Source organism: Nonomuraea sp. NPDC049684 (genome assembly GCF_044465345.1).
GTDB lineage: Bacteria > Actinomycetota > Actinomycetes > Streptosporangiales > Streptosporangiaceae > Nonomuraea.
Genome location: NZ_JBITLO010000005.1, coordinates 332,334 through 388,815 on the forward strand (window position 1 = coordinate 332,334; position 56,482 = coordinate 388,815).

56 protein-coding genes, 1 tRNA gene and 2 pseudogenes (2 of these 59 only partly in view) are annotated in these 56,482 nt (G+C 68.1%); 27 read left to right on the plus strand and 32 right to left on the minus strand.

All coding sequences use genetic code 11. The features are described from left to right. From ACIBST_RS18725 to htpX, 4 genes are all read left to right on the plus strand, one after another. Positions 1-961 carry the end of an NADH-quinone oxidoreductase subunit L gene (locus ACIBST_RS18725; protein ID WP_397173047.1) on the plus strand. The gene continues 983 nt to the left of window position 1, outside the view, so the window shows 961 of its 1,944 coding nt (coding positions 984-1,944); its start codon lies off the left edge, out of view; it ends in the stop codon at positions 959-961. After that, positions 958-2,601, plus strand: coding sequence for a NuoM family protein (locus ACIBST_RS18730; protein WP_397173049.1), 1,644 nt, complete (start codon positions 958-960; stop codon positions 2,599-2,601). Before ACIBST_RS18725 ends, ACIBST_RS18730 begins: the two co-directional genes overlap by 4 nt. Next, positions 2,598-4,148: an NADH-quinone oxidoreductase subunit N gene (locus tag ACIBST_RS18735; protein ID WP_397173051.1), complete on the plus strand. Its 1,551-nt coding sequence runs from the start codon at positions 2,598-2,600 to the stop codon at positions 4,146-4,148. The genes ACIBST_RS18730 and ACIBST_RS18735 overlap by 4 nt, the downstream gene beginning before the upstream one ends. Positions 4,149-4,328: 180 nt before the next feature. Next, positions 4,329-5,180, plus strand: coding sequence for a zinc metalloprotease HtpX (gene htpX, locus ACIBST_RS18740; protein WP_397173052.1), 852 nt, complete (start codon positions 4,329-4,331; stop codon positions 5,178-5,180). Positions 5,181-5,332: 152 nt separating this feature from the next. On the opposite strand, the gene ACIBST_RS18745 is transcribed toward htpX, so the two are convergent. Next, positions 5,333-5,803 carry an NUDIX hydrolase gene (locus ACIBST_RS18745; RefSeq protein WP_397173054.1) on the minus strand — a complete coding sequence of 157 codons (471 nt, stop codon included), beginning with the start codon at positions 5,801-5,803 and terminating at the stop codon, positions 5,333-5,335. Between the two features lie 102 nt (positions 5,804-5,905). Further along, positions 5,906-6,397 (minus strand): YajQ family cyclic di-GMP-binding protein, encoded by a 492-nt coding sequence (locus tag ACIBST_RS18750; RefSeq protein WP_397173056.1) that lies wholly within the window; start codon positions 6,395-6,397, stop codon positions 5,906-5,908. 228 nt (positions 6,398-6,625) lie between these two features. On the opposite strand from ACIBST_RS18750, the gene ACIBST_RS18755 reads away from it, so the two are divergent. The 3 genes from ACIBST_RS18755 to ACIBST_RS18765 all read left to right on the plus strand — a co-directional run bounded on the left by ACIBST_RS18755 (position 6,626) and on the right by ACIBST_RS18765 (position 12,413). Then, a complete protein-coding gene (locus ACIBST_RS18755; RefSeq protein WP_397173537.1) occupies positions 6,626-7,306 on the plus strand; it encodes a sulfotransferase family protein in 681 nt (226 codons plus the stop codon). A gap of 87 nt (positions 7,307-7,393) precedes the next feature. Then, positions 7,394-7,475 (plus strand) — tRNA-Tyr (locus tag ACIBST_RS18760). A 555-nt stretch (positions 7,476-8,030) separates the two neighbouring features. Continuing rightward, positions 8,031-12,413, plus strand: coding sequence for a hypothetical protein (locus ACIBST_RS18765; RefSeq protein ID WP_397173058.1), 4,383 nt, complete (start codon positions 8,031-8,033; stop codon positions 12,411-12,413). A 52-nt stretch (positions 12,414-12,465) separates the two neighbouring features. Here ACIBST_RS18765 and ACIBST_RS18770 read toward each other — a convergent pair whose 3' ends face one another. The 12 genes from ACIBST_RS18770 to ACIBST_RS18825 form a co-directional block, all read right to left on the minus strand. Further along, on the minus strand, positions 12,466-13,854 hold the full coding sequence (locus tag ACIBST_RS18770; RefSeq protein ID WP_397173059.1) for a tyrosine-type recombinase/integrase: 1,389 nt from the start codon (positions 13,852-13,854) through the stop codon (positions 12,466-12,468). Then, positions 13,854-14,051: a helix-turn-helix transcriptional regulator gene (locus ACIBST_RS18775; protein ID WP_397173060.1), complete on the minus strand. Its 198-nt coding sequence runs from the start codon at positions 14,049-14,051 to the stop codon at positions 13,854-13,856. Before ACIBST_RS18775 ends, ACIBST_RS18770 begins: the two co-directional genes overlap by 1 nt. A 13-nt stretch (positions 14,052-14,064) precedes the next feature. Continuing rightward, a complete protein-coding gene (locus ACIBST_RS18780; protein WP_397173062.1) occupies positions 14,065-15,627 on the minus strand; it encodes a YfjI family protein in 1,563 nt (520 codons plus the stop codon). Beyond that, positions 15,624-16,520, minus strand: coding sequence for a bifunctional DNA primase/polymerase (locus ACIBST_RS18785; protein ID WP_397173064.1), 897 nt, complete (start codon positions 16,518-16,520; stop codon positions 15,624-15,626). Before ACIBST_RS18785 ends, ACIBST_RS18780 begins: the two co-directional genes overlap by 4 nt. A gap of 23 nt (positions 16,521-16,543) precedes the next feature. Then, positions 16,544-16,762, minus strand: coding sequence for a hypothetical protein (locus tag ACIBST_RS18790; RefSeq protein WP_397173065.1), 219 nt, complete (start codon positions 16,760-16,762; stop codon positions 16,544-16,546). Between the two features lie 140 nt (positions 16,763-16,902). Next, on the minus strand, positions 16,903-19,158 hold the full coding sequence (locus tag ACIBST_RS18795) for a cell division protein FtsK (protein WP_397173067.1): 2,256 nt from the start codon (positions 19,156-19,158) through the stop codon (positions 16,903-16,905). Further along, complete coding sequence (locus ACIBST_RS18800) at positions 19,155-19,520, minus strand: hypothetical protein (protein WP_397173068.1); 366 nt, start codon at positions 19,518-19,520, stop codon at positions 19,155-19,157. The genes ACIBST_RS18795 and ACIBST_RS18800 overlap by 4 nt, the downstream gene beginning before the upstream one ends. After that, positions 19,520-20,500: a DUF2637 domain-containing protein gene (locus tag ACIBST_RS18805; protein WP_397173070.1), complete on the minus strand. Its 981-nt coding sequence runs from the start codon at positions 20,498-20,500 to the stop codon at positions 19,520-19,522. Before ACIBST_RS18805 ends, ACIBST_RS18800 begins: the two co-directional genes overlap by 1 nt. Continuing rightward, positions 20,497-20,691, minus strand: coding sequence for a hypothetical protein (locus tag ACIBST_RS18810; protein ID WP_397173072.1), 195 nt, complete (start codon positions 20,689-20,691; stop codon positions 20,497-20,499). The genes ACIBST_RS18805 and ACIBST_RS18810 overlap by 4 nt, the downstream gene beginning before the upstream one ends. Beyond that, complete coding sequence (locus tag ACIBST_RS18815) at positions 20,688-21,062, minus strand: RRQRL motif-containing zinc-binding protein (RefSeq protein ID WP_397173073.1); 375 nt, start codon at positions 21,060-21,062, stop codon at positions 20,688-20,690. The genes ACIBST_RS18810 and ACIBST_RS18815 overlap by 4 nt, the downstream gene beginning before the upstream one ends. Beyond that, positions 21,063-21,392, minus strand: coding sequence for a WhiB family transcriptional regulator (locus tag ACIBST_RS18820; protein WP_397173075.1), 330 nt, complete (start codon positions 21,390-21,392; stop codon positions 21,063-21,065). A gap of 17 nt (positions 21,393-21,409) precedes the next feature. Continuing rightward, complete coding sequence (locus ACIBST_RS18825) at positions 21,410-21,577, minus strand: hypothetical protein (protein WP_357966596.1); 168 nt, start codon at positions 21,575-21,577, stop codon at positions 21,410-21,412. Between the two features lie 403 nt (positions 21,578-21,980). Between ACIBST_RS18825 and ACIBST_RS18830 the strand changes: the two genes are divergently transcribed. After that, positions 21,981-23,276, plus strand: coding sequence for a hypothetical protein (locus ACIBST_RS18830; protein WP_397173077.1), 1,296 nt, complete (start codon positions 21,981-21,983; stop codon positions 23,274-23,276). A gap of 45 nt (positions 23,277-23,321) precedes the next feature. Here ACIBST_RS18830 and ACIBST_RS18835 read toward each other — a convergent pair whose 3' ends face one another. From ACIBST_RS18835 to ACIBST_RS18860, 6 genes are all read right to left on the minus strand, one after another. Then, complete coding sequence (locus ACIBST_RS18835; RefSeq protein WP_397173078.1) at positions 23,322-23,903, minus strand: DinB family protein; 582 nt, start codon at positions 23,901-23,903, stop codon at positions 23,322-23,324. A 42-nt stretch (positions 23,904-23,945) separates the two neighbouring features. Next, complete coding sequence (locus ACIBST_RS18840; RefSeq protein WP_397173080.1) at positions 23,946-24,707, minus strand: hypothetical protein; 762 nt, start codon at positions 24,705-24,707, stop codon at positions 23,946-23,948. A 217-nt stretch (positions 24,708-24,924) separates the two neighbouring features. Continuing rightward, complete coding sequence (locus ACIBST_RS18845; RefSeq protein ID WP_397173082.1) at positions 24,925-25,833, minus strand: phosphotransferase; 909 nt, start codon at positions 25,831-25,833, stop codon at positions 24,925-24,927. Further along, positions 25,830-26,519 (minus strand): GntR family transcriptional regulator, encoded by a 690-nt coding sequence (locus tag ACIBST_RS18850; RefSeq protein ID WP_397173084.1) that lies wholly within the window; start codon positions 26,517-26,519, stop codon positions 25,830-25,832. Before ACIBST_RS18850 ends, ACIBST_RS18845 begins: the two co-directional genes overlap by 4 nt. Before the next feature lie 614 nt (positions 26,520-27,133). Continuing rightward, entirely contained in the window at positions 27,134-27,406 is a 273-nt protein-coding gene (locus ACIBST_RS18855; RefSeq protein WP_397173085.1) for a hypothetical protein, read from the minus strand. Beyond that, positions 27,403-27,801 (minus strand): hypothetical protein, encoded by a 399-nt coding sequence (locus ACIBST_RS18860; RefSeq protein WP_397173087.1) that lies wholly within the window; start codon positions 27,799-27,801, stop codon positions 27,403-27,405. The genes ACIBST_RS18855 and ACIBST_RS18860 overlap by 4 nt, the downstream gene beginning before the upstream one ends. Positions 27,802-27,902: 101 nt before the next feature. On the opposite strand from ACIBST_RS18860, the gene ACIBST_RS18865 reads away from it, so the two are divergent. The 4 genes from ACIBST_RS18865 (at position 27,903) to ACIBST_RS18880 (ending at position 33,404) form a co-directional block, all read left to right on the plus strand. Beyond that, positions 27,903-29,159: a multiprotein-bridging factor 1 family protein gene (locus ACIBST_RS18865; protein ID WP_397173088.1), complete on the plus strand. Its 1,257-nt coding sequence runs from the start codon at positions 27,903-27,905 to the stop codon at positions 29,157-29,159. Continuing rightward, positions 29,156-29,788 (plus strand): 2'-5' RNA ligase family protein, encoded by a 633-nt coding sequence (locus ACIBST_RS18870; protein ID WP_397173090.1) that lies wholly within the window; start codon positions 29,156-29,158, stop codon positions 29,786-29,788. The genes ACIBST_RS18865 and ACIBST_RS18870 overlap by 4 nt, the downstream gene beginning before the upstream one ends. Positions 29,789-30,414: 626 nt before the next feature. Beyond that, a complete protein-coding gene (locus ACIBST_RS18875) occupies positions 30,415-30,831 on the plus strand; it encodes a hypothetical protein (RefSeq protein ID WP_397173091.1) in 417 nt (138 codons plus the stop codon). A gap of 83 nt (positions 30,832-30,914) precedes the next feature. Next, positions 30,915-33,404, plus strand: coding sequence for a tetratricopeptide repeat protein (locus tag ACIBST_RS18880; protein ID WP_397173093.1), 2,490 nt, complete (start codon positions 30,915-30,917; stop codon positions 33,402-33,404). Positions 33,405-33,424: 20 nt separating this feature from the next. Here ACIBST_RS18880 and ACIBST_RS18885 read toward each other — a convergent pair whose 3' ends face one another. From ACIBST_RS18885 to ACIBST_RS18900, 4 genes are all read right to left on the minus strand, one after another. Beyond that, positions 33,425-34,036, minus strand: a complete 612-nt coding sequence (locus ACIBST_RS18885) for a recombinase family protein (RefSeq protein WP_397173539.1) — start codon at positions 34,034-34,036, stop codon at positions 33,425-33,427. 220 nt (positions 34,037-34,256) lie between these two features. Further along, positions 34,257-36,776 (minus strand): FxSxx-COOH system tetratricopeptide repeat protein, encoded by a 2,520-nt coding sequence (fxsT, locus tag ACIBST_RS18890; RefSeq protein ID WP_397173095.1) that lies wholly within the window; start codon positions 36,774-36,776, stop codon positions 34,257-34,259. Continuing rightward, a complete protein-coding gene (locus ACIBST_RS18895) occupies positions 36,773-37,234 on the minus strand; it encodes a hypothetical protein (protein ID WP_397173097.1) in 462 nt (153 codons plus the stop codon). The genes fxsT and ACIBST_RS18895 overlap by 4 nt, the downstream gene beginning before the upstream one ends. Before the next feature lie 1,759 nt (positions 37,235-38,993). Beyond that, on the minus strand, positions 38,994-39,710 hold the full coding sequence (locus ACIBST_RS18900; protein WP_397173099.1) for a VOC family protein: 717 nt from the start codon (positions 39,708-39,710) through the stop codon (positions 38,994-38,996). Between the two features lie 259 nt (positions 39,711-39,969). Here ACIBST_RS18900 and ACIBST_RS18905 point away from each other — a divergent pair, with 259 nt between their 5' ends. Together ACIBST_RS18905 and ACIBST_RS18910 are read left to right on the plus strand one after the other, a co-directional pair. Next, the gene (locus ACIBST_RS18905) at positions 39,970-40,335 is read left to right on the plus strand and encodes a hypothetical protein (RefSeq protein ID WP_397173101.1); all 366 of its coding nucleotides are present in this window, start codon (positions 39,970-39,972) and stop codon (positions 40,333-40,335) included. An 863-nt stretch (positions 40,336-41,198) separates the two neighbouring features. Further along, a complete protein-coding gene (locus ACIBST_RS18910) occupies positions 41,199-41,624 on the plus strand; it encodes a hypothetical protein (RefSeq protein WP_397173103.1) in 426 nt (141 codons plus the stop codon). Here ACIBST_RS18910 and ACIBST_RS18915 read toward each other — a convergent pair. Further along, on the minus strand, positions 41,593-42,258 hold the full coding sequence (locus tag ACIBST_RS18915) for a hypothetical protein (protein ID WP_397173557.1): 666 nt from the start codon (positions 42,256-42,258) through the stop codon (positions 41,593-41,595). The two genes, ACIBST_RS18910 and ACIBST_RS18915, sit on opposite strands and share 32 nt — an antisense overlap. A gap of 70 nt (positions 42,259-42,328) precedes the next feature. After that, a pseudogene (locus ACIBST_RS18920) lies at positions 42,329-42,793 on the minus strand (DUF6461 domain-containing protein); the annotation flags it as partial. 96 nt (positions 42,794-42,889) lie between these two features. Between ACIBST_RS18920 and ACIBST_RS18925 the strand changes: the two are divergent. Next, positions 42,890-43,258: a hypothetical protein gene (locus ACIBST_RS18925; RefSeq protein ID WP_397173104.1), complete on the plus strand. Its 369-nt coding sequence runs from the start codon at positions 42,890-42,892 to the stop codon at positions 43,256-43,258. Here the strand turns inward: ACIBST_RS18925 and ACIBST_RS18930 are convergent. Next, positions 43,245-43,568 (minus strand): DUF6461 domain-containing protein, encoded by a 324-nt coding sequence (locus ACIBST_RS18930; RefSeq protein WP_397173541.1) that lies wholly within the window; start codon positions 43,566-43,568, stop codon positions 43,245-43,247. The genes ACIBST_RS18925 and ACIBST_RS18930 overlap by 14 nt on opposite strands. Continuing rightward, positions 43,487-43,798: a DUF6461 domain-containing protein gene (locus ACIBST_RS18935; RefSeq protein WP_397173106.1), complete on the minus strand. Its 312-nt coding sequence runs from the start codon at positions 43,796-43,798 to the stop codon at positions 43,487-43,489. The genes ACIBST_RS18930 and ACIBST_RS18935 overlap by 82 nt, the downstream gene beginning before the upstream one ends. A 636-nt stretch (positions 43,799-44,434) precedes the next feature. Here ACIBST_RS18935 and ACIBST_RS18940 point away from each other — a divergent pair. Together ACIBST_RS18940 and ACIBST_RS18945 are read left to right on the plus strand one after the other, a co-directional pair. Then, complete coding sequence (locus tag ACIBST_RS18940; protein ID WP_397173108.1) at positions 44,435-46,564, plus strand: SCO7613 C-terminal domain-containing membrane protein; 2,130 nt, start codon at positions 44,435-44,437, stop codon at positions 46,562-46,564. A gap of 166 nt (positions 46,565-46,730) precedes the next feature. Beyond that, positions 46,731-47,393 (plus strand): DUF4097 family beta strand repeat-containing protein, encoded by a 663-nt coding sequence (locus ACIBST_RS18945; RefSeq protein ID WP_397173110.1) that lies wholly within the window; start codon positions 46,731-46,733, stop codon positions 47,391-47,393. A 199-nt stretch (positions 47,394-47,592) separates the two neighbouring features. Here ACIBST_RS18945 and ACIBST_RS18950 read toward each other — a convergent pair whose 3' ends face one another. Genes ACIBST_RS18950 through ACIBST_RS18960 form a run of 3 tightly spaced genes read right to left on the minus strand, consistent with a single transcriptional unit; the run spans position 47,593 to position 48,937 of the window. Continuing rightward, positions 47,593-47,937, minus strand: coding sequence for an ester cyclase (locus ACIBST_RS18950; RefSeq protein ID WP_397173111.1), 345 nt, complete (start codon positions 47,935-47,937; stop codon positions 47,593-47,595). Next, complete coding sequence (locus ACIBST_RS18955; RefSeq protein WP_397173113.1) at positions 47,934-48,371, minus strand: MarR family winged helix-turn-helix transcriptional regulator; 438 nt, start codon at positions 48,369-48,371, stop codon at positions 47,934-47,936. Before ACIBST_RS18955 ends, ACIBST_RS18950 begins: the two co-directional genes overlap by 4 nt. A 35-nt stretch (positions 48,372-48,406) precedes the next feature. Then, positions 48,407-48,937 (minus strand): hypothetical protein, encoded by a 531-nt coding sequence (locus tag ACIBST_RS18960; RefSeq protein WP_397173115.1) that lies wholly within the window; start codon positions 48,935-48,937, stop codon positions 48,407-48,409. Positions 48,938-49,315: 378 nt separating this feature from the next. On the opposite strand from ACIBST_RS18960, the gene ACIBST_RS18965 reads away from it, so the two are divergent. The 10 genes and pseudogenes from ACIBST_RS18965 to ACIBST_RS19010 all read left to right on the plus strand — a co-directional run bounded on the left by ACIBST_RS18965 (position 49,316) and on the right by ACIBST_RS19010 (position 54,993). Next, positions 49,316-49,867 carry a hypothetical protein gene (locus ACIBST_RS18965; RefSeq protein WP_397173117.1) on the plus strand — a complete coding sequence of 184 codons (552 nt, stop codon included), beginning with the start codon at positions 49,316-49,318 and terminating at the stop codon, positions 49,865-49,867. Between the two features lie 5 nt (positions 49,868-49,872). Further along, a complete protein-coding gene (locus ACIBST_RS18970) occupies positions 49,873-51,339 on the plus strand; it encodes an SRPBCC family protein (protein ID WP_397173119.1) in 1,467 nt (488 codons plus the stop codon). A 56-nt stretch (positions 51,340-51,395) separates the two neighbouring features. Further along, a pseudogene (gene gvpJ, locus ACIBST_RS18975) lies at positions 51,396-51,602 on the plus strand (gas vesicle protein GvpJ); the annotation flags it as partial. Positions 51,603-51,816: 214 nt separating this feature from the next. After that, the gene (locus ACIBST_RS18980) at positions 51,817-52,620 is read left to right on the plus strand and encodes a GvpL/GvpF family gas vesicle protein (RefSeq protein WP_397173121.1); all 804 of its coding nucleotides are present in this window, start codon (positions 51,817-51,819) and stop codon (positions 52,618-52,620) included. A gap of 58 nt (positions 52,621-52,678) precedes the next feature. Continuing rightward, on the plus strand, positions 52,679-52,888 hold the full coding sequence (locus tag ACIBST_RS18985; protein ID WP_387658189.1) for a gas vesicle protein GvpG: 210 nt from the start codon (positions 52,679-52,681) through the stop codon (positions 52,886-52,888). 78 nt (positions 52,889-52,966) lie between these two features. Further along, positions 52,967-53,293 carry a gas vesicle protein gene (locus ACIBST_RS18990; RefSeq protein ID WP_397173543.1) on the plus strand — a complete coding sequence of 109 codons (327 nt, stop codon included), beginning with the start codon at positions 52,967-52,969 and terminating at the stop codon, positions 53,291-53,293. Beyond that, positions 53,290-53,688, plus strand: a complete 399-nt coding sequence (locus tag ACIBST_RS18995; RefSeq protein ID WP_397173123.1) for a gas vesicle protein — start codon at positions 53,290-53,292, stop codon at positions 53,686-53,688. Before ACIBST_RS18990 ends, ACIBST_RS18995 begins: the two co-directional genes overlap by 4 nt. Beyond that, a complete protein-coding gene (locus tag ACIBST_RS19000; RefSeq protein WP_397173125.1) occupies positions 53,678-54,472 on the plus strand; it encodes a GvpL/GvpF family gas vesicle protein in 795 nt (264 codons plus the stop codon). Before ACIBST_RS18995 ends, ACIBST_RS19000 begins: the two co-directional genes overlap by 11 nt. Beyond that, positions 54,459-54,698, plus strand: a complete 240-nt coding sequence (locus tag ACIBST_RS19005) for a gas vesicle protein (RefSeq protein WP_358289850.1) — start codon at positions 54,459-54,461, stop codon at positions 54,696-54,698. Before ACIBST_RS19000 ends, ACIBST_RS19005 begins: the two co-directional genes overlap by 14 nt. Then, positions 54,682-54,993, plus strand: coding sequence for a gas vesicle protein K (locus ACIBST_RS19010; RefSeq protein WP_397173127.1), 312 nt, complete (start codon positions 54,682-54,684; stop codon positions 54,991-54,993). The genes ACIBST_RS19005 and ACIBST_RS19010 overlap by 17 nt, the downstream gene beginning before the upstream one ends. Before the next feature lie 9 nt (positions 54,994-55,002). Here ACIBST_RS19010 and ACIBST_RS19015 read toward each other — a convergent pair whose 3' ends face one another. Further along, positions 55,003-56,482, minus strand: partial view of an FtsX-like permease family protein gene (locus tag ACIBST_RS19015; RefSeq protein WP_397173544.1) — the 3' portion only. 833 nt of this gene lie beyond the right edge of the window; 1,480 of the gene's 2,313 nt are visible here — the last part of the coding sequence; the start codon falls outside the window, past its right edge — the gene reads right to left on this strand; its stop codon occupies positions 55,003-55,005.

Sequence of the window (56,482 nt, forward strand, 5' to 3'; positions counted from 1 at the left end):
CGCCCAGGACGACCTGAAACGCGTGCTGGCCTACTCCACGGTCAGCCAGCTCGCCTACATGGCCGGCGGCCTGGCCGCGGGCTCCGATCGGGCGGCGATCTTCCACCTGGTGACCCACGGGGCGTTCAAGGCGCTGCTGTTCCTGTGCGCGGGCGTGGTGATCCACCACGTCGGCTCCAACCTGATGACCCAGATGGGCGGGTTGCGCCGTGAGCTGCCGGTCACGTTCGCAACGATGACGGTGGGGTTCGCCGCTCTGATGGGCCTCCCGCCGGCCAGCGGCTTCTTCAGCAAGGACGGCGTCCTGGCGGCCATGGCCGGCGCGCTGGCCGGCGGCCGCCTCACGGACGCCGCCGCCCTGCTCCTGTACGGCTGCGCCCTCGCCACCGTCGCCGTCACCGGCGCGTACGCCACCAGAGCCTGGCTCCGCACCTTCTTCGGGCCGCCGCGGGTGGTGGCGCTCCCCGAGCCCGAGCCCGGCACGGCCCACGTCGTCGACGTCACCGAGGCCCCCAGGACCATGCTCGTGCCCGTCGTGCTCCTCGCGGTCCCCGCCCTGCTGCTGGGCTTCGCGGGGCGGCCGCACGTCGACCTGGGGGTGGCCGCCATCAGCGTCGTGCTCGCCCTGCTCGGCGCGGGCGTCGTCTATGCCGTCTGGCGCGGCGATCCCGTCACCGACCCGGCACGCCTGCTGGGCCCTCTACGGGTGCCCTGCGAGCGCGCCTTCTACGTCGACGACGTCTACGCGGCGCTGTTCGTCCGCCCGATCACGGCCCTGGCCCGGCTGGTCGTCAGAACGGACGACGTGGTCGTGGACGGCGCCGTCCGCGGGTCGGGCCGCACCGCCCGCGGCCTGTCCGGATGGCTGCGCCTGGCCCAGAACGGCAACGTCCAGCTCTATGTCAGCGGCGTTCTCGCCGGCGTGATCCTGATCGCGGTGGGGGCGGTGATGCTCACATGACGGGCTGGCTGTCGGTCGCGCTGCTCGCCGTGCCCCTGCTCGGCGCGCTCGTGCTCCTCCTCGCCCCCGGCGCGCTCCGCCCGGTCCTGCGCACGTACGGCTTGATCCTGTCGGGGATCACGCTGGCATTGGCCCTGGTCATGGCGGCCACGTTCGACCACGGGCGGCCGACGAGCCTGCAGTTCGCGCTCGACCAGCCGTGGATCCCCGGCCTGGGGCTCCGGTTCCATCTGGGCGTCGACGGCATCTCCCTGCCGCTGGTCGTCCTCACCGCGCTGCTGACGTTCCTCTGCTTCGGCTACCTGTCCTGGGGCCGGCCCCGCACGCCCGGCCGCTTCCTGGGCAACAGGCCGAGGGCGCTGGTGTTCACGCTGCTGGTGCTCGAAGTCGGCATGATCGGCACGTTCCTCGCCCTCGACCTGCTGCTCTTCTTCGTCTTCTTCGAGGTCGTGCTGATCCCGATGTACTTCCTGATCGGCATCTGGGGCGGCGCCGGGCGGCGGGCGGCGTCGGTCAAGTTCATCCTGTACACGCTGCTCGGCTCGGTCGTGATGCTCCTCGGCCTGCTGCTCGTCTGGGCGCGTACCGGCACGCTCGACATGGCCGAGCTGGCCGCGGCACACGGCGCAGGGATGTCCAGGTCCGTGCAGATCCTGGCGTTCGTGGCGATCGGTGTCGGCCTGGCGGTCAAGACGCCGATGTGGCCCCTGCACACCTGGTTGCCCGACGCCCACACCGAGGCCCCGACCGTCGGCTCGGTGCTGCTGGCCGGAGTGCTGCTGAAGATGGGCACGTACGGTTTCGCCAGGATCGCCATCCCCGTCCTCCCCGAGGGGGCGACGGCGGTGGCGCCGTGGCTGGGGGCGTTCGCCGTGGCGGGCATCGTCTACGGCGCTTTGGCGTGCCTGGCCCAGCGCGATCTCAAGCGCATGATCGCCTACTCCTCCGTGGGCCACATGGGTTTCGTCCTGCTCGGCTTCGCCACGCTGACCCCGGTCGGCGTCAACGGCGCCCTGTTCGCGAACGTCGCCCACGGTCTGATCACCGGCCTGCTGTTCTTCCTCGCCGGCGGGATCAAGGACCGCTACCGCACGGCCGACATGCCGAGCCTCGGCGGCGGTCTGCTGGCCACGATGCCGCGCCTGGGATCGGTGCTCACGTTCGCCGCGATCGCCTCTCTCGGGCTGCCCGGCCTGGCCGGGTTCTGGGGGGAGATGCTGGCGCTGCTGGGGGCGTTCCAGCCGGCGAGCGGCCTGCCGCCGGCGCTCTTCCGCACGTACATGGTGATCGGCGGCCTGGGGGCGGTCCTGACGGCCGCGTACTTCGTGCTCATGCTGTCCCGCGTCACCCACGGCCGCCCGTCGGGAGCCGCGCGGCAGCGGGAGCCCCAGCCGGAGGGGGAGACTCCGGACGAACGTCCCGTAGTGCCTCTCGGCTCGGCGGAGTCGCTCGCGGGGCGGCCGGCGACCGCGACGCTCGAAGCCGGGAACCCCACGCAGCGCATCGACGACCTCCGGTCCCACGAAGCGGCGGCGTGGACCCCGCTGGTGGTCCTGATCGTGCTTTTCGGGCTCTGGCCCGGTCTCCTGCTCTCACTCACCACGCCGGTGGCGCAGACCCTGCTGGGAGCCCTGCCATGACTCAGCAGATCGACTACTTCGTCATCGCGCCGCCGCTGGCGTTGGCGGTGGTGGCCGGGCTCGTGCTGCTGCTCGACGTGTTCCTGCCCGCCGCGACGCGCACCCGCACCGCGCTCGGGCTGGTGACCTTGGCGGGGGTCGTCGTGGCCCTCGGGTTCGTGATCGCGCAGGCCGCGGGCGGCACGTCCCGGGCGACGTTCTGCGTGCCGCCGGATCTCGCGACCGGGGGAGCGGGCACGCTCTGCTCGTTCGTCGCCGACCGGTTCACGACGGCCTTCGCGGGGCTGGTGCTCGTCGCGGCCCTGGTGGTCGTGCTGATGTCGATGACGGAGCTGGCCGGGGGCGGCATCCCGGCCGGTGAGTGGTACTTCCTGCTGCTGTGCACCCTCGTCGGCGCGGTGACCCTGCCTGCCTCCCGCGACCTGATCATGCTCGTGGTGGCGCTCGAACTGGTCTCGCTGCCGGTGTTCGCTCTCACCGCGCTCAGACGCTACGACGGCCGCGCCTCCGAGGCCGCGGTCAAGCTCTTCGTCGTGTCGGTCGTGTCCACGGCCGTCATGCTGTTCGGCGTCTCCCTCCTGTACGGCGTCTCCGGTGCGGTTCACCTCTCCCGCCTGGCGGCCGTCCTGGGCGGCCGGATCCCGGCGCCGGGAGCGGCGGCGGGCACGCATTCCACGGCCTTGGCGACGGCCCACGGGCTGCCCGCGGTCGTCACGGTGGGCGTCGTCCTCGTGGCGGCCGGGTTCGCGTTCAAGGTCGCGGCCGTGCCGTTCCACTCCTGGGCGGCGGACGTCTACCAGGGCGCGCCCGTCCCGGTGGCGGCCCTGCTCTCGGTCATCTCCAAGGCGGCCGGGTTCGCGGGGCTCATCCTGGTCCTGGTCGCCGGGCTGGCCGGCCAGTCGTCCACCTGGGGGCCGGTGATCGCGGTCGTCTCGGCGCTGACCATGACCGTGGGCAACCTGCTCGCCATGCGTCAGCGGTCGGCCGTCCGCATGCTGGCCTGGTCCTCGGTCGCGCAGTCCGGCTACATCCTGGCCCCGCTGGCGGTCGCCGCCACGGCGGCCACGTCCCAGGCCGCGGCCGGCACATCCGTCGCGTACCTGGTCATCTACGCGGCCATGAACCTCGGAGCCTTCGCCGTCGTCATGCTCGTCTCCAGGGCCGCCCCGCGCAACGAGCTCGACGACTATCGCGGCCTCGTCCTGCGCAGCCCGGCGGCCGGCATCGCGCTGGCGTTCTGCCTGGTCTGCCTGGCCGGGCTGCCGCCGGGGCTGGCCGGCCTCTTCGCCAAGGTCTTCGTGTTCCGGACGATCGTCGAGGGCGGCCTCGGCTGGCTCGCGCTGGTCATAGCCGTCAACACCGTGATCGGCCTCTACTACTACGCCGCCTGGGCGGCCCGCCTCTTCGCTCCTCCCGGGGAGACACGCCTGCGTGGCTCGTCCCTGCCTGCGTGGCTCGCCGTCGGCCTGGCCCTGGCCGTGGCGATCCTCTTCTCGCTCGCTCCGCAGCTCGTGCTGGACATGACGTCCTTATCGGCCACGAGCTGACCGGAAGCAGGTCATGACACCGGCTGTCCCCGTTGCGGCCAGCCGGGCCGCAACGCGCCCCGCTACCCGGCGGACACGGGGGTAAGTCGCGCTCCGCCCGCAGCTGAGCACGCCGGGGAACGATAGACCGGGTCATCGTCGTTGGACGAGGTGAAACCCGGACCACGAAGGGGGGAGACCTTGCACCACAACGGTCTGCGTACCGCCATCCTCCTGGGAGGTCTGTCCGCGTTCATCATCGTGATGGGCGCGTGGCTCGGGGGTGGCACCGGCCTGCAGATCGCGCTCGTGCTGGCCCTGCTGAGCAACGGCGTCGCCTACTTCTTCTCCGACCGCATCGCGCTGTCGGCCATGCGGGCCAGGCCGGTCAGCGAGGTCGAGCACCCTACGCTCTACCGGATCGTCCGCGAGCTCTCCACCGAGGCGCGCCAGCCGATGCCGCGGCTGTACATCTCCCCGACGGTCCAGCCCAACGCCTTCGCGACCGGCCGCAGCCCGCGGAAGGCCGCCGTGTGCGTCACGTACGGCCTGACCCAGTTGCTCGACGAGCGCGAGCTGCGCGGCGTGATCGGGCACGAGCTGTCCCACGTGTACAACCGGGACATCCTCGTCTCGTCCGTGGCCGGTGCGCTGGCCACGATGATCACATGGGTCAGCTACGTCGCCGTCTTCTTCGGCGGCTCCGACGACGACGAGGGGCCCGGGTTCGTGGGCGCCCTGCTGATGATGATCCTCGGGCCCGTGGCGGCCGGCATGGTCCAGATGGCCATCTCCCGCACCAGGGAGTTCCAGGCCGACGAGTCGGGCGCGCGGCTCACGGGCGACCCGCTGGCCCTGGCCTCGGCCCTTCGCAAGATCGAGATGGGTGCGCGCAGGCTGCCGCTTCCCGAGAACAGCCGTCTCACGTCGGCTTCCCACATGATGATCGCGAACCCGTTCAGCGGATCCGGCCTCGGCCGCCTCTTCTCGACGCATCCGCCCACGTCGGAGCGGGTGGCGAGGCTGGAGCGCATGGCCGGCTACCGCCGCTGACCTTCCCGGCCGGCACGAAGTGCGGGGGACACGTCCGTGCTGAATGCGCCAGGGCCTCCGAAATCGACCGAGAGTCCCGAAAGGGGCTCACCCGTCATCCTGCTCTTGGGCGGTCCTGCTGCCGCGATCAGGGCCTTCCGGCGACGCCGGGACTATCCGGGCTCTCCGGCCACAGAGATCCTCCTCAGGATGGACGGCAGGTCCTCCGGGAAGAAGGTCTCCTCGGTGCTCTCAAGTTCCTCCGCGCTCCACCACCGGTGCCCGGTCGTCGTCTCCTTCTCGATCTGCTCCATGTGCTCGAACGAGACGGCGGCGTCGTGCACCCGGATCGCGAAGAAGGTCTGGTCCTGCGTGATCACATAATCGGACCAGCAGAACTCGATCGTGCTCGTCCCGTACGGCCCGGTGAACTCCTCCACCTCCCGCCGGATCCCGACCTCCTCGTACAGCTCGCGCGCGGCGGCCTGCCGAAGCTCCTCCCCGGCCTCCGCAGCGCCCCCGATGGTGAACCAGAACGGCTCGTCCGGCAGTTGCGGATCAAAGCCGTGCAGCAGCAGCACCCGGTCTTTCGCGTCGAGGGGCAGGACGCGTGCCGTGAAGCGGCGCAGGGGGATCTTCGTCACGGTGGTCGAGCCTACGATGCCGGATTCGCCCGTTCCAACGCGAACTCAGGCCCGAGGCACAAGAAGGCGCGTACGCCGCCATGTGCCCCGGATGCCGACCTGTTAGCGGTAGTTCACGAATTGCAGAGCGATGTCCAGATCCTTGCCCTTGAGCAGAGAAATGACGTCCTGCAGATCGTCCTTCTTCTTCGAGCTGACCCGCAGCTCCTCGCCCTGGATCTGCGCCTTGATGCCCTTGGGGCCCTCGTCGCGGATCAGCTTGGAGATCTTCTTGGCGTTCTCCTGGTCGATGCCCTCCTTGAGGGTGACCAGCATGCGGTATTCCTTGCCCGACAGCCTGGGCTCGCCCGCGTCGAGGATCTTCAGCGAGAGCCCGCGCTTGACCACCTTCTCCTTGAACACGTCGAGTGCGGCATTCGCGCGCTCCTCGCTGTTCGCCTTGATCTCGATGTTGTCCTGACCGGACCAGCTGATGCTCGCCCCGGTGCCCTTGAAGTCGAAGCGGTGTCCGATCTCCTTGACCGTCTGGTTCAGCGCGTTGTCGACCTCCTGGCGGTCGATCTTGCTGACGATGTCGAAAGATGAATCGGCCAAAACACCCATCCTCTCGGCTGTGAAAGCGTTATTCGGGATCCCGCCTCTCCGCCGTAGGCGAAACCGCTCCGCCGTACGTCGAATGCGCGGACCCAGCGAACGAGCCTAGCCAGCATCGGCGCGCCGTGCAGTCCACGTGGGCGTGCGGCGGCTTGATGCCGGGCCCTCGGCGACGGATCATGCCTGTGGGCCCACATTTCGCAGTTTCCGATCGCATTGGTAGGGATCATGCGAGTCATCGGAGCCGGCTTCGGCCGCACCGGAACCTTGTCCACCAAGACCGCGCTGGAACGTCTGGGCTTCGGCCCATGTCACCACATGACGGAGGTGCTCCAGAATCCCGTCCACATCCGACGCTGGCTGGACCTCGCCGAAGGCCGTCCGGTCACCTGGGAAACCCTCATGGCTGGGTACGACTCCTGCGTCGACTGGCCGGCCGCCGCGTACTGGCGCGAACTCGCCCAGCACTACACCGACGCCAAGGTCATCCTCACCGTCCGCGACCCGGAACGCTGGCTGGCCAGCATGAACGCCACCATCTTCAAACAGTCGGCCCGCGCCCGCACCTGGTCGGGCCGGACGATGGCCACGCTCTCCCGCCTCCTCGACACGGACTTCGCGGCATTCATCCGGATGACCCGGCTGGTCGTGAGCGAACGCGTCTTCGGCGGCGGCATCCCCGACACCGAACTCGCGCTGAAGATCTTCAACGAACACGTGGAGGAGGTCAAAGCCACCATCCCCCAAGACCGCCTGCTGGTGTTCGAAGTAGCCCAGGGCTGGCAGCCGCTATGCGACTTCCTCGGCGTACCCGTCCCGGACGAACCCTTCCCCAGAACCAACGACGCGGCAGGCTTCGACCAGCACGCACGCGGGATGGGACGCCTGCTGTTCCGGCGCAGCCGGTGACCACGATCCGGCTGGGGACAAACTGGTGTCACGTACACCTCGGAAGTCCGCTATTCTTCTGTCTGTCGCCGCGAGAGCGGATGGCACGGCAGGTTGCCCGAGTGGCCAAAGGGAGCGGTCTGTAAAACCGTCGGCTCAGCCTACGCAAGTTCGAACCTTGCACCTGCCACATCAGCGGGAAGAGGCCCGTCACCAGCGGAAACGCGGTGACGGGCCTCTCGCGTTGTGTCCGGCCCTCCACGGCGATCACCGGCGCCCTACGGCCTCTCACGGCCAATACGCGGCCAAGTTCCGGGACAGCGCCCAGCTCATACATCCGTCCTGCCTCGCCTCACGTGTCGGCGTCCAGCATGGTGGTGCTCGTTGGGGCCCCTGGACGGATGCGCTGGCTTCACGTGGTGCTGTGGGTGTGCATACTGTCCTGCTCGCCTCTGCCCACAAACGATCAACGCTGCCAGCGCGGCAGCCGGTTTGGTCTGGCTCTTGGTGCTCGTGAAACACGTAGGGCCTCGCACTGCTACAGGTGCGGCTAGTCTGGGTCGAAACTCCGGACTGTGCAGTCGGAAGCCTTGTCGCATGCTTGGCCTCGATCAGAGGGCATCAGCAGCGTTGCCATCTCCTGTGGCACGGTCGGCTGGCGATTCAGGGAGGCAGAATTGTGAGCCCTCGATCGGGTGGTGAAGCTGACAAGCTGGGCAATCACTACGAGGGTGCATGGATCGTCATGCACATTCTTGAAGTGTTGGCTGGCACCGCCGAGTCAGTGACAGTTGAAGAGCTTGGCGAGATAGGTACGGGTGCCGAATTCACGCTTCGCCGCAGCACTGTGGACGAGGTTCATCAGGTCAAACGACAACGTGGAAGCGCCAATAATTGGAGGCTCGGAGACCTCAACGCTGAAGGAGTTCTCAAAGCAGCCGAAAGTCATGTTGCTGCGGGACGTCAATATCACTTCGTGTCCACTATCCCGGCGCAAGAGCTACACGATCTGGCTGAGCAGGCCCGTCATTCATCGGACATTGTGACGTTCGTAGATAGTCTTACAAGTAGCGCTCAGCAGAGATTTAATTACCTAAGTTCGACCATCTACGGATCGCCTCAAGCAGCGTGGGAGACGTTGCGAGGGATATGGGCCCACTGTTCTAGTGAGCGTGACATTCGCAACCGAAATGCTGCGTTTGCCGGTGTCTTCCTGGCCGGGGCATCAGGTGCTGCTGCAGCGGCAGCCCTAGCCGATCTTGTGTATGAGAATCTGTCGAGTACGCTCGATAAACAAGCTATTGCTGGTCGGCTTGCAAATTATCAGCTTGAGTTGATTCCGCCAGGCGCGCCTGCGTCGCTGCATGCGACCGTTAGTGAGGTGCACGATAGCTGGAAAGTGAACATAGCGCGCGAGTTGCTACGTCCAGCTATTCCTAGGGCTGAGTCCGTCGAAATTACCGAGCATCTTGTTAGCGACGAAACTGCTTGTGTGTTTGCTGTCGGTGCTGGCGGCGCAGGTAAGAGCGCCGTCCTATATGAGGTTGTCGAGCGGGTTGAGTCATATGGTTGGCCTGCTCTTGCCCTGCGCCTCGACCGGCATGAGCCGTTTTCGTCGACGGCAGAACTTGGGAATCGTTTCGGACTGCAGTCTTCGCCGACCACAGTGCTAGCTCGGGTAGCACGCAATCGGCCGAGCCTTCTGGTGATAGATCAGCTTGATGCGGTAAGTAAAGCATCAGGGCGCATGCCACAGACTTTCGAAGCAGTAGCTGACCTAGTCCGCGAGGCCGCAGCGTTCTCGGGCATGCGAGTGATTCTCGCCTGCCGAAAGTTCGACCTTGACAATGATGATCGCATCCGGACCCTGGTGAAAGATCGGCGCGCGAGCGAGGTTCTCATTACGGAGCTGTCGGACGAACAGGTGGTCTCCGCAGTCGAGGCACTAGGAGTTGATTCGAGTCGTTTGACTCGGCAGCAGAAATCTCTTCTACGTCTGCCGCTCCACCTCAAACTTCTTAAAGCCATCGCGGACAGGGCCGACGTTTTTTCTTTCACAAGCACAAGGGACTTGTTCAACGCGTACTGGGATCACAAGCGGCGCGACTGCCGAGTTCGGCGTGGGGGGACGGTGCGGTTTGCGGAAGTCATAGCACTGCTAGCAGATGACATGAGTGCTAGGCAGCGGCTTGCGTCCCCCGTGTCTATACTGGATAACACTGACCTACTAGACGATGCCGACGTTCTGGCCTCCGAGCATGTCATTGTTCGAGACGGCCAACAGTACGCGTTCTTTCACGAGGAATTCTTCGACTATGCCTTCGCGCGCCGATGGACTCGACGTGGGCAGTCGCTTGTAACTTTCCTGCTTTCAAGCGAGCAAGAGCTTTTCCGTCGAGCGCAAGTACGCCAGATCCTGTCCTACATCCGCGATGAAAGTCCGGAGCGATTCGTGCAGGAGGTGGAGAGCCTCCTTGTGGAGCCAAGAATCCGGTACCACATCAAACATGTGGCACTTGCACTTATCCGCTCGATGGATGCACCGACAGTCGCTGAATGGCAAATGGTAGAGCGGCTGTTGCGACGCGATGACCTGCCCTTCACTGACGAACTGTGGTTGTCGCTGCAGTCTCCTTCTTGGTTTGATCGTCTATATATCGAAGGCGCGTTCAACTCCTGGTTGTATGACGAAGATGAACAGCTTCAGGAACGGGCGCTACGGGCCATGCTCGGGGGTGCCACGGATTGGCCTGATCGTCTGGCAGAAGTAATCGGACCCCATGCAAGTAGCTCATCAAGATACCCGGTCTGGCTGAGGTGGATTGCACGCTTTGTGCAGGTCCACAAGTCTCGCACTTTGTTTGAGCTGGTGGTCGATGCCATTCTCCGCGGCGACTATGACGGTCGAGAAAATGAGCTTTTCATGTCGGTGTACGATCTCGGCAGTCATCGACCTGAGTGGGCGGTAGAGCTACTTGCGGCTTATTTGATCGATCGTCCTGCAGCTCTGGCGCTTGATGAGCGAGGCCGTGTCGAAGCGCTGAAGATCGCTGAACATGGTGCCATAGATTTGATTACGTCCGCTGCATCGGCTGCGGCGGTCAACTTCGTCAAAGTGATAGTGCCATATATGCTGCAGGTAATGGCGGTGACGGCATACGACCGTGAGGATGGTTATCGCATTGATCGGCACTTCATGCACCGCGGCTATGAGCCGCCATATCGCGATCTATCGGAAGCACTCGCGGTGGGTGCGCTCACAGCGCTGCAGAAATTTGTAGCGCAGCAACCGCACGACATGATGCCGCTGCTAGATGAACTCAGCCACGATCCGCACGAGGCTGCCCAGTGGTTGCTGTACGAGGCCCTGATCGCGGCCGGCCCGGCGCAAGCGGAGTATGCGGCCGGAGTGCTGCTCGATCGAGAAGGCGGTTTCGATGCTGTCAGGTACTCATGGGATGTCCGTCGTCTAGTACAAGCAATCAGCCCTCACCTGACGGATGAGTCCTTCATAAGGCTTGAGCAGGCCATCTTGGAATATCGGCCCGGCTGGGAAGGTCGTCCACCTGGGCGCGCATCGTTCGTTCTTCTTTCTGCTATGGACGAGACTAAGTTGTCTAGCGCTGGCCTTCGCCGTTTGGGTGAGCTGCGTCGTTTGTTTAATGAGGATCAGCCTAGCGACCCCATCATGCCAGTCGGAGGATTTCTGGGACCTCCCATCCCGCGGGAGGCAGCCGCGCGGATGAGTGATGAGCAATGGCTCCGTGCAATGGCAAAGCACAACACGGATTACGTGGAGTGGAGCATATTGAGAGGCGGGGCGCGAGAGCTCTCTCATGTTTTGCAGGCGGAGGTGAAGAACGATCCTGGCCGCTTCTGTCGCCTAGTTCTTCGTGTCGGACATGATGCGCACCCCGCCTATGCGGAGGCGATCTTGTTGGGACTTGCCGAGGCTGAGGCTCCTGTGGACAGCGCTCTAATTTTTCAGGCCGTCCGCCACATCGCTGCGCTGGGCCATGCTGCTCATGATCGCTGGTTGGGCTGGGCGCTGCGTAAATATGTCAAGGGGCAATTCCCGGTAGACCTGATCCACACTCTCATCGATCGCGCACTGTGGACGGGTGATTCAGGGCAGGAGTTCGTGCCCCAGGAGTTGGCAGAGGACGATCGTAATCGGGATAACTTGCTGGAGGAGGGGATCAATACGAGCCGGGGACAAAATGCTGAGGTGCTTGGTGATCTACTGATTTATGATGCTGACGGGCAGCGTACCGAGCAGGTCATCCCTGTACTTGAGCGGCTAGCCGCCGATCCCTCGCTGCCTGTACGAGCCTGTGTGGCCCACCTCGTTGGTGCTTGTCTCCGTCATGCGCGGCCGCAAGCAATTGAGGCTTTCCGCGTGCTCATCAACACAGATGACCAAATCCTTGCGACAAGGCACGTCGAGACCCTCATTCTTCATATCGGAAACAGCGATTTCGAGGAAGTTGAGCCGGTGATTCGGAGGATGTTGTCCTCGTCTCAATCCAGGGTCAGGCGCGTAGGTGGTCAGATGGCGGCCTATGCGGGGTTGGAGCTTGGCGCCAGTGAACTGCTGGCGGTTGCGCAGACCAGTGATGACGTATCAGTGCGGGTAGGAGTCGCCAGAGTTTGTGCTAGAAGGCTGCCGTTCACAGCCGATGCAGCTACTGCGGGAGCTGTCATCATCGGGTTCGTTGATGATAGGGACGAGGAAGTCCGAAAGGCCGCGGCTGAAGTCGCAGGCGCGCTGCGGAGTAAAGCACTGCGCCCCTTCGAACGGGAACTTTTCAAATTGGTAGCTTCTCGTGCATTCGAAGAAGCCGTCCCATATCTTCTGCTTACCCTAGGCGATGCATCGGATCGTGTTGACCGTTTGATTCTAGAATGCGCTCGGCGATACATTGAAGTCTACGGAACTAGTGCAGGTGATATGAGATCGCGCACGACTGTGGACGGAAGGAGGGTTGGGGAACTTCTTATGCGTGCCTATGTGCAAGCCTCGGATGTGCGTACCAAAGCTGAGGTGTTGGACGTCCTCGACATGCTACTTATGTCCGGCGCTTATGGCGTGGCGGAAATGGTAGATGCAGAAGCGCGCTGGGCTTGATCAGCGGAAGCGACGTGGTGGTAGTTCCTGGACAGTTATAGTCGTAGAGCTTTCACTCATACGGCAAGGCCCTGGTGGCGTACCAGATACGACGCATTGCCTCCCCCTGCTGCCCATGCACGCACTTGGCGTAGACGCGTAGTAGAACGTTAACGCTGTGGCCTGCCCATTCAGCAACTTGAGGTGCGGGGACGCCTGCGTTGAGCCAAGTGGATACGCATGCATGGCGTAGGTCGTAGGGGACGACCATCAGGGGGGAACTGGTCTCTGCTGGGGTGAACGCGTCTGCTCGGGCCTCGTGGAAGACCTTCAGGTAGGCGCGATCTGTCATAAGGCCGCCGCGCGGGCCGATGAAGATACGGCTGTCAGGACCGACACCGAACTCCTCGATGTGCCCCCGGAGCATCGTGCGGAGTTCTGGGTGAATGGGTACAGCGCGAGTCTCGCCGTCCGCACGATGCTTAAGTGCGCGGCGTTCACGGACCTTGCCGCTGTCTGTCCAGCGACTGCCGGCGCGGGGCTCGGCGTGGGTGAGGATCATCTCACCCCAGCCGTTCTCTGGGAGGCTGACGAGGTGCTCCTCGCGTAGGTCGACTACTTCTTCCGGTCGAAGGGCGGCGAAGTACATGCAGCCGAAGAACGCCTTCATGCGCTGGCCCCGCGCGCCCTGGCGCTCGACGGCGGCAAGGAAACGTCGTGCTTGTTCAACGTTGATCACGACACGTGGGTCCACGCCGGTGAGCGTGCGCGGCTTTGTCCACTTCACCGCCTTGAGAGGATTGGAGGATAGGGCGCCGATTTCCACGGCATACTCCATGGCGTTGTTCAGGCTCATGCGCTTACGGTTCGCGGTGTTGGCGGCGGCGGTCCTGCCGTCCTTGGTTCGGCTGAGCCGGTCGAGGACGTCGCGTGTGAGGAGGGCGCCCTTGCCGGGCTCCTCGAACGCCGTCATGGACACTGTGTTCGCTTCCAGCCACCGGAGTACTGTCGCGATTTCGGCCGGCGGTTCTGCCGCGGTCCGTACACGATCGCTGTATGCCCAGCGAAGGGCAGCACGTTGCGTGTTGGTGTCTGGTCCGCCGTTGTTCTTGGTCAGTAGGGCTTCGGTGGCGTCGGTTAGGGCTTCGGCGATGCCTCGGCGGTGGTTGGGCGCGGCGTAGCGCCACTTCGCTTCGACGTAGGAGAGCGTGAAGGTGAACCACGTGAGGGCGGTCTCCTCGCGCTGCCAGGAGATGGGGCGTCCTGTGGCGACGCTGAAGGCCTCGCCTTGCCGGGCGGCGGTCATGAGTTGGGCGCGGAAGCTCTCGGCGTGGGCCAGGGTGCGGAAGGGCTCCTTCCACTCGCGACCGTCCACGATCCAGCGGACGGTGTGAGTGGTGACCCTGGTGCCCTTGTACGTCTTGATCGCCCAGAAGCGGACGCTGTAGGTGGTCTTCGCCATCAGGCGGCGTCCTCTCGTTCGGTGAGCCAGCGGTCGAGTTCGGAACGGCGGATGCGCAGTTCGCGGTTGGCGAGGGTGATGCAGCGGGGGCCCTGTTTCTTGGCGCGCCAGTCGTAGAAGGTGGAGCGGGCGATCTTGAGTTCGGCGCAGACCTCGGCGACGGTGAGCTTTTCGTCGGTGCGGGTGCTTGTCTTCAAGGGCGATTCCTTGTCAGGCGGTGTGCTGGTGCAGGGTCGGGTGAACGGCGTAGGCCGGTGAGGGGCGGCGGCCGGGACCGGTGCGAGGCGGTTCGGGTTCGCGGCGGATCCAGCCGAGCTGTTCCAGAAGGTCGAGTGGTGTTTCCAGCTCGGCGACCTTGCGGAAGCGGTTACGTGGCAGTGCGGTGAAGGCTTCGCGGACGGTGAAGCGCTGCGGGTTGGTGCGCTGCAGCCAGGCGTGTACGACGCGGGCGGCTTCGAGGTCGGGGTCGGCGCCCATGGCGTCGAAGGTGGCCAAGGCGTGGGTGATGAAGTACTGGCCGATGGTGATGGCGGCGTTGACGGTGTCGGGGGTGATTGGGTGGCGCCAGCCGTCTTCGACGCGGCCGGCCAGGTGGATGAGGCCGGCGATGCGCATGACGGCGCCGTCGAACTTGCCGGCCCAGTCGGTGATGTGGCCGAGGTCGCCGGAGTCCGGGCGCAGGCGGCGTTCGGTGCTTCGGCGGTGCTCAGTGAAGATCTCGGCGGCTTCGGGTGACAGGACGAGCTGGGCGGGGTCGTGCCAGTCGTGCATGTCGATGGTGAGGCGTTGCAGGTTGGCGTCGTAGCGGGCGGCGATGTGTTCCGGGACGGTGGGTGCGTCGACGTTGCGGTAGCCGACGTTGCTTTTCGGGAGGCTGTAGAGGATGCGGCCGAGCAGGCCCTTGCCGCGGAAGCCGGGCATGGTGGCGATGTCGGAGACGATCTCGGGCTGGACGGCCAGGCCCATGGTCAGGACGGCTTGGTCGACGCGTTCGCTGCGCCCTCGACGGTCGATGATGAGCGGGTCTCCGGCGTGGCCTTTGAGGAACAGGTCCAGGTTGGGCGTGCCGGAGTAGCGGCCTGCGAGGGTGGCGAAGATGCCGCCCTCGGCGGACAGGACGGCGAGGCGGCCCCCTTGCTCCACGAGGATGGTAGAAGCGGATTCGGGTGTGACGTCGTCGGCCATGAGTCGTGGTTTGACCGGGACCTTGATCTCTTCTACGGCCAGGGCTGCGCTCTGGGCCTCGGCGATTGCCTCGGCAGCGGACTCGCCGCGTGCCGAGCTGGCCGCGCGAGCGGCCTTCTCGGCGAGGTCCTCGGCCAGGCGGCGGGCGACTCCGGCCTCGGTGATCTGCGGACCGATGCGGCTGAGCAGGGCACGTTCGGCGTGGATGAGCGGGTTGGTCATGGCGCGGAACACGGCGGACTTGCGTGACCCGGGTGGCATGGCGACCAGAACGAACAGGTTCACCGGCTCGACCCACGAGCCGCGGACGTTGACCACTGCCCGTCCGCCGGCCGCGGTGGACAGTGCGGCCAGGGCGACGCAGCCTGCCAGGTCGAGTGGTGTCTGTGTCTCCTCTGCTACGGCGCCGACGTGGTCGGCGACCCAGCCGGGAAGGGCGTGGACTGGGAAGGGCGGGAGTTCGCCGCGCTGGCCGAGGGGTGCCGGTGCGTCCCATGGTGCGGGTGCGTTGTGGAGGTCGGTGAGCTGCTTTGCGGCGCCGAGGTTGCTCAGGATGGTTTCGGCGGTGGGGCGTCCGTTGGTGGTCAAGCGGCTGCCCTCCTTGGTCGGCGTAGGCCGCTGTCGAGCCCGGAGCGGATGGTGTTGAACGCCTCGCGGAAGTCGAGCCCGATGGCCTCGGCTGCGTTGTGCAGGCATGCTTCGGCGAGGTTGCGTGGGAGCAGGCTGGCCGCGGTGAGCTGGCCCAGGGCGAAGGCGGCGAGGTTGAGGGTGTCGTTGCGTGTGCCGGGTACGGCGTCCAGCACTCGTTCGACCTCGCCACGCAGCGCCGCCAGGGCGTACCCGGCTGCCCGGTCCCCGCCGCAGGCGGCCAGCACTGCCCCCGCAGACGTGCTGGACGTGGGCGGCGCGGGAGAACTGAGACGCTCGGTCAGCCAAGCTGGAAGCGTGGCCGGAGTCGGGTCGTGCAGGACGTCGTAGGAGCCGCTGCCGTCCCGCTGGGTGACGTGGCTGCCGGGGCCGACGACGTAGCCGCCGTGAGCGCGGGTGTCGATCTTCCAGCCGAGCCTGCCGGCGGTGTTCCGGAGGTCGGTGTTGGCCGGGGTGGTGAAGTAGAGGTGGGTGCCGCCGCGTCGGGTGCGAACCGTGAAGGTCTCCAGTGGCAGCGGTTGGCTGGCTTGCTCGCAGAGCGAGGCCAGGACGTCCGCGCCGTCGTTGATGCCGGGCCGCGACCAGCCGGGTGGCGGCTGCTCGTTGGGCTTTGGTACGTCCAGGTCGAGCACCACCAGGCCGGACGGGCCGCAGGCGATGCCGATGTTGAACGGGGCGCGGGCCCACATGTGGCGGATGAGGGCGGTGTCGGTGGTGGCGTGCTGCTCCCAGGCGGTGAAGCCGGGCAGTGGGCGCTTGCCGTACGGGGTGAGTGGGAAGACGTGCCAGCCGCGAGCGGAGGCGGCCAGAGCGTAGCGGGTGAGGTCGTGCATGTGGATCTCCTCAGAGGGCGACATCAGCGGTTGCCGTCGCGGTGGAGGCGGCGGGCGTAGAAGTAGAGCTGCCAGCCGAGGCGGGGTCGCTTGCCGGTGCCGCTGCAGGCGCGGCAGATGCGGTTCTTGCCGCCGGGGCGGCATCGGGTGCAGCGGCCCCAGGGTGACGCGAGGCAGACGATGATGTAGCTGAGAGTGACGAACGGTAGGCAGACTGCTAGAAGGGCGATGACGCTGGCCATGAGGGCCTCCAGGGCCGTTTCCAGGGTTTCCGCAGGTCGGGCTCTAGGCCCTAGAGCCCTGGTAGAACAGGGTTTCGGGCTCTAGGGGAGCCTCTAGACCTAGAGGGGCGCGCCTCTAGGTCTAGAGGCGATCGGGTGAGCTACGACGCCTTGCCCTTGTCACGTTGGGTGATTGCGGTGGCGATGTCGTCGCGGGCGATGCCGATGCGGTTGGCGCCCCTGCCGCCGCCCTCCGGGGTGGCCCACACCTGCATGGTGCGGACGCCGTACGGCTTGAGCGCCGTGGTGAGCTGGGCGGTCTTCGCCCCGCCTTCCAGCGCCGCCCATGCGCCGTAGATGTCGGGTCGGAGTTCGGCCAGGCCATCCACGATGACCTCGTTCCAGACCTTGGTCTCGGACGGTGGGACCACGGCGAGGATGTCGGCCAGCAGGTCGAAGCTCGGCGCGGCCTGCTCGGCGGTCTCGCCGAGGGCGTAGCCGGTGAGCGTTCCTGCCGTCTTGCGCAGTGCATACGCGCGGTCGGCGATGAGCTGGGTTTCCGGGGTGTTGAGGTAGGCGGCCTTGACGACCTTCGGCATCGGCGTCGCGCCGACCAGGTAGCCGGTGCCGGCGTCCTTCTCCGGGACGAACACTGTGGCGCGGATGCCGTTCTTGTACGCCGAGGTGCCGAGGATCATGTCGTTTTCGAGCTGGCCGGCCACCCGCAGGCAGAAGCGGATGGAGACGTTCGCGGAGATGCCGGTGGGGAGGCTGTCGCGGTCCGGGCGCTGGGTGGCCAGGATCAGGACGACGCCCAGGGCGCGGCCGAGCTTGATGATGAACTCGGCGTCATCGCCTGCCTTGTCGCCGTACTCGGGGTGGGCGAACAGGTTCTGGCACTCGTCGATGATGCAGACCAGCGGATGCAGGCCCAGCGAGCGCTTGTCGGCGATCTGCCGGGTGACGCGCTTGTCCGGGCACAGGTCCGCGGGTAGGGCCTTGAGTGCGGCCGAGCGGCGCATGACCTCCTTGCGCAGCAGGGTCAGGGAGTCGGCGGCATAGGCGATGGCCTCGTCCTCGATGCCAGAGACATAGCGGTGGCAGACCTTGTCGTACGGGTCCAGGTCGCCGGTGCCCTTGAGCTCGTGGAACCACGCCTCGACCGTGGGATCGAGCACGATTCCGGCGGCCAGCTCGCGGATGGACGAGGTCTTGCCCTGGCCGGGCTGGGAGCCGATCAGCACGTTGTGCTGGATGAGCGGCACGGTGACCAGGCGGCCGCGCGGGTCGTTGCCGAACGGGACGCCCTTGAACACGTCGTGCGAGCCGGCCCGCTTGAGCGGGGAGCGCACGATGGTCTTGGACAGGTCCTTGTCGCCCACCCACAGGATCAGCCGTCCCTCGTGGACGGACGGGTCGCCCTCCGGCCAGATGCAGCCGAGCGGGCGGCGCAGCGCGCCGGACAGTTGCTTCCGCCTGTCCAGCACGTCGGCCACGGTCACGCCGTACGGCAGGTCGATGTCGGCGCGCCAGCCGGGGCCGTCGCGGGTGATCGGGGCGACGAACCGGATGGCGTCCTTGGGGTTCTTGGACAGGGCCTGCGTGATGCCGGCGATCCCGAGCACGCTCAGCGCGCGGACCACGATGTCACTGGTCAGCTTCTCCACCTCGGATGCCATGACGGCTCGGTTGATGAGCGGCCGGTCGGCGGGCTTGCCGAGGAGGCCCAGCACGGCCATGGCCACGGCGAGCGCTCCCCAGCGGGCGGCGGACGGCTCGTTGGCCGCGACGATGGCCAGGACCAGCAGCGCGATCAGGATCGTCCCGGTGATCCAGACGCGCAGCCGCACACGTGAGTCTCGTTGCCTGCTCAGCTTCAGGTACCCCTCGTAGTCGGATTTGCGGACGGCCGCCACGCGTGCGGGCTCGCCCTCCAGGTCGAACGTCCACCGCGCCATGCCGTTCACCAGGCGGACGAGGCCGCGCGGGGCGCGGGCGGTTAGTCGTCCGGCGTAGAGCGGGGCGCGGAGGGTCTGATAGCAGGCGACGTGCAGGTAGTGGAGGCTCGTCCAGCGGATGGTCTCGACGGCCTCGGAGCGGGAGCGTAGCCACAGCGGGATGATCGGCTGTCGGGTGGTCGCCTTCCGTTCCAGGCTCGCCCGCCAGTCCGTCCGGCTCGGACCGGGCTGGTCCACTCGGACGATCTCGCCATCAAGGACCGGTCCGTCCGCGTCGTTCCGCGCGGGCTTCTTCGGGTCCGGTTGCGTGCGGTCGGATTGGCGTCCGGACCGGGCGGCGTCGAGGTCGACGATGTCCGCCCCCTTGCCGTCCTGGCGGTCCGGGGTCGGTTCGTCGGACCGGTCTGGCCTGTCGTCCTCGTTCGGGTGGTGGTTGGGGTCGTCCGGTCGGTGAGTCATGATGAAGGCACCTCTGCTGCCTGATGGGTGGTGGGGTCCTGGGGCGCGGTCGTTGTCTTGGCGGATGAGGCCGCGCCCCACGTGACGGTCAGGGACGATGTGCGGTCGGACCGCGATTCGTCCGGGCGGTCGGTGGGTCTGTGGTCAGCGGTCGGCGACTGCGGTCCGACCGCTTGGGCGATGTCGAGTGCGGTCGGCAGGGTCAGCGCGAGCAGTTCGGCCAGGAGCATGGCGGTGGTGGCTTCGTCGCGGTCGAAGAGGCGTCCGGGGTAGCCGGTGACAGTCCATCCGCCCGCGCCGAGTTCGGCGACGTTCAGGCACCGGTCGGAGCTGATCCGGGTGCCCGTGATGGTCAGGCTCATCAGGCGGCCTCACCTTCGGGTGCGGGGCCTTCCGCTTTGAGCTGGGCCAGGAGAGCCCCCGCGCGGTCGGTCGAGATGCTCTGCCCGCGGTTGCGGATGGCGTCGCGGAGGCGGTCACGGGTGAGGGGCTCGCCCTGCGAGATCAGGTCAGCGGCGATGTGCCGTCCCAGTGGCAAGAGGTCTCCTACGTTCGGTGGTGTTGTGTTCTGGGGCCGCTTGGGTCCACGACCATGTCGCCTTGGAACGGCTGGCGGTAGCGCGGTGCTGGGGGCCTCCAGCTCCGGGAGTGCCACGGCCGGCAGTTGCGTGTGCTTGGGCGTGAGTTCGCCGAGGCGGTACAAGGCTCGCTCGCGACGGGTTGCTTTCCACCGCCACAGCGGGCCGTACTGGTCCTGAAGCTCCGTGCGAGCCAGGATGCGCTCGCGCTCCCTGCCCAGGGCTTCCGGGTAGCTGCGGATCTCCCAGAGCACCATGCGGCGCCAGAGGGAGACCGTCGCCAGCGGGGCGAGCAGCCAGCGTGAGCGGCGGATGCCGTCCATGTGGTCCGGCCTGGCCAGCTCGGCGTGCTTGCGGACGACGTGGGCGCCGACCTCGATGGCGATGACCCACAGGAGCGGCAGCAGGGCGTGCGCGACGACGGCGAACCAGTCCGTCGGTCCTGGTGTGGTGAGGTAGGCGGCCACGTTGAGGTAGACCGTCGCGGCGGTCAGGGCCCATGGGATGAAGCGGAGCCAGCCCAGGCGCATGCCGAGGCGGGCAAGGACGATGTCGAGCGCCGAGAACGCCGCGATCCCCAGGTCGATGCCGAGTGGAACGGTCCATGCGAACCACCCGAACGAGGGCTCGGCCGCCGTGGCGACGCGCTCGAAGCTGTTGACGAAGCCCAGGAGTCCGAGGGCGCCGGTGACGGCTGCGGTGGTGGAGATGGCGGTACGTTCGCCCTCGGTCAACGGGCGGGACGTGGCCTCGTTGGCGGTCATCGCGTGTCCCTTCTTTCGGTGGTTCGTGGGCGGCGTTCGCGGGTGGGGCGTCCGCTGCGGCTCATGCCGCGCTTGCGGTCGGTCTCCAGCCGTCCGTCACGTCCGGCTTCCGGTTGGTAGAGGCTCGGGAGCTTCTCGCCGTGGACGGTGACGCCGGGCCGCCCGGAGGTGTCGAGGGTGCGGCGGCTCATACGGCTGCCTCCTCGGCGCAGTCGAGGCACACGCCGAGGTGGCGCGGCAGCACGTAGCCGACGTCGATTAGGCATTCCGGGCAGGTCCGGCTGGTCTTGAAGATGTCGGTACGTCGGCGCGGGCTCGGGGTGCGCTTCGGCAGGGCGAACCGCACGTCGTACAGGGAAATGGCCCGAACGCGAGGCGGGCCGGGACGCCGGCCGCGCCACAGGGCCTGGGCCTGTGCGCCTTGAGGGCCAGGGCGCAGTCCCTGGGCGGCGAGCTGGTGGAGTGTGAGCAGGTGCGGCGGGACCAGGTGCCGTGGGTAGGTGGGAATGCCGTACCGGGCGCCGGACGGGTCCCAGAAGCGGGTGCGGATGCGGCTGGCCATTCAGGCCACCTCCATGTCTGCCAGGTCGGTGGTGTAGGTGGTCAGGGCGGCGGCCGGCAGGCCGGCCCAGATGCCCGAGGTCGGGCGGGTGCGCCTCGCGTACTGCTCGCACAGCGACAGGGCGGGGCAGGTGGCACAGACCTCGCGGGCGACGGCCTCGCGGGCGGCGCGCTCCTCGGTGCTCTCGATGGTGAGCCGTGGGCCGGTGTGCAGTTCTGGGTCGTACGTGCACTCGGGGAGCGGTGTCCCGCCGTCGGTCTGCCAGGTGGCTTCGATCTGGGCGAGCGACATGCGGGCCGGGTGGATGGGGCGGTTCGGGTTGTGAGTCACGGCGTCTCTTCCTGTGATCACTTGTTGACGGTGTGGACGAACCGAGCGAAGGACTCCGAAGCGCTCATGACCAGGTGGGCGGCGGCCTTGACGATGGTCGCCGCGCCCTCCGGGTCCTTCAGGGCGTAGAGCGCAGCGCAGATCGTCAGGACGGTCGGGAGCACTTTGCGCGGACGGATGAGCATGACGAGACCTCTCGGTTCGAGGACCTGTCGACCAGGTCCTAAGAGACATAGAACATGTACAGCTACGGAGAGTCAAGTGTGAGGGACTGGTTGTGTTGGAGTCCCGCGATGCTTGGCTCGCCCGCTCTTGCTGACCTCAAGCCTTCCTCGCCGGGCGCCGCCCCAACACTGTGCTCATGATCGGGACTGAATGCACAGGGGGTGCTTTTTGGGGGTGATTCAAGCCCTGAGCAGGAGAAACGCGGGCCGGTATTTCTCGGGAAAGCGGGCGTTTAAGGCCGTGTTCGCGCCATGATTGCCGAGGCGTGCACATGTGGAGGTGAAGATGTCTCGAATGCCCAATGTGGGGCTTGCTGATGCGATGCGGCGTGCCGATTGTTCTAATTCGGGACTTGCTTCACGAGTGCGACAGATTGCGCAAGAAGAAGGCGTAACCCTGAGCTGTACGCATGTGGACGTAAAACGCTGGCTCGATGGGGTGAAGCCGCGGCCTGCCACCGCGCGCTTCATCGCGGAAGCACTCACCAGGAAGGCCGGGGTCACCTTCACGCTGGACGACATCGGGTTCGCCAGCGTCGTGACTCCGGAGACGCTGGAGCGCACGCTGGCTCATGGCGGCGGCATCTCCGACGTGGGGAGTCGGCTGCTGGGCCTGACGCGGCGCGACCTCGCAGACGATCCGGTGGCGCTTCAGTCGGTGGTCGTCCCGGATGCCTGGAACGAGTCCCTCATCGCGTGGCTGCTGTCGCGGCCGGAGCCGGTGCTGGTACGGGAGCACGCGCGGCCGTCCGTCGGCCCGTGGGACGTGCAGACCATTCGCGCCACCACAGAGCTGTTCGCGAGCATGGGTTTTCAATTCGGGGGCGGACATGCACGTTCCGCGCTCGTCCAGTATTACCACCGAGAAGTCGTTCCCATGCTCGACGGGAAATTCGAGGAGTCGGTAGGGCGGGCGTTGTACGCGGCGGCGGCCGAAATCACGGAGTTGGTCGCATGGACGGCGTACGACCTCGGCCGGCACGGGCTCGCACAACGCTATTTCCTGCAAGGACTGCGCCTTGCCCAGGTGTCCGGAGATCGCATGCTGGGTGGTCTGATCCTGGCCGACATGAGCCATCAGGCCAATTATCTGGGCCGATACGACCAGGCCATTCAACTCGCGCGTGCGGCGCAGGAGGGCTGCCGTAACGCGTCCACCGCGACGCCTATGGCCTTGTTCTTCGCCATGGAGGCCCGCGCGCATGCCGGGAACGGCGATGAGGCCGCCTGTGCGCGAGCCCTGCTTGAGGCGGAGAAATGGTTCGCCAAGCGCAACGTGGACGATGACCCCTCGTGGGTCGGGTACTTCGACGCCGCCGAACTGGCCAGCGAGGGCGCGCATTGTTACCGCGACCTTCGCAAGCCGTTCCGGGCGATGGAGTTCGTCGGCCAGGCGGTCGGGCTCTGCGATCCGATGTACGTACGGACCCTGGCCTTCGACCGGCTGGTCCAGGCGGCGAGCTACGTGCACATGGGCGACCCGTCGCAGGCCGCGGCCATCGCGCTGGAGGCCATCGACCTCGCCGGGCCGCTCAAGTCGGAGCGCTATCTCCGGTACATCAGGGACCTGCAGGCAGACCTGGAGGCGTATGCGGACGATGGTCTGGTGGCGGAGTTCAACGCCGTCGTCGCCCGGAAGTATTCGTCGGAGAGCGATTAGTGCGGTGACCGCTAACGTTCACCGGGTTCAGTGACCTGCGGCCGGTCAGTCGTCGTTGACCAGCCACTGCCGTCCGTCGATCAGCTCCCGGACCGCGTCGAGCTGTCCGGCGTGCGTCGCAGTGTCGACGATCACGTGCATCAGCACTTCGCGCAAAGACCCCAGCCGCCATGACCCCGAACCGAACATCTTCGTCGGCCACCAGGCCGGCGCGGCATCGATCGCCGTCGCCCCGATGACCATGTTCGACTGCTCGATCGTCCGTCGATACCGCGCGAGCACGTCCGCACCGGAGAACTCCTCGGGGACCTTCCAACCGAACTCGCCGACCACGAGCGTGTCGATGACCTGGCGATCGGCGGTCATCGCGCCGCGAAACCAAAGCGCCTCGGACCAGGTCAAATGGTGCACCAGGTCGCGGGGTGACCAACCGGACGGCAGCACCACCTGGCGTAGTTGCTCCTCGCCAAGGCCGTCCAGGATGCCCAGGACGTGCTTGCGCTGCGAGTCGAGGTAACCGACCAGTGTTTCGCGCTCCACGGCCTTGCCCTCCCCACGATATTTGCCGACGTCAGACCATACAACAACGAGATCGGCAACCGCGTGGATCAACGTGAGCGCGGTCAAACCGGTGCGTTGTCCACCCGGTGCACGTTCATGGTCACCGCATTAGCTGTCGTACCCGTGGCGAGGTGGCCGGCCGTATCTCCACAGGAGGTAACCGAGCGGCAGCACGAGCACCAGCAGCCGAACAGGGGCATCGCGGAGGCCGTCGAACTGGAGTTGGTACAGCAGGCCGGCACGCAGGGATTCGTCCCCGGTGAGGAGAGGGGCGAGGCCCACCAGCCCGTACACCACCAGGGCGTCCATGACGGTCGTCAACGCGCGCCGCCCAGAGATCGGCAGCGCGGGGGAGTTCGATGCGAGCAGCACCAGCAGGGCAGCCGCCAGCAGGCACAACTCCCAGAGTCCCCAGCCGCCGGACAGAGCCTCGAACCAGTCCGGGGTGAACATGGGCAATGAGCCCGAGCAGATGCTGTCCCCCTGGTAGTCGGCCGAGAGCGGCCGGGCGAGCGCGATCAGCGCCAGCACCCAGGCAGCACGCGGCCCCGCCGTCGCCGAATGCCGCCGTATCAGGGCGACCAGCACGGCCAGCAGGGGCACGGCCCAGGTCGTCGCGAGTTCGGTGAGGGTGGCGAGGTCGTCGCGCAGCGGTAGGAACGGTGAGTGGTCGATCGAGTCGTACGGACGTACGCAGCTCACTACGCCCTCGGTGAAGCCTTCGTAGTGCAACTGCGCGAGGTACTGCTCGGGCACGTCGGCGGCCGTGAACAGGGAGGACCAGTCGAAGCTGGTCTTCCAGGTGTCCCAGGTGGGGTAGGCCGCAGCGGCGAGGGCCGCCAGCCAGGCTAACGGGGCTGAGGGTGACACGTCAGAGGCTCCTTCTGCTTCTGGCGCACCCTATCGGTGATCTTGAGCGATATGAGCTGAGGCTGTTGCAGAGGGGCATTCCGTCCCTGCGACTGACAGCCATCACAACATGTCGGATGCGGCACGTGAGCCCCGGACATCGACCTTGATTTTCGAGTAAGTGGCACCCGTACTGCGCGCCTGCGGGGCGGTCATCTCCCGGCCCAGGACATCGACTTTAGAAAGCACGCCAGCGGCGAGGTGCGTCGGGATTCCGTAGCGAGTTCATACGATTGCGGAACTCCCGGGCTATGGCCGCGTCTTCGTTGACGTTCTGCATGAGCCACGTCGTCATTTTCAGCTCATTGATGTCTCTGAGCACCGGGTAGCCTTCCCAGGCCAGAACATCGAATCCGTACCGCTCCGCGAACTGGTCATATTCGGTGCGCGTTCCCCAGCCGACCGTGTGCTCGATGGCGGTGACCGCGAGATCCGTCTCCGGTGAGCCGAACGCGAAGCGCTCGAAGTCGATGAGCAGGACCCTTCCGTCGACGGTTCTGATGAGATTCTCGTTGTGCGCGTCCCCATGAACTGCGCACGGCGTGAGGGGGAAGGCCAGCTCGTCGTACGCGCATTGCAGCTCGCGTCGCCGTGTCAGCAGGAAGTCTCGATCCTCGTCGGTGAGGACGGACGCCGCGTTGATGCGTTCGGAGACGCGGCTGAGGATGTCCATCGCCGGCAGCTCCAGGTCGGCGGGGACGGCCAGGCCGTGGAGCTCGCGCAGGACGTCGGCCAGGTCGTCGAGGGTTGCGGGCGAGCCGCTGTCGGGGATGAGGTGCCAGAGCGTTACCGGGTGGCCTCTGACGATGAGCGGTTGGTCGTGCGCCGTCGTGCTTGCCGCCGGTATCCCGGAGTCGTTCAGCCAGGCCGAGACGGCTACTTCCTTGTGTACGTCGTCCAGTACCTCGATGCTGCGCGCGATCCTGACGACCACCTGCTCGGCGGGGAGTGCGAACAGAGCGTTCTCGCCGAGGCGGATCAGGTGGGCGTCCTGGCTGGCCAGTCCTGTGCTCTCGCAGGTCTCGTGCAAGGTCGCCAGTGCTTCGGTGGTGGTGAAGGGGATCGAGGGCGTCTGGGATACGGTCACGTGTCACCTTCGGCTCGTGATTTGACGACGCGGCCCATGCCGGGCCTTTTCTCGATGACTCCTTCCGCTTCCAGCAGCGCGAAGGCGCGCCTGATGGTGATGCGGCCGACGCCGCGTTCCTGGGCGAGTGCGTTCTCTCCGGGCAGGACGGACCCCACAGCGAGCCTGCCTGTGGAGATGTCCTGCCGGAACTCGGCGGCGACCGCGTCGGCTCGGGTTTGCGCGTGCTCGGGGCCGCCGACGAACCAGCCCTTGCCGTGGACGGCTGTGATGAGCCGTTCGCCGGCCAGGAGTTGCAGCGCCTGGCGGGCCGTGCCCTTCGACACCCCGAACTCCTCCGCTGTTGCGGCCTCTCCGGGCAATTGCTGGCCAGGCACCAGCTCGCCGTTCTCGATGCGCGCTCGAAGCGTCTCGGCGATCGATTCGTACTGTGTCGTTGCCGCCCGCGGGGCTTTGGGGTCCTCGCTCTTCACGCGCCGGCCACGGCCGGCCTCGCTGGCCACCAGCCCCGAGCGTTCCAGCTCGGCGACCGCCTGACGTACGGTTCCTCTCGCCACGCCGTACGTGCTGGCGAGGGTGGATTCGGAGGGCAGCATGGCACCGGCCGGCAGGTCACCTTGGAGGATGCGATTGCGGATGTCCTCTGCAATTCGGACGTAGATACGGGCGTCCTTCGCCTTGCTCATCGCGCTCCCTCGCCGAGGCACAGTGTCTCTAGGGTAGGGCGGGGGACACGGCCACTAGCGAAGCTTCGCGGACCGTGTCTCCCCTTGGTCTTCCCGACGCGCGGCGAGGGGACGCCGTGCGGAACCAGCTTGTTCATGCTGGTGGGTAGGCGTCGATCTTGCCGGGCTTACCGCGCAATCCGCAGAACCCTTCATCCCAGTGCCCGAGCCCATTACCCCTCGCTGGCCATCGCGGCTACGGCGGCTCGCACTATGCCGCGGAACACCGCAGATTGGATCAGCTCTCGTGTTTCAAGAGAGTTGCTCTGGTGGCGGTTCACGTGGCCTTGCCCGGCAGCGCCTGGCCACGCTGCTTGGTACGAGCAGCCATCCGAGCCCGAACGTTCCGCTTGTGCTCGTCCTCGTGAAGGATGAGCAGCGCCTCCCAGACGGACCGCGCATGCCGGTACAGTCCCCTGGCCGTCTCCTCGTACTGGCCTGTAGAGGTGCGCCGGAGGATCAGGAACTGCCCGCCCTGGCAGGCCCACTCAAGGGCACCGCAACATGAGGTCTCCGTGATCCGGATGCGGTCTCTTGGGGGACGCAGGTACGGCTCCCACTTAGGTACGGGCTCGTCAGGAGGCTGGGTCATGCTCCGGTTCCCCTGCGCCGTACTGCCTCACGTACCGGTAGACCTTGCGACGGCTCCGCTGCCAGGTGCACTTGTAGGCGAGCTGCAGGGGCGAATCTGCGACCAGCTCCCGCAGGACGCCGTAGGCGACCTCGCCGGCCGTCAGCTTGGGCAGCGGCCTCGCATGCCATAGACCCGCGACGTCGCACCAGACGTAGAAGCGCCTGAACGCACCGCGCAGATCAAGCTCACATGCCTGTTCAAGCGTCGACGTCATGCCGGCCGCCCCTGCAGTTGGCGAGCCGGATGGATGTGCGGAGGTCCTGCAGCGTTCTCGACGTTGCCGATCAGTGTCGATTGCCAGGCCAAGGCCGCCGCGAGTGCGATCGCGTCCTCGCACCTGACGATGCGCATGACCCCCTCCGCCACCAACTCGACGGTCAGAGACCGGTTCGGCACGGCGGTCCACCACAGCTTCTCCGTGGAGCCGAGCTCCAGGGCGATGTCCCAGGCCGGATAGGTGCCGCGCAGTACGGAGAGCTGGCGGTCCCGCAAGTCCTGTATGAGCGCCGCCAGTGCGGAGGCTTGGCGAACGCTTTGGGCAGTGGCCCTCAGCAGCTCGTCCAGCCCGGCTTTGGTGTCGACGTCTAGGTGATTCGTGTCCCAGTACACGAATCCATCACAACGCTGAGTAACGACGCGTAGACAGATGTGATTGGGGGACACTGGGGGCGGCGACCGTGTCCCCCAACTCGGTGGTGAGGTGCGACGGCATGCTGGAACAGCCCAGAACTCCCCGGTGGGCCGAACGCATTCGCGATGAGCGACGTCAGCGCGGCTGGTCACAGAAGCAACTGGCCAGACACCTGTTCCTGGCGGCGGGCGAGGAGATTGCCTTGCCCGAGTTCGACTCGGTGGTCCGCAGGATCAAAGATCACGAGGCGGGCAACAGCCGCCCGAAGGACCCTTACCCCTTGCTGTACTGCCGGGTGTTCGGCATGGACGAGGCCGTTCTCTTCGACCGTGACGGCGAGCTGGTGAGCACGCTGCCAACGAGCAGTGACCTGATCGAGCACACAGCCTGGATCGAACAGACCAACGTCGGCGACAGCACGATCGCCATGATCGATGAAACCCGCTACCACCTGACGCAGCGCCATACCCAGATCGCGCCCGCGCCGCTGCTCGCCGATGTGCTGCGCCTGCACCGGCGAGTGCTGGAGCTCCTACGGGGCGGCAAGCAGCGGCTTCACCAGACGCGCGAGTTGTTCCGGATCGACGCCGAACTCCTCGCCCACGCCTGCATCCTGCTGGGCGACCTGTACGACGACGAGTCAGCCATCGTCCACGGCAGAGCAGCCCTCCTGTCCGCCCAAGAGGCCGGCGCGTGCGAGGCAGCGGCGTTGAGCGCCCAAGCCAAGACCGAACGGTGGCGATGCCGATACGCGACATCTGCCGACGCGGCCAGACGCGGCTACGAATGCAGCCCACCCACGCCCCTGCGAGTACTCCTGGCCAGCCAGGAAGCGAACGCCGCAAGCCTGCTCGGCGACTTCGACCGAGCCCGAGAAGCACTTCACCGAGCGGACGAGGCAGCAGGTTCCGTGACCGGCGACTCCGGCGTGACGCCCTGGTCCTGCCCAGCGCCAAGGCGGGCACTGTACGCCCTGTCGGTGGCACTCCAGGCGAGCGACCATACTGCGGCGCTGCGCGCGGCAGCGGCGGCCGATGACGCATGGGCCAACGGTGCTCCCTGGGTGGCCGGCACCTGGGCACAAGTCCGCTTCGGCGCCGGCATCGCGTACGTGATGATGGAGGACCTGGACGCCGCCGCCGAGCAGGTGACACCCGCCCTTTCCCTGCCGCCCGAACATCGGCTGTCCACGATCACCAACTACCTGGTGCGGATGGATGCTCGATTGGCCGCTCCTCGGTTCCGCGGCTCGGATATGGTGACCACGCTGCGCGAGCAGATCAAGACGTTCAACTCCGCTCGGGCTCTGCCCGCCCCTGTCGAGGAGGATGCGTGAGCCCGTTGCCAACGCGGATGGCGAACCGCTGGGAGAAGCGACGAGCGCTCATGCTGCCGCCAGGTCAGGGCAAGCTCTACTGGCACGTCCTCCTGGGAGAGGACCCCGAAGCGCAGGCCATCGTCCAAGAGGCTCACGACCGCCTGGCCGGCCTGCCCGGCCTCGATCTGGTGCCGCAGAAGTTCATCCACCTCACCACGTTGGTCGCCGGCTACTCACACGAGATCACCGATCATCAGGTGAACGTGATGGCTGAGGAGGCCACGACTCAACTCTCCCGGATCGCGCCCATCACTGTCTCGCTGGGGCGTGTGCTCTACCACCCGGAGGCGGTGGTCCTGGAGGCGCGGCCGGCGGACCGTCTTAGGCCCCTGTTGGAAGCAGCCAAGTTCGCCACACGGGCAGCCACCGGCCGCGACGGCTCTCTTGCTCATGCAGCCTGGGTACCGCACGTCACTGTTGCCTACAGCAGCGCTGATGGCCCAGCGGCCCCCATAATCGAAGCGCTCGGCAAGCAGCTTCCCGAGCGCCACATCACCATCAACAACATCCACATTGTGAACCAGGATGGGCCCGAGACGGTCTGGGACTGGCGTCCTCTGGCGCGAGTGCAACTCGGTACCTCGTGAGACGTTGGCACCGGTGTGAGGCTGTCGAATCCGAGCCACGCGTGCCGCATCACCTGTGGAATATCTTTTTGCGAGATTCTGCGGCGTTCTGCTGGGCGGATTGATGAGGCATCAGCAACTTCGTCGTACTGGGCCTGACCTGGAGTTGTGCCTTCATCGTCGGGTTTTGCGAATTCTGCGTTCAACCCGACCGGTCGAGATCGGGATTCTCATGGGCAGAGTACTGTTCCGCAGCGCTATCTTTCCGTTTGTGCTCCCTCTCGATGCCAGGACACCGCCTGTGTCATCCGGGCCTCGCCAGGAGGGTAGCGGACATCGAGGAACATCCCGATGACCGTCGGTCCTCGAGGACTGGTTGCTCATGATGAGGCCCTGCTTGAACCAGGATCACGTCTAAGCAGCGCCCGCCACTGCGACTGGGAAGGGCGGTCCCGAAAACCGTCGTTTCTGGGACGTCTCCTCATGGGCACATCGGGGAGGCACCAGCCGGACGAGCGCTTTAGTCTTTCCGCAGCGATGGCCATGCTCCACCGCAGCTCCATCCGAGATTCCGGCGGCGGCTGGCCTACGGCTTTGGCTGGTTCTACGGTGAGGGTGCTTTACGTCGATCCTGAAGGAGGATCAGCGTGGATCCGATCGTTTTAGCCGCTGGCACGGCGCTGGTGACGGCCATGGCCACCGACGCTTGGCAGCAGGCTCGTGATGGCGCGGTGGCGTTGTGGTGCAAGGTCCGGCCCGAGCAGGCTGAGATCGTCGAGGCGGAGCTGGTCGAGGTCCGCGAGCAGGTACTCGAGGCCCGCCGGGACAACGACGCCGACACCGAGCAGGCGCTGGCCGGGGCCTGGCAGGTGCGGCTGCAGCAGTTGCTGCGCGCGGATCCGTCACTGGCGGGCGAACTGCAACGGGTGCTGGATGAGGTGCTCACCCCGGCGTTGGAGTCGGCCGATCAGGAGCGGATCGGCTCGCTGGTGATGAAGGCGAAGGCCAGCGGTCACGGCCGCGTTTATCAGGCAGGCCGCGACCAGACCATCAACGAGCGGTGACTCCATCTCCAGCGCGGCCGGACAAGCACGCTCCTCAGCAGCCGCAGGTCCGGCTGGAGGCCACCGCTTCCGGGGAAGGGCAGGTGTACCAGTCCGCGCGTGACCAGTTCATCAACCCAACGGTGTTGCCCGAAGCGGCCCTGCGGCCGGTCACCGAGGTGTCCGCGCCACCGCGCCTGGTATATCTGCCCCGGCACACGCACACCTTCGTCGGGCGTGGCGACGAGTTGGCCGTGCTGGAGGCGGCGTTGCGGGGCGGGGGTGAGGTGGTGGTGGCCGCGGTGCACGGGCTGGGAGGGGTGGGCAAGTCCACGCTGGCCGCCCACTACGCGCTTGCCCAGGCCACTGGACGCACCGCGCCAGGGCAGGAGCGTAAGGCCGGAGGCGGGCTGAATCCGGTGTGGTGGATCATCGCCGATTCGGGCTCGGCGGTGGAGGCCGGTCTGGCCGGCTTGGCGGTGGCGTTGCAGCCGGAGCTGACTACGGTGTTGCCGCTGGAGGCGCTGGCCGAGCGTGCGACGGCGTGGCTGGCCGCCCATGATGGGTGGCTGCTGGTGCTGGACAACGTCGTCGATCCCGCCGATGTGCGGCCGCTACTGGAGCGCACACTGACCGGGCAGGTGCTGGTGACCAGCAGGCTGGGCGAGGGCTGGCACCACCTGGATGCCCGCGTGCTGCGCCTGGATGTGCTGGATGAGCGGGAGGCGATCGAGCTGCTGGCCCGGCTCGCCACCCCCGGCCTTCCCCGCGGCCTCATCCAGGCCGCCCTCGACCGAGAAGACCTGCCCGACGGCTTGGATGGGGCGGTCGACCTGGTCCGCGAGTTGGGGCATCTGCCCCTGGCGATCGAGCAGGTGGGCGCCTACCTACACCAGACCAAGCTGCCTCCGCGCGCCTACCTGCGTCTGCTGCGCGAGCAGCCGGCGATAATGTACGATCGAGCCGCCCGTGGCGGCGACGCCGAGCGGACCGTCGCCCGTATCTGGCGCCTAACCCTCGACCAGCTGATCGGCGTCCCGCTGGCTGGCCAGGTGCTGCGCATCCTGGCCTGGTACGGCACCGAACCGATCCCTCGCACCCTGCTGGCCAGCTTGGACGCCGAGGTGTCACAGGTGCAGCACGCCCTGAGTGAGCTTGCGGCCTACAACATGATCACCCTCAGCTCCGAAACAGTGACCGTGCACCGGCTGGTCCAGGCCGTCGCCCGCACCCCCGATCCTAATGACCCGCACAGGCAGGCGGCCGCGATCGACACCGCCCGAGGCCAAGCCACCAGCCTGCTCCACGACGATCTCCCGTACGCGGCATACGATCCCATCGGCTGGCCGACCTGGCGAGCACTCCTGCCGCACATTACCGCCCTGGCCAGCCACATATCCCCCGGCACCGAAACCGCCAACACCGCCCGCCTGATCAACCAGGCCGGACTCTTCTTGTACAACCAGGGCGCCATTGGCCGCGCGATCGCTTGCTTCGAACAGGCACATATGGCGAATGAACGGGCGCTGGGCGTCGACCACCCCAACACCTTGAAATTCCGCAGCAACCTCGCCAATGCCTACCGGGCGGCGGGAGATCTGGGTCGGGCCATCGCCTTGCACGAGGCCACACTCGCCGACTGCGAGCGGGTGCTGGGCGTCGACCACCCCAACACCCTGAACTCCCGCAACAACCTCGCTGGCGCGTACCAGGAGGCGGGAGATCTGGGCCGGGCCACCGCCTTGCACGAGCAGACGCTCGTCGACCACGAGCGGGTGCTGGGCACCGATCACCCCCGCACCATGGTCTCCCGCAACGACCTCGCCTACGCCTACCAGGAAGCGGGAGATCTGGATCGGGCCATCGTCTTGTACGAGCAGACGCTGGCCGACCGTGAGCGGGCGCTGGGCGCCGACCACCCCTCCACCCTGGTCTCCCGCAACAATCTCGCCTACGCCTACCGGGCGGCGGGACATCTGGACCGGGCCATCCCCTTGTACGAGCAGACGCTGGCCGACTCTGAGCGGGTGCTGGGCACCGACCACCCCGACATGCTGGTCTCCCGTAACAACCTGGCCCGCGCCTTGAAAGCGGTGGGGAATCTCGGACGGGCTATCCCCTTGCATGAGCAGACGCTGGCCGACCACGAGCGAGTGGTGGGCCCCGACCACCCCAACACCTTGAGATTTCGCAACAATCTCGCCTACGCCTACCGGGCGGCGGGAGATCTGGGTCGGGCCACCGCCTTGTTTGAGCAGACGCTGGCCGACCGTGAGCGGGTGCTGGGCGCCGACCACCCCGACACGCTGGTCTCCCGCCATAACCTCGCTGGTGCGTACCAGGAGGGAGGAGATCTGGGGCGGGCTATCCCCTTGTACGAGCAGACGCTGGCCGACCGTGAGCGGGTGCTGGGCACCGACCACCCCCACACCCTGGCCTCCCGCCACAACCTCGCCACCGCCTACCAGGCGGTGGGGAATCTGGGGCGGGCCATCCCTATGTATGAGCAGACGCTGGCCGCCTGTGAGCGGGTGCTGGGCGCCGACCACCCAACGACAAAGGCGGTGCGGGGCAATCTGGAGGCGCTCAGGTAACGGCCGTTGCATGTGACCTCCTACGCCAACCGTCTCTGATCGCCGAAGAGTTCGTTAACGTGGCCGCTTTCGCGAAGCTGGCGAAGGTTGGGGATGTGGTTGTAGAGCGTGCCTGGGCTGACGCCGAGCAGCTTGGCGATCGAGGTGATCGAGTTGGCCGGGTTGGGCAGCATGTCGCGGGCGGCGCGCAGGAGTTCGGGGGTGATGACGGTGGGGCGGCCGCCGGTGCGTCCGCGGGCCTTGGCGGCGGCCAGGCCGTCGCGGGTGCCGGCGACGATGAGCTCGCGGATGAACTCGGCCAGGGCGGCGAAGACGTGGAAGATGAGGCGGCCGCCGGGGGTGGTGGTGTCGAGGTTCTCGTGCAGCGAGGTGAAGCCGATCTCGCGGCGGCGCAGTTCGCCGACCATGGTGATGAGGTCGGCCAGCGAGCGGCCGTAGCGGTCGAGGGACGGGACGACCAGGGTGTCGCCCTCGGTCAGGAACGCGTGGCAGGCCGCGAGCTCGGGCCGCTCGGCGCTCTTGCCGGACTTTTTGTCAGCGAACACGCGCCGGCAGCCGGCGGCTTTGAGGGCGTCGAGCTGTCGTTCGAGGTTCTGGCCTGCGGTGGAGACGCGGGCGTAGCCGATGCGGATCTCGCTGCGGTGGGCGGGGAAGGCGGCCAGCGGGTCACCGGGTAGCTGCAGGGCGTTGGTCACGCCCGCCATTCTGTCAACAAACGGTGTTTGAAGGTTGTTGAACCACCGGGGTTGTTGAACGAGTTTTTGAAGGCTCTGGGGCCCTTCTGAGGGCCGGTCGGGCTGGTCTTCAAGAAACGATCGTTATTTGAAGCTTCCAGTGGGGCGACGGTTCGCTCTACCCGATTTCATTCGTCTCGGCGAGCAGAGCCGTGTACTCGGCGAGAGCTCTCCGAGTATGCACAGTGTCAGGATCGTCGACGCCGGATACCCGCTCATGTACTGGCAGCAAGGCGGCCAGCAGGTCGCGGGCGGCAGCCGGATCTCCCGCCTCCCCGGTCCAATGGGCGAGGGAGTAGTGGGTGAGCAGTGTGCTGGGGTCCTCGGCTCCTCGCACTCGTTCCTCTATCGGCAGCAGGGCGGCGAACAGGTCGCGGGCGGCAGCCGGATCTCCCGCCTGCCCCGTCCAGTGGGCGAGGGAGTAGTGGGTGAGCAGTGTGCTGGGGTCCTCGACGCCGGACACCCGCTCACGTACTGGCAGCAGGGCGGCCAGCAGGTCGCGGGCGGCAGCCGGATCTCCCGCCTGCCCCGTCCAGTGGGCGAGGGAGTAGTGGGTGAGCAGTGTGCTGGGGTCCTCGGCTCCTCGCACTCGTTCCTCTATCGGCAGCAGGGCGGCGAACAGGTCGCGGGCGGCAGCCGGATCTCCCGCCTGCCCCGTCCAGTCGGCGAGGGAGTAGCGGGTGAGCAGTGTGCTGGGGTCCTCGACGCCGGACACCCGCTCATGTACTGGCAGCAGGGCGGCCAGCAGGTCGCGGGCGGCAGCCGGATCTCCCGCCTGCCCCGTCCAATGGGCGAGGGAGTAGCGGGTGAGCAGTGTGCTGGGGTCCTCGACGCCGGACGCCCGCTCACGTACTGGCAACAGGGCGGCCAGCATGTCGCGGGCGGCAGCCGGATCTCCCGCCTGCCCCGTCCAGCGGGCGAGGGAGTAGTGGGTGAGCAGTGTGCTGGGGTCCTCGACGCCGGACGCCCGCTCATGTACTGGCAGCAGGGCGGCCAGCAGGTCGCGGGCGGCAGCCGGATCTCCCGCCTCCCCGGTCCAGCGGGCGAGGGAGTAGTGGGTGAGCAGTGTGCTGGGGTCCTCGACGCCGGACACCCGCTCACGTACTGGCAACAGGGCGGCCAGCATGTCGCGGGCGGCAGCCGCCTCCCCTTCCTCTCCCACGCATGCGGCCAGGGTTTGCTGGGCCTGGAGCGCGCAAGGGTGGTTGGTATCACAGAGGTGGGTGTTGATTTGCTCGGCGAGCTGGCGGGCGAGGTCGTAATCCTCGACCTCCAGCAGGTAGGTGAGGATCCGGCTCAGGCCGGGTGAGTCCAGTGGAAGAACAGCGCGGGCGTGGGGAAGCAGATGCTGGTAGACGGGTCTGTTCTCCGGAGCCTCCGGGTCTTCGGGAAGGGCGGCCAGCAGCAGGTCGGCGGCTTGCTCGCGCAGCTGTGCCTGCTGGCCGGGGTCGAGCTGGTGGCGGGTGACGGCCTGGACAAGGCGGTGCACGCTGATCAGGTCGTCGGTCTCCTCGCTGGAAAACTCAGAGGTGGTCAACGTGATGAGGCTGTAGGAAGCCAGCAGCGCCAGGGCCTCGTCGGTCTGGAGCTCGTCAGCGCCGGGCAGGGCGGCCAACACGCGGCAGGGCAGGTTGTCCGGGGCGAAGAAGGCCAGCAGGTTCAGCACCTGGACGGCCAGCGGGTCTACCTGCTGCAGGCGGGCTTGGCTGAGGGTCCACACCTTGGCGATCACGCGTTCGGCGTCCTGATCGACGGTCGCCGCGTCGTACATGCGAGCGGGCCAGGTCTCCAACAGGTTCAGGTAACGGCGCAGGGTGATGCGTGGAGTGCGGGCGATGTAGGCGCCGGCCTGTGTCAGCGCCAGCGGCAGGTCTCCCAGCTGTTCGGCCAGCTGCTTCAGTCCGTCGGTGTCGGCCGAGTCTGGAGGGCCGATCAGATCGGCCAGCAGGGCGATCGCGGCCGGGCGAGACAGCAGTTCCAGCCGGAGCGGGGTGATGTTCAGGTGCTGCCAGCCCACGTCGCGGCGGGTGGTGATCAGCACATGGCCGTGGGACAGGCGGGCCAGGTACGGCTCGACATCGGCTACTTCTTCGACGTTGTCGAAGATGACCAGCCAGCTGGGGTGGGCGGCCAGCCAGCTCAGCGCCCAGGCGGTGGCTTCCTCCACGGTGGCCTGCTCGGCGGCCACCGAGTCGATGCCGCACGTCAGCTCCCGGGTCAGAGCGGCCAGCCCGGCCCGGATCAGGTCGGGACGGTCGGCGTCGATCCACCACACCAGCGCGTACTCCTGGCGATGGTGGTGGGCGTACTGCAGGGCCAGTTCGCTCTTGCCGACGCCGCCCAGCCCGAGCACGGCCTGACTGATCACCCCAGGTCCCGTCATGTCCTGCAACGTCTGGCGGAGGGCGGTCAGAGCCGCTTCCCGGCCGACGAAGGCCGCCGCGGGGCGGCGTGGCAGGCCCGACAGCCCGGCCGGGACCTGCACGGTGGCAGCCGGGGGCAGCGGCCGCCGCGGGCCCTGCTGAGTGATCTCGTTGATGATCTGGTCGTGAGCCGCCTGATACACCCGGCCCCGCTCACGAGCGTCGCCGTCCAACTGGACATCCGGCCGCTCTTCGGGATCTGGCAGGGTGGTCATCGTTCGTTGATGGTCTGGTCGCCGCCGGCCTGATACACCCGCCCCTGCCCCGAGGCCTGCGCCCGCATCTGCACGTTGTGCGTCCCGTCACCGGTGGAGATGATGCCGGAGTTGTCGCCGATTGCCACCGCCCGCTCGCCCGAGGCCGACACTGCCGGAGGGGCGCCCTGCGGCTCGGCCGCTGCCGAGGCGTGCTCGGCGCGCAGCTGCGCCCGCAACGCCACCACAGCCACCACCAAGGCGGCTGCTCCCAACGCCATGCCGGTGAACATGCCGACCACGCTGGCTCGCTGATCCAGTACCTGCAACACCTGGTTGGGCAGGTGCAGCGGGTCGGCGAAGAACCACAACAGCCCGGCGGCCAGGCAGACCGCAAGCACAATGATTGCGATGACCGCCACAACCCGCCACAACTTCAAAGCCGTCGCGTGTCCTGCCCCGGACAATGTCTTCGACATGTCTCCAGGGTGCCCCGGAATAGGCGTGAGTGGACCTGAAGTAGCGAAGGCGTTACCGGTTCCCCTCAGCCCTTGCGAATCGACGGTCGCTTTGGGGCACGGGTCGGCACAGCTGGGCCCGTGATTGCGTTCCCGCAGGAGCAAGCAAGATCGATCGTCACGAGACCCGTCCCGCACCGGCTCACCGACAACTCCTGCTGGCGAAACGCTGCAGTGCTTCGATTTCGCAGCGTCTCCCTTTTGTGATCACGGGTCGTTCATCTAACGACCGTTTGACGAACGCTCCGGATGGACGGCCCGGGTAGTGTCGAGGTGGGGAGGGGGCCATCTACAGTCGCATTCCCGCAGGCCACAGATCCCGAAAACACGTCCCGCAACGTGACGAAGCACCCGAGCTTCGGGATTGTCCGTTCACGGTGCTCATGAGCTCCACCGCCGAAACATGATCCGCTCGGCCAGCCTGCATCCTCTCCATCCACACGCGGTGCAGGTCGAAGGCAAGGGCTTGGTTTGATAGGAAGCCCAGGCTCAGCTCCGTCTGGAGCTTGATCACGGCCAATACGCGGCCAAATTGAGCTCCTCGTGAGGCTATGCCCAGGTCGGCACGTGCTTGCGACGGGACTGTAAAACCGTCGGCTCAGCCTACGCAAGTTCGAACCTTGCACCTGCCACACCAGGGGGAAGAGGCCCGTCACCAGCGGAAACGCGGTGACGGGCCTCTCGCTTTGTGCCCGGCCGTCTACGACGATCACCGGTGTCCTGCGGCCTGTCATGGCCAATACGCGGCCGATCTCCAGGCGCTGACCCGGCGCGACAAGGGGGCAGGAACTGGGTGAGTGGCCGACCTCCCCACCCTTGCCCTCTCACCTCGTTGAACTGGCGCATGGGATGAGTCGCGATAGAAAGGCGTCGGAGTAGGTGGAAGCGTGATCGATCAGCGGCATGGTGCTTTGGCGCGCGGCCTTGTGGCGGACGTCTTGACGGATGGGTACCTGATGCCATCGGTGCCGTTGACGCCGTAGGTGCTCTGGGCGATGGCTTTACCCCTCCGTCAGCCCTGTGGAGGCGGACGAGATCACGGTGCAGATGGCCATGCACTCGGAGCGACTCCCCATCATCGACGTGACGCTTGTGGACAGCAGCGCCGGGCGTCGCCGTTCGCCCGCGTTCCTCACCGTCACATGCCTTACGGTTTGAGAGCGGGCAATCGCGACCAATATCTGCACGGCAGCATCATTCCGGGGGTGGTGCAGACAGAGGAGTACGCCCGAGCGCTCGCACGGTGATGTCCCGCTGTCCGCAGGCTGCCCGCCGTACCACAGGGATGAGCCTTCGCAGCGGGAGCCGCAGAAGAGGGCCACTCACATGTGATCGGCCACAAGGCGGTCATGGCGCGAGAGCTCAACCCCGAAGGGGAGCAGCGGGCCCTGCCCGTATCCATCGGGTGGACCGCGCAAGCCAGAGGCTTGAACCTGGCCGCCCAGGCCGGCCAGGTGGCTCAAGGCCGTTCTGCGGGGCTCCTGAAGCAGGTACCTGGGGTCTGAGTCTGGCGCGGCAGAACGTGCAGCATGAGAGGCAGAGGCAATGCGAGAAGAGGAGTCATAGAAGAATCTCGCCCGCTCCAGCTCTTGCTGGTCAGCTTCCTGTACATGGACTTTCCTCCGAAATGGAGGATGCTGCTGCGGGCGGTTTCGTTACCTTTCTGGGGGCCGCACTTCGGAACCAGCACCAGCGCGGGAAATGGCCGGCGACGGACGCGTTACCGGGGGCTGCGGAGGGAGAATTCGTTGCCGTCCGGATCGAACATCAGGACTTGGCCGTCATTCCCCTCGCCAGCTCGCGTTGCCCCTAGCGAGAGCAGGCGATCGATTTCCGCCTCCCGATCGGCGTCGGTGGGTGTTGCCAGTTCGAAGCACAGCCTGTTCGGGCCCGTTTTCGGCGCCACCGGAGGCCCGCCCCATGTGATCTTCGTGCCGCCCTTCGGCGACTGGATCGCGGTCTCCTGGTCCTGGTCCCAGACCAGTGGCCACTGCAGCGCCTCGCTCCAGAAGTAGCCGACCTCCTGGGTGCCGTCGCAGGCCAGCGCGCCGATGAGGCCGGTGTCGGCGAGGAACTTGTTGCCCGCCTCGATGACGCAGAACTCGTTGCCCTCCGGATCGGCGAGCACCACGTGTCCTTCTTCTGGGCGTTGGCCCACGTCGATGTGCTTGCCGCCGAGTCTCAGAGCCCTGGCCACCGTTTGCTGCTGATCGTCCGGGGAGGTGCTCGTCAGATCGAAGTGCGCCCGGTTCTGGCCGATCTTCGGTTCGAGGCTCGGCAGGAAACGGACGCGAAAGCCGGAAGGGTCGGGTGGCAGGATCGCGACGTCGTCGTCAGGGCCGTCGGCCATCTCCCAACCCAGGACCCCCGACCAGAACTGTGCCAGGTCCGAGGGACGGATCGCATTGAAGCAGATTGCGAACAATTGACTGGTCATAGCTCACGCATCCCCGATTCGCCCAGATTGATACGAGGCGTGCTCTGTCGGCACAGCTTAGGGACGTCCAGGTGGCGTCGCACCCGAATTTTGCGGCAGGGGCGGTCCGGATGGGGGAGGCGATCGGGTACACCACTCTGCTCCCCGCCCATGGACGAGTCCAAGGCGGCAACCCCAGTGGGTCCTGGGTCCACACCTACAAGGCTCACCGCATCGTCGGCTTGCATCCGCGCCGGGCCTGACCGCGAGGAGGACAACGATGAGGAAGCAGACCCCTCTCGCGCTCGCCCTCGCCGCGATGGCCGCCCTGTCCGCCTGCGGTGGACCCAGCGGAGGCGCACCCGTAACCCAAGCGGGCCCGAAGCAGAAGCAGGTCCTCGGTCCTGAAGCGAAGGGCTCGGATCTGTCGCTGATATGCGTGGCCGAGGCCGACTTCGACCTGTACAGAACGCCGGAGGAACTCGCCGCGGACCGCTCCGTTGTGGCTGCTGGAACAGTCGACGGCTGGCAGCAGGGGCCCGTTCTGAAGAGCTATCCCGGCGGTCCGCTGGGACCATCGCGCCATTCTGCGGACGCGTGTCCCGGAAGCGCTCAAGGGCGTCAAGGGGCGGAAGGCGATCCCTGATGGGCTGGTTTACATAGAGCTCAGCCAGGGGGGTGTGGTCAGCGATCCGAAGGTCCCGGTCGAGTAGTGGAAGCCGCGCAGATCCGTCGCGGCCTTCGAGGAAGCGCTTCCCGTCGGCACCAAGATGCTCGCGTTTCCGCGCGAGCGTCCTGTTCAGGAACTGGAGGTGCACGACCGGGGGAACCTCTTCCGCCGGATGCCGAGCCGATGCTTGTACCTCCGCAGGGGCTGATATTCGAAGACCCGCAACCGGTCGGTCGGGGAGCCGGGGGCACGGCTTTGGTAGGAGGCATGGAACGGCTGAGCGTCGGAGGGGAGGCGTGGTCCAGTTCCAGGGACATGAGTGAGTTGGTCGCCCGCCTGAAGCAGCACGGAATCACCGAATGCCTCAAGGTCTGGATCTTCAGCCTGCTGAAGGGGGATGTACTGGTGTTGGACGAGATCGTCGCTCGTTGCGTTGGACGACATCCAGGGTCATGAAGGTCGCATATCCGCGTGGGCCGTCGCGAAAGTGATCGTCGCGTCTGCCTCGTTGGCGGGGTACGGCTCGTGTCCCACTCAGGCCGGGATCGTCATCTCGAATTCGGGATTCGTGATGCGATAAAAGGTCCCGTCGAAGCTGATCATCTGTTGTCCTTCGCTCTCGCTGCCGTGAAGGGTGCATGCGTACAGGAAATGATCTAGGCTGGGCGCCCTCTTACTGCGATCAGATGGCGACTAACTTGCTTCCGTTACCGGCGATTCCAGCGCGCTGGGCAGTGCCCCTTCTGGCTTTGGCGGCTCTGGCGGCTCCTGCTTTGCGTGGCTTGCAGTGGCGCCTTTCTGGAGGGCCGACCTACTCGGCGCAGGGCTATGCCTGCTCCTTGAGCGCCGAACCGTGGAAACCCGGGAAGTTCGACTGGCTGATCGAGATCAACTGGGGGACCTTTTCGGCTGAGTTGGCGGGCTTGCCCACTGGGGTGATGGCGCTGGGGCTGTGTGCGACTCTCGCCCTTCGCGGTGGGTGGGGGGTGGTCGCCGCTTGGGTGACGGCGGCGCTGTTCGTGGTCATAGCGGGGGTGTTCAGCCTTCCCTACGCTGTTCGCGTCATCCTGGACGGTTGCCGGGACGCCCTTGAGTTCGGCGGCTGGAACATCGTCAGGTTCGGGCCGGTTCTGCACTATTTGGCGGGCGCGGTGCTGGTGACGTTCCTGGCGCTGGTCCTGCGTGCGGAGACGGGCGGCGGTCCCGGGTTCGGGATCAGCAGGTCGGCGTCCGTTACGTTGAGGAGGCGCGCAGTGCCGCGGTGACGGACGTCGCGTGGTCGCGGTCGGCCATGACCTGACCCGGGTAGACCAGCAAGAAGTGGGTGTTGTAGGCGGCCGTCCTGGGGTCGGGGGACAGGGCGCGGCGTACCGACGACGCCGCCTGCCAGCGCGGCCGGATCGCCTCCCGCTCTGCTTCGCCCGGACGGTGATGCCACCGGCAACTCGGGCAGGCCGGCATGCCGGTTGCGTTGTCGGTGGCGAAGATCTTGCGCCTGTCGGCCGGTGAGTGGTGGGCGGACGGGCCGGCCGTCCACTCGCCGGTCGCCTCGTCGATCGGATGGCCGGTCAGCTCAGACTCGTACCGGCGGATGAGCTCGGCGAGCGGGGAGTCGCGCTCGACCGGCCCCGTCTCGCCCCGTTCTGCCGACGCCAGCGCGGCGGCCAGCACCGGGTGGTCGGCCACGCCGGCCAGCGCACACTGGCGGCGGGCCTCGGCGACCGCGGCCCGCCGCTGGAGGACGGGGGAGGCGTGGTCGATGGCCTCGGCGAGCTTCCGGTCGAAGGCGCGCAGGGCGTGCGCGGCGAGCGGGTCGCCTCGCGGAGGGTCGTTCGGGGCGCGGTCGGTGATGACGCCGCCCAGCAGTGGCGCGGCCACCGATTCGGGGGTGAGCAGCACTCCTGAGATTGCGGCTCGCCAGGGCGAGGGCGGCGGGAACGCGGCCGGAGAGGTACTGGAACTCCTCCGCCGGTTCGGGTTCGAGGCCCAGCTCGCGCAGGTCGTCGTTCAGCGCGTCGGGGTGGCTGCCCCAGCGCTCCTGGGGCGTCTGGGGACGAAAGGTCGTGCGGATCCGGCCGTCCACAGCGTGTTTGAAGTCGTGTGATGACGCGTAATTGTGGCGCATGACGGAGACGGCCTCGCCGCCGTCGCGGGTCAGCTCGCGCAGCGTCTCGCGGCGGGTGCCCTCCCAGCCGCCGTCCTCGAAGGCGACGGTCCAGTCGCCGGCCCGGGTCACCAGCACCACGTCGCAGCAGCCCTCGTTCACCTGCGTGCGCTCGGCGATCTCCTCGTCGTGGACGACATGGATGTTGGCGTCGACGACGCCGAACCGCCGGAGGGTCTCGCGCTCGTCCAGGCCGTGGACGAAGGTGACGGTGTAGATCTCATGCCAGTCGTTCTCCCAGGCGTAATCCGCGGGCGTGATTTCGCGCACCGGGTTCCCTCCTTCGTGATCACGTGGAGGGTGGCAGGAGGATCTGACATTTTCTGGAAGGCCGGATTCTCGTCCGCGTCCGCGAGGATGACAAAGGTGGATGAGTTCCAGGGGGATCAGAAACGCTTTCTGCGGCAATTACTGGCGAGCGGTGCGCCGCACTTCGTGGTGCGGTTGACCCTCGTGAAGACCGAGGAGGGCGGCCGCCAGGGGCGAATCAGGCACGGTTACCGTTCACAAGTGTGGATCGGGCAACGTATGGCTTCGGGCAGCATGATTCATTGGGACAGTCGGCTGCACCCGTGTAGCGATCGGGGGATCAAGCCGGGGGAGACGGGCGAGGCGCTGCTGTTCCTGCTCAGTCTTCCCCCTGCCGTGGTGCAGGTCGGCGAGCACCTGGAGTTCTTCGACGGGGGCCGCCGGGTGGCCGTCGGCGAAGTCCTTGGCGCGGTCAACGTGCCATGAGGTGATCGGTCGAACCGGTGAGGGCCGGCTGGGCGTAGTGGGCGCGGGTCAGGTGCACGCCCGTGGCGCGGGAGGCGAGGGCCAGAGCGCCGGCGACGGGGTCCTCGCCGTAACCGTCGCCGTCGCCGTACAGGCCCAGTTCGCGGACGTCCGCGAGCAGCCGGTCGGGATCGTCGCCCTCCCGGTAGCGGTAGCCGTACAGGCCGAACGTGGTGATCAGGCGGTCGTTCACCTCGTAGGTGAAGTCCGAGTCCTCGACATCGGCGAACACCGTGGCCGCCGCCGTACCCAAGGACAACGGCTCGGCCAGGTTGCTGACGTACTTGGTGGCCCATCCGGGGTCGGTGAGGACGGTTCCGCCCTGGCGGCGTAGGCGGCGACGTCATAGGCGCCGCGAGTGCCTGGGGTGACCTTGATCCGTCGTAGAGCGTCGGCGGGGGCCAGGTCGCGGACGAACGTGATGCACAAGACGGTGGTGCCGAGACCGTCGGTCCACCGGTCGCTCAGCCAGGCGTAGTCTGCCGAGGTCGCTCCGTCCATGTCCGCTCCTTGATCGTTTCGGGTGGTGGCCAAGCCTGGAGCGGCCGCGGGTCCGCTGCTCGATCAGTCGTGCCGGCGTCCGCTACGACCACCGATGACAGTGATTCGCAAGGACGTCACGGTGCAATATGGGGCATCTCGTCGGGCTCAAGCGGAGTGTCGGTGCATGGAGATATGAAGTGTCCGGGCTGCGGTGCGATGTTGTCCGGGGCCGGGCTTCAGGAGCCGGTTTCCAGGTGTCCGGGGTGTGCGCTGCCTCTGCAGGGGCCCGTCGCGCATGAGCTGTGGCAGGTGGACCAGGCTCTCGCCAGGCTGGGGGATCAGCTCGCGGGGCTGCGGGTCCGCCGTACGGAACTGCTCGGAGCCTTACGCGCCGAAGCGGCGAGCGCGGAAGCGGCGGGGCAGCGAGGGGCGAGTGCGGAAGCGGCGAGTCAGCGGGGGGCGAGCGCGGCCCCGGCGGGGCACGGTCACGCGGGGGCGTTGCCGCCGTATCCAGGGGCGGTGCCTCCCTACGCGGGGGCGTTGCCGCCGTATCCGGGGGCAGCGGGTGGGGCCGGGGGTGCGGAACCGTTGCCGCCCTATCCGGGGGCGGCAGGTGGGGCCGGGGGTGCGGGGGGCGGCGCGGCGAGGCAGGAGGTGTCCGCGGGCACGGCGAAGAACGTCCTGCTCATCCTCGGTGGTCTGCTGCTGACGGTGGCGGCGGCGGTGTTCACCGTGGTGAGCTGGGGGCGCTTGGGCATAGGCGGGCGCGCGGCCGTGCTGGCCGGGTTCACCGCGCTGGTGATGCTGGCGCCGGTCGTGCTGATCCGGCGCAGGCTCACCGCGACGGCCGAGACCATGGCCGGGTTCGCGGTCGCGTTGCTGCTGCTCGACGGCTACGCCGCCAGGCGGGTGGGGCTCCTCGGGGTGGACTCACTCGACGCGTTGCAGTACACGGCGGGCGTGTTCGGGCTCGTCGCGCTGATACTTGTGGCCTATGCCCGGGTCACCCGGCTTCGCGGGCCTGCTCCTGTCGCCGTCGTGCTGGCGCAGCCGGTCCTGGCGCTGCTGGCGGGGGACTGGCCGGTGGAGTGGCTGGTGGCCACGCTGGTGGCGACGGCGGCGCTGGACGTCGTCCTGGTCCGCCGCGGCCGGGGAGCGGTGCGGGTGACGGCCGCCTCGACCGGCAGCGGCGTCGCGGTCCTCGCCCTGCTGAGCGGCGTGCCGTACGCGCTGGGATCTCCTTCCGCCGGTCAGGCGCTGGTCAGGTCGGTGCCGCTGGTCGCCCTGGCGCTGCTCGGCGGGTGGGTGACGTGGCTGCTGGCCAGGCGGGGTGACGCCGGGAGGGAGATCTGGGGCTCCGCGGTCGCCGTCGGGACCACGCTCACGCTGATCGCCGTGCCGGCGGCGCTGACGCAACCGATGCTGGACGGTCCGGGCACGGACTGGCGTCCCCTGGGCTACCTCGTCCCGGCGCTCGGGGTGGTGCTCGCCGCCGGTCGATTGCCCTGGCGGCGGGTACGGGCGACGGTCATGGGCACCGGCGGGCTGGTGGCGCTGGTGACCACGCTGACGGTGCTGCCCCGGCTGGTGGTCACCCTGGCGGCGCCGTTCGCCTGGCTGGACGTCCTGTGGACGGGCGCCTGGAACGGGCGGAAGTGGCCGCCGTTCGAGATGGCGTCGCCGGTGGACGTGGTGGTCCTGGCCGTGCCGGCGACCGCCCTCCTGGCGGCGGCCGCGCGAGGCAACGGGTGGCGTCCGAAAAAGACAATGACGGCCGGGCGGGGCTCCGGTGGATGGGTGGTCAAGGCGGCGGCGGCCGGGGCGCTGGTCGCCGGGACGCTCGCGATCACAGTCGCCCCCGAGGCATTCGGGATGCCCTACCCGCTCGCGACGGCGGTGCAGGCGGCGCCGGCCGTCGCGCTCGCGCTGGCCGCCACCCGCGGCCGGACGCCCTGGTGGGCGGTGGCCTGCGCGCTCGTCGCCGCTCCCGCCTCGGTACGGGCGGCGGCGTACGCGTTCGGCAGCGAGGCCGCGACGCTGATCGTGCTGCCGATCCTGGCGGCGGCGGCCGCCGCGATGGCGCTGTCGGCCAGGCTGAAGGAACTCCGGCTCTGGGGAGTCGGCTTCGCCGCCCTGTTCTTCGGCCTGGAGGCGGTGGCTGCGGCGCTCTCGCTGGGCGTGCGCCTGCCGGTCGCGGCGAGCGTCGGGTTCGCCGTGGCCGGGATGCTGGTGCTGGTCATGTCGCTGTGGACGGGCCCGGCCGCCCGGAGCGGCGGGAACGGCCTCAGGTACGCCGGCGCAGTCCTGCTGCTGTTGGCGTCGTGGCTGCGGCTGGGGGCGGACGAGGTCACCGTCGTCGAGGCGTACACGGTGCCCTGCTCGCTGGTGCTGCTGGGATCCGGCTGGTGGCGGCGGCGCGGCGCGGCCGTCTCGTCGTGGGCCGCCTACGGGGCGGGGCTGTCCTTCACGATGCTGCCCAGCCTGGTGGCGGTGTACGCGGACGTCGAATGGCGGCGGTCGCTGGCGCTCGGCGTGGTGGCACTGGCGGTGCTGCTCGCCGGGGTCCGGTTCAAGCTCCGGGCGCCCACGTCGATCGGGGCGGTCGTGGTCGCCGGGGTCGTGGTGCGGGAACTGGCTCCGTACGTGTCGGAGCTGTTCCTCGCGGTGCCGCGCTGGGTGCCGATCGCCGTGGGCGGCGTGCTGCTCGTGGTGGTCGGGGCGACGTACGAGGCCCGCATGCGCGACCTGCGCCGGCTGCGCGACACCCTCGCGACGATGGGCTGAGCGGGGACGGGCTGCGTCCTGTCGGGTGTCAGCGGCCGTGTCAGGGCGGTGACGGCGCGGTATCAGAGCGGCCCGCGATGGTTGACCCATGAACGGTTCAGCGACACGGCCTCCGGGCCGCGAACCGGGCCATCAATCGGAAGACCACCACTCGCAGGAGAGCATCATGCAGCAGTTCGACACCACCGCCCCCGTCCGCGTCGTCCTCGACATCCCCGCCGGACGCGTGCACCTCGTGGCGGAGGACCGGGCCGGCACCACGGTCGAGGTCCGGCCCGCCAACGCCGCCAAGAGCCGTGACGTGCAGGCGGCGGAGCAGACCACGGTCGACTACGCCGACGGCGTCCTGTCGATCGCGACCACCGCGAAGAACCAGTACTTCGGCCCGTCCGGGTCGATCGAGGTGACGGTCCACCTGCCCGCCGGCTCCCGCGTCGAGGCCAAGACGGCCAGCGCCGAGCTGCGGACCGTCGGGGCCCTCGGCGACGTCTCCTTCGACGGCGCGTACAGCCGGATCGAGATCGAGGAGGCCGCGAGCCTGCGCCTCACCGCGGTCGACGGCGACGTCCAGGTCGGCCGGCTCGGCGGCCCCGCGGAGATCAGCACCGCGAGCGGGGACATCCGGATCGCCGAGGCCGCGGGCGGCAAGATCGTGCTCCGCACCCAGTCCGGCGACATCACGATCGCCGCCGCCAACGGCGTCTCGGCGGCCCTGGACGCCGGCACCGGCCACGGCCGCGTCACCAACGCGCTCAAGAACGACGGCACCGTCGAGCTCGACATCCACGCCACCACCGCCAACGGCGACATCACCGCCCGCAGCCTGTGACCCGCGGCTTCCGACGAGAGGGCGGGCCGACCCGCCGGAACCGCCCTCAGGAAGAAGCCGCAGCTCAGAGCACTCGTGTGGCGGGACTGTGAAACTGTCGGCCCAGCCCGCGCAAGTTCGGGATCTTGCGCCGGCCGCCAGTGTTCAACAGCAGGTCAGAGGCCCTTCGGGGCCTCTTCTGTGTTGTGGGGGGCCGGGCTCAGGAGTCGCGTCGCAGCGAGGACAGGCCCCACAGTTCGACGATCCGTCCGTCGCGCACGCGGAACATCTCCAGCATGGTCGGTGGCTCGCGGTCGGGAATGCCCTGCACGCTCGTGCGGACGGCGACCGTGTCCCCCTCGACGATCAGGTCCTCGACGACCACCTTGACGTCGGGGAACGCCTCGTGGAACCGCCGCCACGCCTGGGAGACGCTGTCGGGGCCGGTCGTGCCCAGGGGGTGGCTGTGGAAGTCCGCCGCGAAGATCTCCGTCGTGGCGGCGTGGTCGCGGGCGTTGAAGGCGGTGTACATGCGGTGGGCCGCGGCCCGCGCGTCCTCGGTCATCGGCTCTCCTGTTCGGTCATGTTCGCGCGGACGCGGCGCAGGGCGTCCAGGACGAGGTCCCGCTGGTGCGGCGTGACACCGCCGAGGAGCCGCTCCTGGTACGCCTGGTGCGAGCGGTCGAGGTCGGCCGCGCATCGCTCGCCCGCGGGGGTGAGCGCGGACAGGGTGTAGCGGTTGTCCGCCGGATCCAGGCGGCGGCTGACCAGCCCCTCGGCCTCGAACTCCTTGACCAGCCGGGTGACGCTCGCGCCGTCGATGCCGAGCGTCCGGCGCAGCTCGCTGTGGCTGGTCTCGCCGTCGCGCCACAGGCGGATGAGCAGTTGGACCCGGTGGGGGCTCATGCCCACGTGCCGGGCGAACGCCTGGCGGAGCTCGGCGCAGGCGCCTCCCAGCTCACGGAAGAACGTGTCCTCAGCGGTCTCTTCGTGCACCATCTTTTTATATCGGCAACTCTTGACGTGCTCAAGAGTCAGCGGAAGATCGTGTGACACACGCGCGCCCGCAACCCCTCGAACCTGGCGCACGGCGAGTGGTGGTGGTGCCTGCCCTTCTTCGCGTGATGCGCCTTCTTCGCCGGGTGCTTGGCCCGGTGCTTCACCGCGTGCTCGGTCGTGTGCTTCACCGTGTGCTTGGCCGTGTGGGTCGCCGTGGTCTTCGGCGGTGCGGCCGGGTGGGGCGGTTGCGCGGCCGGCGGCCGGGGAAGCGCGGGCGGGGCCGCCTGCGGGAGGGCCGCCTTCAGCACGCCCGCCGGCCCGCGCCCCTGGGCTTCCTCCGCGAGCCCGCGGCTGACGGTGAATCCGACGAACACCCCCGTTCCGAGCGCGAGGGCGACCGCGACGACGACGAAGACGTGGCTGAAACGCCTCCGAGGAGCGACCGGCGATCCCCGGAAGAGCCCGGACGGCGGAAGCACGGCCTTGCCGCGTGCCGCGGACCGGGAGGATCCCGGACGGTTGAACACGGAAGATGGCAGGTCGTTCATGGTCGCCTCCGAGATCACGCTCAGACGGTTGCCGTCTGGTCCCTTATGACCTCGGCGCGAGGACTCCGGTTCGGGAGTTGGCGGATCCTTGGACAGCTCGGGCCCAGGTCCTGACGCTTGCGCGGGGCCGGGGCCGGGGGCAGGCGGGGCTAAACACCCCCTGATGGGTCGGCTTGGATTCACGCCCGGACACCAACTCCCTGTCCCTTTTTTCGCCAATTGGGTGCTTTGTCGGTTTTCCGGGTAGGTCAAGCCGCGGCGAGCAGGCGTCGGCGTGTTCGGGGTCTGTCCGCGCGCACAGGACCGCGCACTGGACCGCGCACAGGACCGCGCACAGGACGCGCAATCGGACCCGGTGCGGGTCGAGATGGTGAGCGAGCGGAAGGAGAGCTGACCATGTCGAGCAGATTGCAGATGGCCTTTGCCGTACTCGCCGGGTACTACCTCGGCAGGCGGCACAAGCTGCGCACGGCGGCGGCGCTGGCGGCGGCCGGGCTGGCGGGACGCGCCAGCTGCGGCCAGGGTGCTGCCGGTGGCCTGCTGGCGCAAGGCGTCAAGACCCTCGGCTCCAATCCCGAGATTCAGCGGATGACCGGCCGCCTTCGCGGCGAACTCATGGAAGTCGGCAAGGCTGCGGTGATCTCCGCGGCCACCAAGCAGATCGACTCCCTGACCCACAAGCTCCAGGAGCGTGGGGAGAAGTCCGGGACCGCGCAGGGAGAGGAAGCCGAGGCTCAACCCAGGAAGCGGCAGGCCCCCACGGACGAGGAGACCGACCGCGGCGAGGAGGACTACGACGAACGCGATCGCTACGAGGACGAGGACGAAGACGAACCCGAGGTGCCGGAGCAGGCCAGACGGAGGCCCGAGGGTCAAGAGGGCCATGAGGGTCACAGAGGGCAGCGGCGGACACGTCCTGTCCGGCGGGTCGGCCAGTCACGGAGGTGAGTGCGGTGACTGAGGAAGCGAAGAGGACGGCGACCGGAAGCGGCGGGGAAGCCCTGGGCAAGGCCGCCGGAACCGCCCGTCGAGCCGGTCAGGCCGCGACGGGCACGGTCGAGGACGTCACCGGTAAGGCCGGGGACGTGACCGGTAAGGCCGGGGACGTCACCGGAAAGGCGGAAGACGTCACCGGTAAGGCCGGGGATGTCGCGGGGAAGGCCGGCCAGGGCATCGCCGACAACCTGCCGATGGACCGGCTCGTGCAATCCGCGCAGGGGCTCCTGCAGGCGGCGGGCACGCGAGTGCTGTCCTCCGCCGGGGACAAGCTCGAAGGACTGACCGGCCGGCTCACCGATTACGTCGAACACGGCGGAAAGGGCTTGATGAGCGCGGTCACGGGCTCGGACAAGCCCGGCTTCATGAGCGGAGCCCTGAAGGGCGGCCTCACGGGAGGTCTGAAGGGAGGACTCAAGGGAGGACTCAAGGGAGGACTCAAAGGCATCTGGCAGAAGATCACCGGCCGTGGCGGTGGGAAAGCCGGCCACGCGAAGATCACCAACATCGTCGAGTCGATCGACATCGGTGCGCCCCGGCGCCTGGTGTACGACCAGTGGACCCAGTTCCAGGACTTCCCGACCTTCATGAAGAAGGTCGAGACCATCAACCAGGAGTCCGACGAAGAGGTGTCCTGGAAGGCCCAGGTCTTCTGGTCGCACCGGACCTGGAAGGCGCACATCATCGAGCAGATCCCCGACCAGCGGATCATCTGGCGGTCCGAGGGAGCGAAGGGGTATGTCGACGGAGCGGTGACCTTCCATGAGGTCTCGCCTGACCTGACCCGGGTCCTGGTCGTGCTGGAGTACCACCCGCAGGGCCTGTTCGAGCGCACCGGCAACCTGTGGCGCGCCCAGGGCCGGCGCGTACGCCTGGAGCTCAAGCACTTCAGACGGCACGTGATGGCGCACCTGCTGCTGAAGCCCGACGAGCTGCAGGGCTGGCGCGGCGAGATCCACGACAGCAAGGTCGTCAAGGATCAGGAGACCGCCCTCCAGGAGGAGCAGGAGCAGCGGGAAGCCGAGCAGGAACAGCCCGAGGAGGGCGAGCAGGAGCAGCCCGAGGAGGGCGAGCAGGCCGAAGCGGAAGAGCCTGAGGAGGAGCAGCCCGAGGAGGAGCAGCCCGGGGAGGGCGAGCGGGCCGAGGCCGAAGAGCCCGAGGAGGAGGAAGAGGAAGAAGAGGAGGAACCCGAGGAGGAGGAAGAGGAAGAAGAGGAGGAACCCGAGGAAGAAGAAGGGGAGTTCGAGGAGGAAGAGGGAGAGTTCGAGGAGCCCGAGGAGGAAGAAGAAGGGGAAGAGGAGGAAGAGGAGCCCGAGGAGCGTCCCGCGGCTCCGCCCGTGGCGCGGCGTCGCGCCGGAGCGCCCACCCGCCGGTCCGCCGAGCACGACCGCCCGGTACGCCGGCGTCGGATCCGAGCCGAGTAGTCACTCGTCAGGGCCTGTCGCCGAAGGCCGGGCCACCCAGAACCAGGGGGAACGACATGACCGTTCAGCCTGCCGGTCGCGGTACACCGGCCAGCAGCGGCACCGCGGGGACAAGTCTGGCGGACGTCATCGACACCATCCTCGACAAGGGCCTCGTCATCGACGCCTTCGTCCGGGTCTCGCTCGTCGGCATCGAGGTGCTGACGATCGACACCCGGATCGTCGTGGCCAGCGTGGACACGTACCTGCGCTTCGCGGAGGCGGCCAACCGGCTCGACCTGTCGGCCACCGAGAAGGGCCTGCCGGAGGTCGTCGAGGGCGTGACGGCGGCCAGATCCGTCGGCCAGGCGAGCCAGCCTGACGCCGGGGAGCTGGAGGCCGCGTCCGACGAGCCCGACGAGCTGCAGGAGCTCACGGGGGAGGTCGTGGACCGCGAGGAAGAGCCGCGCCGGGCACGTCGTAGAGAGGATGGCTGAGATGTCGCCACACAGAGAGGCCGCGGAGGCCGCCGGGTCCGAGGACAGGGCGCAGGCGAGCATGAACGGCTACGCGTCCTACGTGTACGGGATCGTACCGATGGACGTCGAGGTGGAGCCCGGGACCCAAGGGGTGGGGGACCCGGGCGGGGAGGTGCGGCTGGTGCCGTTCGGCCAGATCGCCGCTCTGGTGAGCGACGTCGAGCCGGACCGCCCGCTCGGCCGCCCGCGCGACCTCCAGGCGCACCAGCGGCTGCTCGACCAGACCGCGGCGGAGGTGCCGGTGCTGCCGTTCCGCTTCGGGGCGGTGCTGACGGACTCCGAGGCCGTGGTGGAGGAGCTGCTGAAGCCGTACCACGACCAGTTCGCCGACGCCCTTCAGGAGGTGGAGGGCCGGACGCAGTACGTCATCAACGGCCGGTACGACGAGCGCGCGATCCTGACCGAGATTTTGCGGGAGAACGGCGAGGCCGCGAGTCTTCGGCAGCAGATCACCGGCCGCCCTGAGGACGCGACGCGCAACGAGCGCATGCGGCTCGGCGAGATCATCGAGGGCACGATCGCCGACAAGCGCGAGGCCGACACCGCGACGGTGGTGGACGAGCTCTCGGACGTCTGCGAACAGCTGGCCGTACGCGAGCCCTCCCACGAACGGGACGCCGCGCACGTGGCCGCGCTGGTGGCGAGCGACCGGCGGGCCGAGTTCGAACAGGCCGTGGACGAGCTGGCCGGCCGCTGGTCGGGACGCGTCGACCTGCGGCTGCTCGGGCCGATGGCGCCGTACGACTTCGTCGGCACGAGCTGAGCGCGCCGGCACGGACGCGGGCGCCCGGGAGGAGTGAACATCCTTGGGACTGGGGACGTTGCTTTTTGGCTGGCCACTCATGCCGCTCTACGCGGTCGTCAAGCTCGGCGAGCTCATGCGCGACCAGGTCGAGCGCGAGCTGCACGACCCGGCCGTGGTCCGGCGCCGCCTGGAGGAGGTGGAGCAGGCCAGGGCCGACGGCCGGATCTCCGCGGAGGAGGAGGACCGGGCGGTGGAGGAGATCTTGCGCGGGATGGTCGGCTGGTGAGGCGCTAGCGGGGGGCCGCACCAGGGGGAGTACGGGGGTGATGTGGTGCCTGCCAGGCAGGAGACCGAACACAAGCGCGTGCCGGGGACAAGGCATGCGGAAACCGGCGAGGGTCCGCCGCGTACGCGTCCGGCGGACATGCCGGCCGCCGAGGTGGCCGGGGTCGGGTTGCGGATGATGACCGAGCTGACCGGCAAGGAGGCCGAGAGCGTCACGCTGGTCGAGCCGGCCGAGGACGGGTGGCTGGTCGGCGTGGAGATGGTGGAGGACCGCCGGATCCCGTCCTCCGGCGACACCTTGGCCCTGTACGAGCTCGAACTCGACATGTCGGGCGGCCTGCTGTCCTACCGCCGGGTGCGCCGGTACAAGCGCGGCAGCGGCGACCTCGCCGAGGGCTCGCGGTGAGCGCGAACGTGCGGCCGAGCCCGTACATGCCCGGGGCCTCGTACCAGCCGGCCTCCCACGGCGGCCGCGAGTCGGCCAACCTCGGCGACATCCTGGAACGGGTGCTCGACCGGGGCGTGGTGATCGCCGGCGACATCCAGGTGAACCTGCTCGACATCGAGCTGCTGACGATCAAGCTGCGCCTGCTCATCGCCTCGGTCGACACGGCCCGCGAGATGGGCATCGACTGGTGGGAGCACGACCCGTGGCTCACCGGCGACACCCAGGAGCTGGCGAAGGAGAACCGCAAGCTGCGCCGCCGTCTGGCGGCCCTTGAGGAGATGGTGTCCGCCCGGGTGGTGGAAGGCGGCGCCGCGACCGGGCACGCGCCTGAGGCGGTCGAGCGTGGCCACTGACCAGGGCGTCTACCTCTACGCGGTCACCCGCGACGAGGGCGAGGGGCCCGACGGCCTGGCGGGGGTGGCGGGCGCGCCCGTGCGCCGTCTGACGTACGGGGGGCTGGCCGCGTTCCTCAGCACGGTCTCGCTGGCGGAGTTCGGCGAGGAGGCGCTGCGCCGTTCGATGGAGGACCTCGCCTGGCTGGAGGAGACCGCGCGCACCCACCACCGGGTGGTGGAGGCCGTCGCCGCCCTCAGGCCCACGGCGCCGGTGCGGCTGGTCACCGTCTACACGGCAGAGGCGCAGGTCCGGGAGCTTCTCGACGAGCGGCACGACGAGTTCGACGCCGTGCTGGCGCGGGTGGCCGGCCGGCGGGAGTGGGGCGTCAAGGCGTACGCCGTTCCCGGCGGGGCCGAGCCGGAGGCCGGGCCGCAGGGCGCGACGCCGGACGCGTCTCCGGGGGCGGCCTACCTGAACCGCCGCCGGGCCGCCCTGCGCAGCCGGGAGGCCGACTGGCGCAGGGCCGCCGAGCGCGCCCGGTCCGTGCACGAGGCGCTGATGGACGTCGCCGTCGTCGGCAGATGCCACCGCGCCCAGGACCCGCAGCTGTCCGGACGGCGGGAGCAGATGGTCCTCAACGGCGCCTACCTGGTGGACGACGACCGCGCCGCCGAGTTCGCGCAGGTGATCGAGGAGGTCGCCGGGCAAGGGGTCTCCGTGGAGCTGGTCGGCCCGTGGGCGCCCTACTCCTTCGCCGCCCTCGACCAGGACGGTGAGGCGGCCTACGGTGACGCCTCCTGAGCCGAGAGGAGCCCGGCTCGCCGCCCAGGGCCGCCTGCCCGACCAGCGGGTGGCGCTCGTCGACCTGCTCGACCGCCTGCTGGCGGGCGGGGCGGTGGTGACCGGCGACCTCGTGCTGTCCATCTCCGGCATCGACCTGGTGCGGATCTCCCTGCGGGCCCTGCTGGTCAGCGTGCGCGAGGGCGACGCGGTCGAAGGAGGGATGCGACATGACGAGCCCGACTGACGGACGGGTGGCCAAACCCGGCGAGTGGCGGCTGGAGACGGACGCCGACTCGGTGCAGCACGACCTGAGCCGTCTCGTGCTGACGCTGGTCGAGCTGATCCGCCAGCTCGTGGAGCGCCAGTGCGTCCGGCGGATGGACAACGGCGACCTGACCGGGGAGCAGCTTGAGGCGGTCGGGCTGACCCTCATGCGGCTGGAGGAGGCCATGGCCGAGTTGTGCGACCGGTTCGGGCTGACGCCCGCCGATCTCAACCTCGACCTCGGCCCCCTCGGCACGCTGCTCCCGGTGGACTGACCGTCTCGCTCAGGCGGCCGAGCGCATCGTGAGCCGGGCGGGCAGCGCGGTGGCCGCCAGGGCCAGCACGGCCGCCGCCCCGACCACCGCCGCGTACGTCCCCACCGGCACGTACGGCACCGCCGACCCGGTCATCCCCGACCCGAAGGCGGCCAGCGTCACCAGCGCGGCCCCGGTGCCGAGCACGACCGCGGTGGCCACCGCGCCCAGCGTCTCCAGCCGCAGCATGAGCAGCACCTGACGCCGGGTCGTGCCGGCCAGGCGCAGCGCGCGCATCTCACCCGAGCGGGCCGAGGTGGCCATGGCCAGCGTGTTGACCACGGCGATCGCGGTGAAGGCGATGATCAGGCCCAGCGCCACGAACGTGGCCTGCGGGTTCGACGCGCTCACCTCGGCGGCCCGCGCCCGCTCCAGCACCGACGCCCCGGGCAGCGCCCCGGCAAGGGCGTCCACGGTCAGCCCTGGCGCCTTGACCAGCAGGGACGCCGCGGGGTCGTCCACGTGGCCCGCCACCAGCTCGTACGGCAACGTCAGGTCGCCGAAGCCCAGCCCGCGGGTGTACACCGCGCTGACCGTCACCGTCGCCGGGGTGCCGTCGCCCAGCGTCAGCTTCAGCGGGTCGCCCACCCCGATGCCCAGCCGCTCGGCGGCGGTCGAGCTGACGGCCACGTCCTTCATCGAGCCGGCGACGATGCCCAGGTCCATCGTGCGCTCGTCGTAGGTGACCGCCTGCGCGCCGTACTTGTCCAGGCCGGCCCGGACGGTCGTGCGCAGCACCGGGGTGACGGCCTCGACGCCGGGAACCCGGGCCGCCGCGGCGGCGGAGACGCCGGTCAGGACGTACTCGGCGCGGGTGCCCCCGTCGGCCTGCTCCTGCGCGGCGTGGCCCATCGTGGTCTGGACGAAGAGGATCGTGCAGGTCATCGCGATCATCAGGGTCAGCGGCGACAGCACCGAGGCCAGCGACCCCGAGTTGGCGCGCAGGTTGCGCGCGGCCAGGAAGCCGCCCACCCGCGAGGCCCGCAGCGGGACCGACAGCACCGCCGCGGCCACCCGCGCGACCACCGGCCCGAGCAGCGTCAGCGCGATCGTCCAGACCAGCGCGGTCAGCATCGTCACGGGCGTGGCCGCCGCCTCGGTACGCAGGTTCGACAGGACCACCGTCAGCGTCACCGCACCGGCCAGGGCCAGCGGCCCGGCCACCAGCCGCCACCGGGCCACCCTGCCGCTGTCCAGCACCGCCTCGCCCAGCGCCTCCACCGGCCGGATCCTGGTCAGCCGGCGGGCCGACACGCGGGCCGCGACCCAGGCGGCGCCCACCGTGGCCAGCAGCGCGGCCAGCGGCGGGAACGGGCTGACCACCAGGCCGAGGTTGGCGGGGACCGTCCCGAGCGAGACGAACTGGGCGCGCAGCCAGAACCCGACCCCGATGCCCGCCGCCGCGCCCAGCACCCCGGCCGCCCCGGCGACCAGCAGCGCCTCGCCGCCC

Coding starts and splice junctions, on each gene's coding strand:
- ACIBST_RS18785 (WP_397173064.1), bottom strand. CDS start 16,520: ATGCACGACCTCACCCGCTACGCTCTGGCCGCCTCCGCTCGCGGCTGG.
- ACIBST_RS18770 (WP_397173059.1), bottom strand. CDS start 13,854: ATGGCGAAGACCACCTACAGCGTCCGCTTCTGGGCGATCAAGACGTAC.
- ACIBST_RS18865 (WP_397173088.1), top strand. CDS start 27,903: ATGCTGGAACAGCCCAGAACTCCCCGGTGGGCCGAACGCATTCGCGAT.
- ACIBST_RS18935 (WP_397173106.1), bottom strand. CDS start 43,798: ATGGACGGAGCGACCTCGGCAGACTACGCCTGGCTGAGCGACCGGTGG.
- ACIBST_RS18735 (WP_397173051.1), top strand. CDS start 2,598: ATGACTCAGCAGATCGACTACTTCGTCATCGCGCCGCCGCTGGCGTTG.
- ACIBST_RS18895 (WP_397173097.1), bottom strand. CDS start 37,234: ATGTCGAAGACATTGTCCGGGGCAGGACACGCGACGGCTTTGAAGTTG.
- ACIBST_RS18905 (WP_397173101.1), top strand. CDS start 39,970: ATGAGGAAGCAGACCCCTCTCGCGCTCGCCCTCGCCGCGATGGCCGCC.
- ACIBST_RS18955 (WP_397173113.1), bottom strand. CDS start 48,371: ATGGTGCACGAAGAGACCGCTGAGGACACGTTCTTCCGTGAGCTGGGA.
- ACIBST_RS18795 (WP_397173067.1), bottom strand. CDS start 19,158: ATGACTCACCGACCGGACGACCCCAACCACCACCCGAACGAGGACGAC.
- fxsT (WP_397173095.1), bottom strand. CDS start 36,776: ATGACCACCCTGCCAGATCCCGAAGAGCGGCCGGATGTCCAGTTGGAC.
- ACIBST_RS18755 (WP_397173537.1), top strand. CDS start 6,626: ATGCGAGTCATCGGAGCCGGCTTCGGCCGCACCGGAACCTTGTCCACC.
- ACIBST_RS18945 (WP_397173110.1), top strand. CDS start 46,731: ATGCAGCAGTTCGACACCACCGCCCCCGTCCGCGTCGTCCTCGACATC.
- ACIBST_RS18980 (WP_397173121.1), top strand. CDS start 51,817: ATGTCGCCACACAGAGAGGCCGCGGAGGCCGCCGGGTCCGAGGACAGG.
- ACIBST_RS18805 (WP_397173070.1), bottom strand. CDS start 20,500: ATGACCGCCAACGAGGCCACGTCCCGCCCGTTGACCGAGGGCGAACGT.
- ACIBST_RS18900 (WP_397173099.1), bottom strand. CDS start 39,710: ATGACCAGTCAATTGTTCGCAATCTGCTTCAATGCGATCCGTCCCTCG.
- ACIBST_RS18815 (WP_397173073.1), bottom strand. CDS start 21,062: ATGGCCAGCCGCATCCGCACCCGCTTCTGGGACCCGTCCGGCGCCCGG.
- ACIBST_RS19010 (WP_397173127.1), top strand. CDS start 54,682: ATGACGAGCCCGACTGACGGACGGGTGGCCAAACCCGGCGAGTGGCGG.
- ACIBST_RS18950 (WP_397173111.1), bottom strand. CDS start 47,937: ATGACCGAGGACGCGCGGGCCGCGGCCCACCGCATGTACACCGCCTTC.
- ACIBST_RS18825 (WP_357966596.1), bottom strand. CDS start 21,577: ATGCTCATCCGTCCGCGCAAAGTGCTCCCGACCGTCCTGACGATCTGC.
- ACIBST_RS18730 (WP_397173049.1), top strand. CDS start 958: ATGACGGGCTGGCTGTCGGTCGCGCTGCTCGCCGTGCCCCTGCTCGGC.
- ACIBST_RS18765 (WP_397173058.1), top strand. CDS start 8,031: ATGCACATTCTTGAAGTGTTGGCTGGCACCGCCGAGTCAGTGACAGTT.
- ACIBST_RS18850 (WP_397173084.1), bottom strand. CDS start 26,519: ATGAGCAAGGCGAAGGACGCCCGTATCTACGTCCGAATTGCAGAGGAC.
- ACIBST_RS18810 (WP_397173072.1), bottom strand. CDS start 20,691: ATGAGCCGCCGCACCCTCGACACCTCCGGGCGGCCCGGCGTCACCGTC.
- ACIBST_RS18790 (WP_397173065.1), bottom strand. CDS start 16,762: ATGGCCAGCGTCATCGCCCTTCTAGCAGTCTGCCTACCGTTCGTCACT.
- ACIBST_RS18800 (WP_397173068.1), bottom strand. CDS start 19,520: ATGAGCCTGACCATCACGGGCACCCGGATCAGCTCCGACCGGTGCCTG.
- ACIBST_RS18965 (WP_397173117.1), top strand. CDS start 49,316: ATGTCGAGCAGATTGCAGATGGCCTTTGCCGTACTCGCCGGGTACTAC.
- ACIBST_RS18855 (WP_397173085.1), bottom strand. CDS start 27,406: ATGACGTCGACGCTTGAACAGGCATGTGAGCTTGATCTGCGCGGTGCG.